This window comes from Terribacillus saccharophilus, assembly GCF_046592895.1.
GTDB lineage: Bacteria > Bacillota > Bacilli > Bacillales > Amphibacillaceae > Terribacillus > Terribacillus saccharophilus_D.
The window spans coordinates 516,671-574,341 of sequence record NZ_JAWVPU010000001.1; the positions used below are offsets into that span (position 1 = coordinate 516,671).

The 57,671-nt window shown below is 44.9% G+C and carries 57 protein-coding genes (2 of these 57 running past the window's edge); 21 read left to right on the top strand and 36 right to left on the bottom strand.

The window, feature by feature from the left end; all coding sequences use genetic code 11:
- A protein-coding gene (locus SFC66_RS02500; RefSeq protein WP_411217124.1) for a lipoate--protein ligase family protein crosses the window boundary here: on the top strand, window positions 1-96 show its final stretch. Its footprint begins 729 nt before the window's first position; the window shows 96 of its 825 coding nt (coding positions 730-825); its start codon lies off the left edge, out of view; its stop codon occupies window positions 94-96.
- Between the two features lie 24 nt (window positions 97-120).
- Here the strand turns inward: SFC66_RS02500 and ytvA are convergent, their stop codons facing one another.
- On the bottom strand, window positions 121-921 hold the full coding sequence (gene ytvA, locus SFC66_RS02505; protein ID WP_411217125.1) for a YtvA family blue-light photoreceptor: 801 nt from the start codon (window positions 919-921) through the stop codon (window positions 121-123).
- Between the two features lie 110 nt (window positions 922-1,031).
- A complete protein-coding gene (gene pta, locus SFC66_RS02510; protein WP_411217126.1) occupies window positions 1,032-2,006 on the bottom strand; it encodes a phosphate acetyltransferase in 975 nt (324 codons plus the stop codon).
- Between the two features lie 261 nt (window positions 2,007-2,267).
- Between pta and hemQ the strand changes: the two genes are divergently transcribed.
- Window positions 2,268-3,014 (top strand): hydrogen peroxide-dependent heme synthase, encoded by a 747-nt coding sequence (hemQ, locus tag SFC66_RS02515; RefSeq protein ID WP_411217127.1) that lies wholly within the window; start codon window positions 2,268-2,270, stop codon window positions 3,012-3,014.
- A 223-nt stretch (window positions 3,015-3,237) separates the two neighbouring features.
- On the top strand, window positions 3,238-3,729 hold the full coding sequence (gene gerQ / locus SFC66_RS02520; RefSeq protein ID WP_411217128.1) for a spore coat protein GerQ: 492 nt from the start codon (window positions 3,238-3,240) through the stop codon (window positions 3,727-3,729).
- Between the two features lie 29 nt (window positions 3,730-3,758).
- Here the strand turns inward: gerQ and SFC66_RS02525 are convergent, their stop codons facing one another.
- The 5 genes from SFC66_RS02525 to SFC66_RS02545 form a co-directional block, all read right to left on the bottom strand.
- On the bottom strand, window positions 3,759-4,127 hold the full coding sequence (locus SFC66_RS02525; protein WP_411217129.1) for a DUF423 domain-containing protein: 369 nt from the start codon (window positions 4,125-4,127) through the stop codon (window positions 3,759-3,761).
- A gap of 17 nt (window positions 4,128-4,144) precedes the next feature.
- The gene (locus SFC66_RS02530) at window positions 4,145-4,444 is read right to left on the bottom strand and encodes a YwdI family protein (protein WP_411217130.1); all 300 of its coding nucleotides are present in this window, start codon (window positions 4,442-4,444) and stop codon (window positions 4,145-4,147) included.
- A gap of 232 nt (window positions 4,445-4,676) precedes the next feature.
- Window positions 4,677-4,817 carry a hypothetical protein gene (locus SFC66_RS02535; protein WP_411217131.1) on the bottom strand — a complete coding sequence of 47 codons (141 nt, stop codon included), beginning with the start codon at window positions 4,815-4,817 and terminating at the stop codon, window positions 4,677-4,679.
- Window positions 4,818-4,976: 159 nt separating this feature from the next.
- A complete protein-coding gene (locus SFC66_RS02540) occupies window positions 4,977-5,282 on the bottom strand; it encodes a phasin family protein (protein ID WP_411217132.1) in 306 nt (101 codons plus the stop codon).
- Between the two features lie 2 nt (window positions 5,283-5,284).
- Window positions 5,285-6,934 carry an ABC1 kinase family protein gene (locus tag SFC66_RS02545; protein WP_411217133.1) on the bottom strand — a complete coding sequence of 550 codons (1,650 nt, stop codon included), beginning with the start codon at window positions 6,932-6,934 and terminating at the stop codon, window positions 5,285-5,287.
- A gap of 224 nt (window positions 6,935-7,158) precedes the next feature.
- Between SFC66_RS02545 and SFC66_RS02550 the strand changes: the two genes are divergently transcribed.
- Complete coding sequence (locus SFC66_RS02550) at window positions 7,159-7,896, top strand: AraC family transcriptional regulator (protein WP_411217134.1); 738 nt, start codon at window positions 7,159-7,161, stop codon at window positions 7,894-7,896.
- A 33-nt stretch (window positions 7,897-7,929) separates the two neighbouring features.
- On the opposite strand, the gene SFC66_RS02555 is transcribed toward SFC66_RS02550, so the two are convergent.
- Complete coding sequence (locus SFC66_RS02555; RefSeq protein WP_411217135.1) at window positions 7,930-8,889, bottom strand: acyltransferase family protein; 960 nt, start codon at window positions 8,887-8,889, stop codon at window positions 7,930-7,932.
- 154 nt (window positions 8,890-9,043) lie between these two features.
- Entirely contained in the window at window positions 9,044-9,892 is an 849-nt protein-coding gene (gene ku, locus SFC66_RS02560; protein WP_411217136.1) for a non-homologous end joining protein Ku, read from the bottom strand.
- A gap of 95 nt (window positions 9,893-9,987) precedes the next feature.
- Here ku and ligD point away from each other — a divergent pair, with 95 nt between their 5' ends.
- Window positions 9,988-11,769, top strand: coding sequence for a DNA ligase D (gene ligD, locus SFC66_RS02565; RefSeq protein ID WP_411217137.1), 1,782 nt, complete (start codon window positions 9,988-9,990; stop codon window positions 11,767-11,769).
- Here the strand turns inward: ligD and SFC66_RS02570 are convergent, their stop codons facing one another.
- The 6 genes from SFC66_RS02570 to SFC66_RS02595 all read right to left on the bottom strand — a co-directional run bounded on the left by SFC66_RS02570 (window position 11,770) and on the right by SFC66_RS02595 (window position 18,156).
- Window positions 11,770-13,014, bottom strand: a complete 1,245-nt coding sequence (locus SFC66_RS02570) for an aminopeptidase (protein ID WP_411217138.1) — start codon at window positions 13,012-13,014, stop codon at window positions 11,770-11,772.
- A gap of 119 nt (window positions 13,015-13,133) precedes the next feature.
- Window positions 13,134-14,264, bottom strand: a complete 1,131-nt coding sequence (locus SFC66_RS02575; RefSeq protein ID WP_411217139.1) for a metal ABC transporter solute-binding protein, Zn/Mn family — start codon at window positions 14,262-14,264, stop codon at window positions 13,134-13,136.
- Window positions 14,265-14,373: 109 nt separating this feature from the next.
- Window positions 14,374-14,787 carry a Fur family transcriptional regulator gene (locus SFC66_RS02580; protein WP_411217140.1) on the bottom strand — a complete coding sequence of 138 codons (414 nt, stop codon included), beginning with the start codon at window positions 14,785-14,787 and terminating at the stop codon, window positions 14,374-14,376.
- Between the two features lie 26 nt (window positions 14,788-14,813).
- Window positions 14,814-15,272, bottom strand: coding sequence for an OsmC family protein (locus tag SFC66_RS02585; protein WP_411217141.1), 459 nt, complete (start codon window positions 15,270-15,272; stop codon window positions 14,814-14,816).
- A gap of 116 nt (window positions 15,273-15,388) precedes the next feature.
- Window positions 15,389-16,177 carry a TerC family protein gene (locus SFC66_RS02590; protein WP_411217142.1) on the bottom strand — a complete coding sequence of 263 codons (789 nt, stop codon included), beginning with the start codon at window positions 16,175-16,177 and terminating at the stop codon, window positions 15,389-15,391.
- Between the two features lie 260 nt (window positions 16,178-16,437).
- On the bottom strand, window positions 16,438-18,156 hold the full coding sequence (locus tag SFC66_RS02595) for a phospho-sugar mutase (protein WP_411217143.1): 1,719 nt from the start codon (window positions 18,154-18,156) through the stop codon (window positions 16,438-16,440).
- 177 nt (window positions 18,157-18,333) lie between these two features.
- Between SFC66_RS02595 and SFC66_RS02600 the strand changes: the two genes are divergently transcribed.
- From SFC66_RS02600 to recQ, 6 genes are all read left to right on the top strand, one after another.
- A complete protein-coding gene (locus tag SFC66_RS02600) occupies window positions 18,334-19,428 on the top strand; it encodes an AI-2E family transporter (RefSeq protein ID WP_411217144.1) in 1,095 nt (364 codons plus the stop codon).
- A gap of 10 nt (window positions 19,429-19,438) precedes the next feature.
- Complete coding sequence (locus SFC66_RS02605; protein WP_411217145.1) at window positions 19,439-20,647, top strand: MFS transporter; 1,209 nt, start codon at window positions 19,439-19,441, stop codon at window positions 20,645-20,647.
- 313 nt (window positions 20,648-20,960) lie between these two features.
- Window positions 20,961-22,022 carry a bifunctional 3-deoxy-7-phosphoheptulonate synthase/chorismate mutase gene (locus SFC66_RS02610; protein WP_411217146.1) on the top strand — a complete coding sequence of 354 codons (1,062 nt, stop codon included), beginning with the start codon at window positions 20,961-20,963 and terminating at the stop codon, window positions 22,020-22,022.
- Window positions 22,023-22,311: 289 nt separating this feature from the next.
- Complete coding sequence (locus tag SFC66_RS02615; protein ID WP_411217147.1) at window positions 22,312-22,491, top strand: SE1832 family protein; 180 nt, start codon at window positions 22,312-22,314, stop codon at window positions 22,489-22,491.
- Between the two features lie 125 nt (window positions 22,492-22,616).
- The gene (locus tag SFC66_RS02620) at window positions 22,617-23,948 is read left to right on the top strand and encodes a hemolysin family protein (RefSeq protein ID WP_411217148.1); all 1,332 of its coding nucleotides are present in this window, start codon (window positions 22,617-22,619) and stop codon (window positions 23,946-23,948) included.
- A gap of 115 nt (window positions 23,949-24,063) precedes the next feature.
- Complete coding sequence (gene recQ, locus SFC66_RS02625; protein ID WP_411217149.1) at window positions 24,064-26,184, top strand: DNA helicase RecQ; 2,121 nt, start codon at window positions 24,064-24,066, stop codon at window positions 26,182-26,184.
- Window positions 26,185-26,229: 45 nt separating this feature from the next.
- Here the strand turns inward: recQ and SFC66_RS02630 are convergent, their stop codons facing one another.
- From SFC66_RS02630 to pdxK, 3 genes are all read right to left on the bottom strand, one after another.
- Window positions 26,230-27,468 carry an aminopeptidase gene (locus SFC66_RS02630; protein ID WP_411217150.1) on the bottom strand — a complete coding sequence of 413 codons (1,239 nt, stop codon included), beginning with the start codon at window positions 27,466-27,468 and terminating at the stop codon, window positions 26,230-26,232.
- Window positions 27,469-27,738: 270 nt separating this feature from the next.
- Complete coding sequence (locus tag SFC66_RS02635) at window positions 27,739-29,631, bottom strand: ABC-F family ATP-binding cassette domain-containing protein (RefSeq protein WP_411217151.1); 1,893 nt, start codon at window positions 29,629-29,631, stop codon at window positions 27,739-27,741.
- A 68-nt stretch (window positions 29,632-29,699) separates the two neighbouring features.
- Entirely contained in the window at window positions 29,700-30,506 is an 807-nt protein-coding gene (gene pdxK / locus SFC66_RS02640; protein ID WP_411217152.1) for a pyridoxine/pyridoxal/pyridoxamine kinase, read from the bottom strand.
- A 340-nt stretch (window positions 30,507-30,846) separates the two neighbouring features.
- Here pdxK and SFC66_RS02645 point away from each other — a divergent pair, with 340 nt between their 5' ends.
- A complete protein-coding gene (locus tag SFC66_RS02645; RefSeq protein ID WP_411217153.1) occupies window positions 30,847-32,352 on the top strand; it encodes an Eco57I restriction-modification methylase domain-containing protein in 1,506 nt (501 codons plus the stop codon).
- A gap of 180 nt (window positions 32,353-32,532) precedes the next feature.
- Here the strand turns inward: SFC66_RS02645 and SFC66_RS02650 are convergent, their stop codons facing one another.
- Window positions 32,533-33,072 carry an acyl-CoA thioesterase gene (locus tag SFC66_RS02650; RefSeq protein ID WP_411217154.1) on the bottom strand — a complete coding sequence of 180 codons (540 nt, stop codon included), beginning with the start codon at window positions 33,070-33,072 and terminating at the stop codon, window positions 32,533-32,535.
- Window positions 33,073-33,102: 30 nt separating this feature from the next.
- Window positions 33,103-34,542 carry a cardiolipin synthase gene (gene cls / locus SFC66_RS02655; RefSeq protein WP_411217155.1) on the bottom strand — a complete coding sequence of 480 codons (1,440 nt, stop codon included), beginning with the start codon at window positions 34,540-34,542 and terminating at the stop codon, window positions 33,103-33,105.
- Window positions 34,543-34,714: 172 nt separating this feature from the next.
- Between cls and rarD the strand changes: the two genes are divergently transcribed.
- Entirely contained in the window at window positions 34,715-35,635 is a 921-nt protein-coding gene (gene rarD, locus SFC66_RS02660; RefSeq protein ID WP_411217156.1) for an EamA family transporter RarD, read from the top strand.
- Window positions 35,636-35,642: 7 nt separating this feature from the next.
- Here the strand turns inward: rarD and SFC66_RS02665 are convergent, their stop codons facing one another.
- Together SFC66_RS02665 and SFC66_RS02670 are read right to left on the bottom strand one after the other, a co-directional pair.
- Window positions 35,643-35,894 (bottom strand): hypothetical protein, encoded by a 252-nt coding sequence (locus SFC66_RS02665; protein ID WP_411217157.1) that lies wholly within the window; start codon window positions 35,892-35,894, stop codon window positions 35,643-35,645.
- Between the two features lie 80 nt (window positions 35,895-35,974).
- Complete coding sequence (locus tag SFC66_RS02670) at window positions 35,975-36,172, bottom strand: DUF2188 domain-containing protein (RefSeq protein ID WP_411217158.1); 198 nt, start codon at window positions 36,170-36,172, stop codon at window positions 35,975-35,977.
- Between the two features lie 222 nt (window positions 36,173-36,394).
- Here SFC66_RS02670 and SFC66_RS02675 point away from each other — a divergent pair, with 222 nt between their 5' ends.
- Entirely contained in the window at window positions 36,395-37,303 is a 909-nt protein-coding gene (locus SFC66_RS02675) for a DUF459 domain-containing protein (RefSeq protein WP_411217159.1), read from the top strand.
- Window positions 37,304-37,317: 14 nt separating this feature from the next.
- On the top strand, window positions 37,318-37,953 hold the full coding sequence (locus SFC66_RS02680; protein ID WP_411217160.1) for a YpmS family protein: 636 nt from the start codon (window positions 37,318-37,320) through the stop codon (window positions 37,951-37,953).
- A 36-nt stretch (window positions 37,954-37,989) separates the two neighbouring features.
- Here SFC66_RS02680 and SFC66_RS02685 read toward each other — a convergent pair whose 3' ends face one another.
- The 10 genes from SFC66_RS02685 to cypC all read right to left on the bottom strand — a co-directional run bounded on the left by SFC66_RS02685 (window position 37,990) and on the right by cypC (window position 46,100).
- The gene (locus tag SFC66_RS02685; protein WP_411217161.1) at window positions 37,990-38,622 is read right to left on the bottom strand and encodes a response regulator; all 633 of its coding nucleotides are present in this window, start codon (window positions 38,620-38,622) and stop codon (window positions 37,990-37,992) included.
- Complete coding sequence (locus SFC66_RS02690) at window positions 38,619-39,662, bottom strand: sensor histidine kinase (protein ID WP_411217162.1); 1,044 nt, start codon at window positions 39,660-39,662, stop codon at window positions 38,619-38,621. The genes SFC66_RS02685 and SFC66_RS02690 overlap by 4 nt, the downstream gene beginning before the upstream one ends.
- Window positions 39,659-40,375 (bottom strand): cell wall-active antibiotics response protein LiaF, encoded by a 717-nt coding sequence (gene liaF, locus SFC66_RS02695; protein ID WP_411217163.1) that lies wholly within the window; start codon window positions 40,373-40,375, stop codon window positions 39,659-39,661. Before liaF ends, SFC66_RS02690 begins: the two co-directional genes overlap by 4 nt.
- Window positions 40,376-40,462: 87 nt before the next feature.
- Window positions 40,463-41,086, bottom strand: a complete 624-nt coding sequence (locus tag SFC66_RS02700) for a PspA/IM30 family protein (RefSeq protein WP_411217164.1) — start codon at window positions 41,084-41,086, stop codon at window positions 40,463-40,465.
- A gap of 20 nt (window positions 41,087-41,106) precedes the next feature.
- Window positions 41,107-41,271 (bottom strand): hypothetical protein, encoded by a 165-nt coding sequence (locus tag SFC66_RS02705; RefSeq protein ID WP_411217165.1) that lies wholly within the window; start codon window positions 41,269-41,271, stop codon window positions 41,107-41,109.
- 12 nt (window positions 41,272-41,283) lie between these two features.
- Window positions 41,284-41,586, bottom strand: a complete 303-nt coding sequence (locus SFC66_RS02710) for a lmo0954 family membrane protein (RefSeq protein WP_411217166.1) — start codon at window positions 41,584-41,586, stop codon at window positions 41,284-41,286.
- A 621-nt stretch (window positions 41,587-42,207) separates the two neighbouring features.
- Window positions 42,208-42,921, bottom strand: a complete 714-nt coding sequence (locus SFC66_RS02715) for a DUF6320 domain-containing protein (protein ID WP_411217167.1) — start codon at window positions 42,919-42,921, stop codon at window positions 42,208-42,210.
- Complete coding sequence (locus tag SFC66_RS02720) at window positions 42,921-44,174, bottom strand: alcohol acetyltransferase (RefSeq protein WP_411217168.1); 1,254 nt, start codon at window positions 44,172-44,174, stop codon at window positions 42,921-42,923. Before SFC66_RS02720 ends, SFC66_RS02715 begins: the two co-directional genes overlap by 1 nt.
- Window positions 44,175-44,329: 155 nt before the next feature.
- On the bottom strand, window positions 44,330-44,809 hold the full coding sequence (locus tag SFC66_RS02725) for an HXXEE domain-containing protein (protein WP_411217169.1): 480 nt from the start codon (window positions 44,807-44,809) through the stop codon (window positions 44,330-44,332).
- 49 nt (window positions 44,810-44,858) lie between these two features.
- Window positions 44,859-46,100: a CYP152 family fatty-acid peroxygenase CypC gene (gene cypC, locus SFC66_RS02730; protein ID WP_411217170.1), complete on the bottom strand. Its 1,242-nt coding sequence runs from the start codon at window positions 46,098-46,100 to the stop codon at window positions 44,859-44,861.
- A 228-nt stretch (window positions 46,101-46,328) separates the two neighbouring features.
- On the opposite strand from cypC, the gene SFC66_RS02735 reads away from it, so the two are divergent.
- Together SFC66_RS02735 and SFC66_RS02740 are read left to right on the top strand one after the other, a co-directional pair.
- Window positions 46,329-46,970 (top strand): LysE family translocator, encoded by a 642-nt coding sequence (locus SFC66_RS02735; RefSeq protein WP_411217171.1) that lies wholly within the window; start codon window positions 46,329-46,331, stop codon window positions 46,968-46,970.
- A 136-nt stretch (window positions 46,971-47,106) separates the two neighbouring features.
- Window positions 47,107-48,342: a helix-turn-helix domain-containing protein gene (locus tag SFC66_RS02740; RefSeq protein ID WP_411217172.1), complete on the top strand. Its 1,236-nt coding sequence runs from the start codon at window positions 47,107-47,109 to the stop codon at window positions 48,340-48,342.
- Between the two features lie 116 nt (window positions 48,343-48,458).
- Here the strand turns inward: SFC66_RS02740 and SFC66_RS02745 are convergent, their stop codons facing one another.
- Both SFC66_RS02745 and SFC66_RS02750 read right to left on the bottom strand, forming a co-directional pair.
- Window positions 48,459-49,193, bottom strand: coding sequence for a GDSL-type esterase/lipase family protein (locus SFC66_RS02745; protein ID WP_411217173.1), 735 nt, complete (start codon window positions 49,191-49,193; stop codon window positions 48,459-48,461).
- Window positions 49,194-49,543: 350 nt separating this feature from the next.
- Window positions 49,544-51,724, bottom strand: a complete 2,181-nt coding sequence (locus tag SFC66_RS02750) for a DNA topoisomerase III (RefSeq protein ID WP_411217174.1) — start codon at window positions 51,722-51,724, stop codon at window positions 49,544-49,546.
- A gap of 221 nt (window positions 51,725-51,945) precedes the next feature.
- On the opposite strand from SFC66_RS02750, the gene SFC66_RS02755 reads away from it, so the two are divergent.
- The 4 genes from SFC66_RS02755 to SFC66_RS02770 all read left to right on the top strand — a co-directional run bounded on the left by SFC66_RS02755 (window position 51,946) and on the right by SFC66_RS02770 (window position 55,519).
- A complete protein-coding gene (locus SFC66_RS02755; RefSeq protein WP_411217175.1) occupies window positions 51,946-53,565 on the top strand; it encodes an ABC-F family ATP-binding cassette domain-containing protein in 1,620 nt (539 codons plus the stop codon).
- Between the two features lie 53 nt (window positions 53,566-53,618).
- Window positions 53,619-54,074 carry a methylated-DNA--[protein]-cysteine S-methyltransferase gene (locus SFC66_RS02760; protein WP_411217176.1) on the top strand — a complete coding sequence of 152 codons (456 nt, stop codon included), beginning with the start codon at window positions 53,619-53,621 and terminating at the stop codon, window positions 54,072-54,074.
- A gap of 3 nt (window positions 54,075-54,077) precedes the next feature.
- A complete protein-coding gene (locus tag SFC66_RS02765) occupies window positions 54,078-54,842 on the top strand; it encodes an NAD-dependent epimerase/dehydratase family protein (protein WP_411217177.1) in 765 nt (254 codons plus the stop codon).
- Window positions 54,843-55,093: 251 nt separating this feature from the next.
- A complete protein-coding gene (locus SFC66_RS02770; protein ID WP_411217735.1) occupies window positions 55,094-55,519 on the top strand; it encodes a VOC family protein in 426 nt (141 codons plus the stop codon).
- A gap of 55 nt (window positions 55,520-55,574) precedes the next feature.
- On the opposite strand, the gene SFC66_RS02775 is transcribed toward SFC66_RS02770, so the two are convergent.
- The gene (locus SFC66_RS02775) at window positions 55,575-56,831 is read right to left on the bottom strand and encodes an ABC transporter permease (RefSeq protein ID WP_411217178.1); all 1,257 of its coding nucleotides are present in this window, start codon (window positions 56,829-56,831) and stop codon (window positions 55,575-55,577) included.
- Window positions 56,824-57,671, bottom strand: partial view of an ABC transporter ATP-binding protein gene (locus SFC66_RS02780; RefSeq protein ID WP_411217736.1) — the 3' portion only. Its footprint extends 52 nt past the window's final position; 848 of the gene's 900 nt are visible here — the last part of the coding sequence; its start codon lies beyond the right edge, outside the window; its stop codon occupies window positions 56,824-56,826. Before SFC66_RS02780 ends, SFC66_RS02775 begins: the two co-directional genes overlap by 8 nt.

Genomic DNA, 57,671 nt, shown 5'->3' on the forward strand with positions numbered 1-57,671 from the left:
CACATCGATCCCGATAAAAAGATGACAGCATATGAATTGCAGTTGCAGCAGGACCGTATGAAGCTGATGCGCGCCCGCAATGAAAACATCAAATAAAAAAACCGCTGACCGATATTCGGTTCAGCGGTTTTCCTTTTCCAGATAGGCCAAAGCTTGTTTCACTGTAGCATAGAACTTGATGTTTTGCTCACTGAAGTCTGTCTGACGGACACTTTCCATCGCCATTTTTGGATGGAAACCGGTAATGATCATACGAGTACCCATCATATCGAGTAATTGGTAAAGCCGCAGCACTCCTTGATGGATACCGCTATGGAAGCGGCTGATTCCTTGCAGATCAAGAATGAAGTTCTTCTCTCCTGTCTGCTGGACATGCTCACCTACTCGCTCCAATATGTGATTCAGTCTGCGATCATCCACATCACCGATTAACGGCAGAATCGATGTCGAATCAGTAATCGGGACGATTGGTGTGGACAAACGAGCAACTTCCTCCAAATAGTGGGAAACCAGCTCTTCATTCAGCTTCCGCTGCGTCACATCTTTCTGCACGCCGACAAAGAATGTCTTTTTCTCGCTGTCCAGATAAATTGGATAAATCTCCAGCTCATTCCAAAACATCTCGCCATTTTTGCGGTAATTCTTCAGCTCCACAACAAGAGCTTCTTCATTTCTTATAGCGTCACGCACAAGTGTGACATCATCTCTATTCGTATCTTCCCCTTGAAGGAATCGGCAATTATGGCCGATGATTTCTTCAGCAGGATAACCTGTAAGTTCTTCAAAACCTTTATTTGTATAAATGATTGGATTATCAGGGAGTGATGGGTCGGTGATTACCACTCCGGCTCCTACGTAATCGATGGCATGCTTCACAAATTGATCTGTTACTTCGGATGAATAGCGGATATCCTTGCCCAACAATACTCACTCCTTTAGCTTCTAAACAAGGCTATTCTACTATATTTGAGCTGGAAAAACAAAACAAACAAAAAAAAGACACCTTTTCCCAGGGAAAGGTGTCTTTCGTATTATTCTGCTGCTTGGGCAGCAGTGATAAGGCTCAGCTTGTACACATCATCTGCGTTACAGCCGCGGGATAGGTCATTTACGGGCGCGTTCAAGCCCTGCAAGATCGGTCCGACAGCATCGAAGTTACCTAGGCGCTGTGCAATCTTATAACCGATGTTACCAGCTTCCAGGCTTGGGAATACAAATACATTCGCATCACCCTTCAACACAGCATCCGGTGCTTTTTTCGCAGCAACGGACGGGACGAAAGCCGCATCAAATTGGAATTCGCCATCTACGACAAGATCAGGATTTTTTTCTTTTGCAATCGTCAGTGCATCTGCTACTTTCTCTGTTTCTGGAGATTTTGCTGATCCTTTGGTGGAGAAGCTCAGCAACGCAACCTTCGGATCGATTCCGAACATAGCTGCCGTCTCTGCACTTGCCACCGCGATTTCGGCCAAGTCCTGGCTGTCAGGTGCGATGTTGATTGCGCAATCACCGAATACATAACGCTCATCTTCCCTTACCATCACGAATGCGCCTGAAGTCTTCTTGTATCCTGGCTTCGTTTTGATGATCTGAAGCGCCGGACGTACAGTGTCAGCTGTAGAGTGCGCTGCACCGCTTACAAGACCGTCTGCTGCACCTGTGTAAACAAGCATCGTACCGAAGTAGTTTTCATCTTTTAGTAATTTCTTTGCATCTTCTTCTGTTGCTTTGCCTTTGCGGCGTTCCACAAACGCAGCAACCAGTTCATCGAATTTCTCGTACGTATCAGGGTCGATGACCGCTGCTCCGTGAAGATCGATGGATAGTTCTTTTGCTTTTTGTTCCACTTGCTCTTTATTGCCAATCAAGATTGGTGCAATAATCCCCTCTTGTGCAAGTTTTGCTGCAGCTTCCAAAATACGTTCATCCAACCCTTCCGGCAAAACGATACGTTTATTCTGGCCAGTCACTTTTTCACGCAATGTTTGAAATAAATCACTCATCCTAAAACCCTCCTAGAATATGTCTGCATTTCTATAGTAAATCTTTTTGTTTTACTTTTAAAGTGATATAAGCTCTTGTTGATTTTTTTAATTAAAATAAGCAGCACTTTAGATGTTCCCAAATCTGTCAAAGTATACACATACAGCTTGCTGGGCAGTTGTTATACTAGAGAGGGAATAGGTAAGCAACGACAAGCATGGTGTTATTGCATTTGTGTTACACTATACAAAGAATGTGAACGAAAAAAGGAGTGTTTAGGCATGGCAGAAGCAGTAGAAACCATGGATGGCTGGTATTGCCTTCATGATTTCCGTGTAATGGATTGGACAAGCTGGAAACTGGCTTCCGAGGATGTTCGTCAAGCAGCAATCGAGGAGTACCAGAACTGGCTTTCAAATATGGAACAAGTGGAAGAAGCGAAAAACGGCAGTCAGCTTGTTTATAAGATCATCGGTCATAAAGCTGATCTGATGTTCATGATCATGCGCCCGACAATGGATGAACTGCAAGAGATCGAGACGGCTTTCGATAAAATGCAGATTGCATCTTTCATGACGAAAAGCTTTTCCTACTTATCCGTCGTAGAGCTTTCCAAATACATGAGCAAACCTGGTGTCGATATCGAACAAAAACCTGAAGTACAAGCACGTTTGAAGCCTATCCTGCCTCGCTGGGATTATATGTGCTTCTACCCGATGGATAAACGCCGGATGAATGATGACAATTGGTACTCCCTTGAAAAGGATGCGCGTTCAAAACTGATGTATGAACACAGCAAAACCGGCCGCAAATACGCTGGCCAAATCAAACAAATCATCACAGGTTCCTTTGGATTCGATGATTGGGAATGGGGCGTCACTTTATTCGCACACGATCCGCTTCCAATCAAGAAGCTAGTATATGAGATGCGCTTCGATGAAGTGAGTGCACGCTATGGTGAATTCGGCGACTTCTATTTCGGGAATATACTGGATAAAGAAGCAGCGTCTTCTTACTTCCATATCTGATGAAAGCCGGGCCAATTGGTCCGGCTTTTTTTCTTTGTTCTATGACTCTTCCCAAAATCATATCATGTGAAAGAACGGGCATGAGTTCCTTTGACATGCGATGCCGCCGATACCGGCTATAATCCAGCTGTCACAGCAGGAATCCGACTGCAATTATTCCCGCTGCGCCCGCCGGTATAGTGCTGCTCCATTGTCTTCTAAGTGAAGGATATAGGAAAGGGGAATGAAAATGAGCAAGAACCAGAATCAAGAAAATCAGGTGCCGAGCACACCGCAGTATCAAGAACAGCCACAGGCCTATACTTATCCACAAGTCCCGAATTACAGCTTCCCAGCCCGACAGCAAAATCAGCCATTTTTTCCTCAGCAGCAACAGCAACAACAGCAGCAAGTTCCGTCACAGGTACAAGGCGGCGGCCCTGCCGGTGCACTTCCAGTCGAGCAGTCCTATATCGAAAACATTCTGCGCCTGAATCGCGGCAAGCTGGCTACGGTTTACATGACATTCGAAAATAATGATCGCTGGAATGCAAAGATATTCAAAGGCACGATCGAGGCTGCCGGACGTGATCACATTATCCTGCGTGATCCAGAAACGAACCGCCGCTACCTGTTATTGATGGTATACCTCGATTATGTGACATTCGATGAACCACTCAATTATAATTACCCTTTCGGAAACCCAGGCAGCATGGCCAATTATCCTGCACGCTAAAAAACCTCTGCATTAGCAGAGGTTTTTCCTTACAGATATTTAATTGCAGAGTAACCAAGCAGCACCCAGCCGATCAGGAATGCGACACCGCCCACTGGCGTGATGATAGCAAAGATCGTAATACCGCTGACTGCGTATATGTATAGCGTTCCAGAGAACAGCAGGATACCCGCAATGAAGAAACCACCAGCCGCTGTCAGACTGCCTGCTTGGAATTTTTGCAGCAATAACGCTACACCGATGATTGCCAATGTATGGAACATTTGGTATTGAACCGCTTTTTCCCAAGTGGCAATTGCTTTCTCCGTTATTCTTCCTTCTAATCCATGTGCTCCGAATGCTCCGAGTGCTACAGTGAGGAAACCGCTGATCGCGCCGATTATCAGTAATGCTTTCATTTTTATACTCCTTTATATCAAAAATCGAACAATGACTTGCCGTTCGATTCTTCGTCATCATCTTCAAAAGCTTTCTTGGGCTGCTCCTGGACTGGCCATTCGCCTGTCATTGCTGCCCATTCCGCTGCCGACGGCTGTTCCTGGGACTTTATCACTTTGGATGGTTCCGGCTTGGCCGCACGTTCGTCTTGCAGAAACAGGTCACACATCGAACGCACCGCCCGGACATGTTCGCGCTGCTTTTGGACATCATCAAGATTCAATGCCCTCTCCAATTCTTCTTTCATGTGCCGCAGCACCGCTTCTTCACTTAGCAATTTCAACACCTCCATACTTTTGCTATTAGTTGCATTATATCAGATTTATCAGCAAGAAATTAATAGCTGGACAGGATTGCGTACTCTGCCGACTCAGAGATTGTGTTATTGTTCTTAAAATAGTCAATAATACCGCACTTCATCTTCATACACTTAGTCAACTTGCCTGATGCCGAGCAGCATTTTTACAATCAACAAAAAAAGCCCGCCAACTCTGGCGGGCTTCGCTGTTTTACAGCGCTTGCTTCATTATATCTGATTGTTCGGCAACATATTGTTCATACATCCATTTCAAGAAATCATACTCTGCGGCTGTGGATGGACGTTGTAAATCCCGCTCCACTTGGTCGACAAAAGATAAAAAGCTGGTCATTGCTAATTACCTCCCCTGAATATAGCCTCTAGCATCATTCTAATCGAGAAATGAACAATTGACAACAAATTTTCGAAATATTCACGACAAGTTAACAATAATCTGCTTCATTTATCAAATTTCAACTGATTCCACCTTGATGCTACATCACTATCCGACTCAATCTTCCTCATTCTGCAGACGAAGTTCCAAGTGACTGATTCGCTGCTTCAGGGCATCCACTTCAGCCTTTGATGCAAGTCCGAGATCATTTACTTTTTTCTGCATATTTTCTTGATTTTTTTCATTCCACTCATTTGATTTTGCTTCTCCCTTTTCCACAAAACGCTGAATCAGATCTTTCGCTTGCTGCGGCGTAATCTCACCCTTGGCTACGAGCTCTTTCAATTTAGCATCCAATTTCTCTTTTCCGGCCAATGCAGCCCCAATACCTAAAAGAAATCCTTTACGCAATAAATCTGCCATTTTCATAACCTCCTAGTTTTATTTATGGATCTAAGCAGCAGAACATGCTTGATCACGAGAATTAACCACAATCCAAAGAATAGAAATGTTGCAATGAATCCTACGAGCAAAAGCCATAATGTATGCTGCATCAATCCTTGGATGCCGGTATAAGCGGAACCTGCTGTCAAAGCAAGCAGCAAGATGGTATAAAAGAAGTAAAATTGGTGCGTCAGTTGGTTCTTCTGCTTATCCCTTTCCCAGCTGCGCTGCTTATCACCATCCGTCAGCCAATCCACGACTGCCCTGGGTATCGATAAGAATGGACGCAGGGAATTGGCAAGGATGCCGGTATAAATCGAACGGTTTTTTTTCGAACCCCTCATCCAGCGGAGAATGACCGGTTTACCCCATTCGACCAAATTAGCCTGCGGGTGGATGACTGCCACCAAACCAATCGCCAGCGAAACTGCCCGACCGAGGAAAGCAAAATCCGCCGGAAGCTGAATCGGCTGTTCCTTTACAACAGCTTGCAGCTCCTCAAGCAGCTGCAGGAAGGAATCGGTGTCACCGACATCAAGGTCCCCGCCCTTGTATAACTCCACTGTTTTGCGGATGATCCGCTTCACTTTCTCAGAATCTGCCGATGGAAGAAGGAATTCCATTTTATAGAGTGCTTGAATGACTGCTTCATAATCATCCAGCACGATTCCCTGGATGGCTTCTCTCAAATATTCGGTATCCGAAGCCTTTATCTCACCGACCATGCCGAAATCGAGCAGTACGATCTTTCCGTCCGGCTGCACGATGATATTACCTGCATGAGGATCGGCGTGAAACATGCCGCTATTCAGGAACTGATCGGAAAAGAATTGAAAAATCGCCCTGGCCACTTGTTCGCGCGGGATTTTCTGTTCATCCAGATAATCCGTATCCGTCACTCTCCGGCCTTCCACCCAGTCCATCACAAGCACCCTGCCAGTACAAAGCTCTGGATAATAATTCGGCATTTTGATTTGTGTGTTTCCTTTGTAGCGCTTCTTGAAGTAATTTGCATGCTCCAGTTCTTTCCGGAAATCCAATTCCCGGCTGATGATCGTCACCACTTCTGCATACAGTGCCTTCATATCCGATTTCTTGCCGATGCTAGTAAGCTTGCCAAGCAGGAAGAAGACAATCCGAAGCGCTTTGAAATCCATATGGAATATCTGCCGCACATTATGACGCTGGACTTTGACCGCTATCTTCCTTCCATTTCGCAAATATGCTTCATACACTTCGCCGATGGAAGCAGAAGCAATCGCTTTTTGATTCAAGTCAACGATTTCCTTTCCATAAAGGTCGCCCAGTTCTTCGCGCAATATCGCTTCCGAGTATGTAAATGGCGTCGGCTTCACTTTATCCACGAGTCCTTCCATCTCCCGGATGAACACCGCCGGCAGCAAATCGGCGCGTGCACTGAGGAACTGACCAAGCTTGACCAGCAATCCGCCCTTCTTCTCCGCAATCCTTCGATATTCCTTCGCCTGTTTCTTGAGCAACGCTTCCCATTCCTGTTTATCTTGTTCATCCCACACACGGCTGTGCAGCAAATAAAAGCTGTAAATTTGCAGCATGAACCGGATGACCATCCAAACGATAGTCAGAATGCGACGGGTGGATCTGACACGCATGTGCACACCTCATTTTTTCTGACAATTGCCTTCTTTCTTTCTATTCTCATTATAGCTAGACTTTCTCCTGCTTGTCTATTCACCTGCGAATATGTCGAAAAACGTTAAAATAGATATTTTGTAAATATTTTTTATTAAAACAGTTTATTTTTCAACGGAAAACGCTTACAATATTGCTATATAAGTACGATGATAAATCCAATAATCCTTAACGGAGGTATAGTATGTCTAGCATATCTAAAAATGCTGTTCTGCCTGTAACACGTTCCGTCGAAGATATAAAATCGAACAAACAGTTTTTGTACCCTTCCTACCTGCTTGAGAACCAGCTGATGGAAGCTGTAGAGAATGGTGATTTGAATGAGGCATTATCCACGATTGAGAGCCTTTCCTCTGCCGAGCGCCCAAAGTACGCATTCCAACCGCTGCGGTCCGCAAAAAACCAATCAATCAGTATCTGCACATTGTACACACGTGCCATCCTTAGGGGCGGCGCTTCTCAGGAAGTGGCATCAAGCCTGAATATGATGTACATGCTGGAAATCGAAAATTGTCAGACAGAACAGGAACTTTCAGAATTGGAATATGATATGCTCGTCCGTTTCATAGAAGGATTGAATAAGAGCCGTGCCACACAATATTCCAATATCATCAATGAAGCGATTTCCTATATTCAATCACATATCCTGGAGGATTTGAGCCTGCAAGCAATCAGTACGCACTGCAATGTGAATCCGAGCTACCTCTCACATTTATTCAAGAAAGAAGTAGGCGTATCGACCGTGCAGTTCATCAATCAGAAGAAAATCGAAGAAGCGAAATACTTCTTGCTTCATACAAACCAGTCGATTGCCGATCTGGCCAAGAAGTTCAACTTCTGCAACCAAAGCTACTTTACTGCACAATTCAAATACTATACATCGATGACACCAAAGCAATTCCGCGACGCCCGCTTAAGCTGAAAATAACCGCACAGGATCTCCTGTGCGGTATTTTCATGGACTCTTCAGTTCGATCAATGGTTTCCATAACCGCAGCATCCAGCGCTGGGACAGAAGCAGCACGATGGTGAACGTGACCATCAGAAGTCCAAGAATATCAAGACCATTATTCACCTCGAATATATCATCAACACGGATCCACTGGATGATGAAACCATGCAGCAGATAAACATATAATGTACGTTGTCCATATTTCGTAAAGGAAAACTTCTTGGCCGGCACCAGTGCCATTACACTCAGCATCATCATGGCTGACAGTAAATAAACAATGAAGCGAGTCACTCCACCGCTGCCGCTTGCTCCCATGTCCGCATAAGATTTCGATCCCAGCAGCCAATCTGTCGGCATCCCCGGATAAAGATACAGCATGACCGCTGCCGTCAGGAGCACGAGTACTGCACCGATTTGTATTGGAGGTTTCTTCAGCTTGCCAAGCTGCTCCTTCGTCATCCAATAACCCGTCAGGAAGAACGGGAAAAAGACGATTGTACGGGATAGACTCAGAGCTGACCCGATTTCATCCAGATACCCAACCAGTAAGCCAAGGAAAGCTGCCAAGACAATGCCAGTGGCAGGCCTTATTTTCTTGAATGGGATGAGCAGGATATGCCAGCAGAATAGACTGAGCAGGAACCATAAAGCCCACTGCGGTACAAGGATCGACTCCATCCAACCTTCTTTTCCGATCATATAATAGTAAATCGTATAGATGATCTGGAAAAACAGAAATGGCAGCAGCAGCTTTTTGGCGAGCTTTTCCACAGCTTCCCTGCTATATGCTCCCTTGGCAAAAAAACCGGCCAGGAAAATGAAAACAGGCATATGGAATGTATATACCCATGTATAGCTCATATGCAGGAGCTGCATATCCTGATATGGCTGGATCAAGTGTCCGAATACAACAAATAAGATCATAAGCAGCCTTGCATTATCAAAATAGGAATCACGTTCCATACTATCGCTTCCTTCTACTACTTCAAGATGTGTCTCTCCATAGTAAGAAGACCGGCGCAGAAACGCTATAGCTTATGACCTTTCTTCATCTACTTGTTAGCCGGCTGTCAAATCATCGTCATATAGACACGGATGTGTAAAAAGACGGGAAGGATTATCCAGCTTCCGGCTTCTTCTTCGCCCGTGAAGCGGTTTTCCTTCTAGTCGCTTTCTTTGGTGCGGGTTTATCTTTCTTCGCCTTATCCAGTGAAGCCTGTAAGGCGTCCATCAGATTGGTTACATTGCTCGGCTGTTTTCTCGCTGTCGGAATTTGGACATCTTCATGATCTCGCTTTGCTTGAATCAGATCCAGCAAAGCTTCCCGGTACTCATCATTGTATTTTTCCGGATCAAAAGCGGCTGTCAGCTGTTCGATGAGCAGCTTGGCAGTAGTGAGTTCTTTTTCAACAATCGCTTCTTCCGCCGGGATATTAGGCACGTCGGCTACACTCCGAACTTCATCCGGATAATGAATCGTTTCCACGACCAGTACATTTTTATAAACGCGAATGACCGCTAGCTGCTGCTTGGAACGAATGATCATCGAAGCGACCCCGATCTTCCCCGTCTCTTCCAGTGCCTTTCGCAGCAGGCTGTAGGCTTTTGTGCCGCCTTCATTCGGAGACAGATAATAACAGCGCTCAAAATAAATCGGATCGATTTCCTCCAAGCTGACAAAGTCGACGATCTCCACCGCTTTATCTTCCTGTTCCTTTTGCAAAGCCTGCAGTTCATCCTCATCCAAGACGACGAATTTATTTTTCGTATACTCATACGCTTTGACGATGTCTTCTGTTTGTAGTTCTTTTTCGCAATGCGGACAAACCTTTTCATACTTGACCGGTGTGTTGCATTCCTTATGCAACTGCCGCAGCTTCACATCTTTATTTTCGGTGGCGGCGTGCATTTTAACAGGTATGTTCACCAGCCCGAAGCTGATTGTCCCTTTCCACATCGTATGCATGTGCACTCACTCCTTTTTAGTCCTAGTTTGTGCGTCTGTTCCATGTTTAATTCTGACGCATTGCTCTAAAACTAAAGCAAAAGGAGCGATAAGCAATGCAAGTGATGAAACCAATTTATCGGGATACGTATCCAGTAGGAAAAGAATGGATTTATGAAGTGAAATATGACGGCTTCCGGGCAGTCTTGTGTGTTGCATCTGACAGCATCACACTGACCAGTAAAAATGGCGTTGACTTGACCGCTCAATTCCCGGAAATCATCTCCTACTGCGAACAGCAAAAGCATCATGTAAAAGCGCATATTCCCTTTACCATCGACGGTGAACTGATCATTCCGAAAAATCGCCTGAGCGGTGAATTCAGCTTGCTGCAAACACGCGGCAGATTGAAATCACCCGAGCGGATCAAACAGCATGCATCTGCTCGTCCTGCTATGCTGATGGCTTTTGATTTGCTGATATACAAAGGTAAAAGTCAGGAAAAACGCCGGCTCACATCCCGAAAACAGACTTTGGAAGACTTGATCAGCTTATTCGAAGGCCCTCCGGCGATAAAGTATGTGGGATATGATACAGAGCCAAGCACATTGATGGAGGATGTTGTATTGCATCAAGGAGAGGGTATCATCGCAAAGCGGATCACCAGCACATATAAAGCCGGCAAACAGCATCATGATTGGTATAAAATCAAAAACTGGCGCAAAATCACGGCAGTCCTGACGGCGTATGATAAAGACAATGATTATTTTCATGCCAAGCTTGCCAGGGAGGACGGCCAATTCATACCAATCGGGAAATGCAAGCATGGTATGGATGAAGCGGAACGGAATACATTGACTGCTTTTTTCAAAGATAACGGAACAGAAGATGCGAACCTCCTGCACCTTCCTCCAGCAGTTTGTGCCACCATACTCTGCTTGGGACAAGCAGACGAAGAATTACGCGAGCCGCGATTCCATCACCTATCCCCGTCCACAGCAGCAGCTGATTGCACAGTCCAGCAGGCTGTCATTGATTTGGCCCAGTTCCCGCAATCGGTCGAATTGAGTAAACTGGACAAGTTTTACTGGGAAGAAGCACAAATTGATAAGCTGCGGTATTTGCTGTATATCCGTACAGTGGCACCATTCATGCTGCCTCATATGAAAAATCGTGAAATGACCATCATCCGCTGTCCCGATGGCATTGAAGCCGATTTCTTTTATCAAAAGCACAGACCCGACTATGCCCCGGCATTCATTCCGGATACCACACCATTGCAGTGCCCGGATCTGCAGTCTTTGATTTGGTTTGCCAATCATGGCAGCATTGAATTTCATGCCCCTTTTCATCGAATCGGCAGTGAATCGCCGCGTGAGATCGTTATGGACCTTGATCCGCCATCAGAAGAAGCCCTGCCTTTGGCCATCAAAGCTGCCAATTTGCTGAAGAACTGGCTCGATCAAATGCAGCTGGCTGCCTTCATCAAAACTTCCGGGAGCAAGGGGCTGCAGCTGTACATTCCCCTGCCTGATAATCAACTCAGTTATGACCAAGCCAGCACATTCACCGAAGCATTGGCAAGACTGCTTGTGCAGCAGCATCCTGATCTTTTCACGATCGAGAGAATGAAAAAGAATCGGCATGAACGTCTTTATATCGACTATGTCCAATTTGGGATGGGAAAAACATTGCCTGTTCCTTATACTGCCCGGAAGCGCTCAACCGGGACCGTCAGTACCCCCTTATTCTGGGATGAAGTAAAAAACGGTCTCTCACTCGATGACTATACCATCTTCACCGTACCAGAACGCGTACAGCAAAAAGGCTGTCCCTTTGCATCCTTTGAGGAAGCGAGGAACAGCCAGAAAGTGGATTCCATCATGCAGCTGATGTGATCATTCGAATGTTAGTGCCCATGCTCCTTGACGGAAGACTGCAACCTTGGTGCCGTCTGCTTTCACACCATCGATATCAAGATCAGCCGAACCAATCATGAAATCTTCGTGCATGATACTGTCATTCACACCTGCTGCTTCAAGCTCTGCAGCAGTCATCTCATTGCCGCCTGCGATACAAGTCGGATATGCTTTTCCAAGCGCTAGGTGGCAGGATGCATTTTCATCGAACAATGTATTATAGAAAATCAAACCTGATTGCGAAACAGGAGATTTATGCGGGACGAGTGCCACTTCACCAAGGCGCTTTGCACCTGGGTCGGCTTCAAGCAGATTCTTAAGTGCTTTTTCGCCTTTCTCTGCTTTGTAATCCACAACGACGCCATCTTTGAATGTCAGCTGGAAGTTCTCGATCAGCTGGCCATTGAAGTTATACGGCAAAGTACTGGAAACCGTACCATTCACGCCATCTTTATGCGGCATCGTGAATACTTCTTCAGTCGGGATATTGGCATTGAAATCAACACCGTTCTCAGTCGGACCAGAACCGCCGCTCCATATATGACCTTTGGGCAGCTCGATCGTCAGATCCGTCCCTTTGGCTTTATAAATCAATTTGGAGAATTGTTGTTTGTTCATATAATCCGAAGCCAGATGAAGCTGTTTATTATGTGCCTTCCAAGCAATATTCGGATCAATATTGCCACTGACCCGGCTGATGCGCAGTATTTCTTCCATCATTGCTTCCTGTGCTTCTTCAATGGATTTGTCCGGGAAGACTTTCTTGGACCAAGCGGCTGTCGGATAAGCAACAATCGACCATTGCATCTTATCTTTCATCATGAAGTCGCGATAAGGCGTCATTCCCTTTCCGGCTGACTTCATATAGGCTGCCACTTTATCACCATCGACTTTTTCCAGAAGATCCGGATTCTCACCGATGATGTTCAACACAGCATAGTTATCCTTCACCAGCTCATTGCGGCCATGGAATTTCCAGGCAGGCACATTCTCGAGGAATTCAATCGGAGCATACTTATAACGCTGTACGACCAGCTCTTCATCAATCCACTCTGTATGTACATCTTTCGCTCCTGCTTTGTATGCCTCTTCTGAAACCATACGCACGAAACGGACCGCTTCAATCGGCGCAACAAGCAGCAACCCTTGTCCCTTTTGCAAGTTCACACCAGTCTGGATTGCAAGCTTAGCGAATTGCTGCAGCTGTTCTTCGAATTTTTTCATATAATACCCCTCCATCAAAACGTATGTATTTCTGCATTATACCTTAAAATTAGAATATTCACGAAACATAAGCGTCAAAAAAAGGCTGCCCGTTTTCCCGGACAGCCTTTCTTGGCACTTTATTTATTTGTCAATGCCTGCTCCAGCGTTTCAATGTTTTCATTCATCAAGCTGAAGTAATCCGCATCGGCATCGATTTCATCTTCCGTAATCGTCTCCAAGTTGTGGATTCTAAGCACATCCGCGTCGATTTCTTCTTGGACGATTGTCGCTACTTTTGGCGAGATATTCTGCTCGAACAAGACATAATTCAGTTTATTATCTTCCGCAGTATGGATGATCTCTTCCAATTCCTGCTGAGAAGGTTCGTTAGTAGGCGATAAACCAGTTATGGCGATTTGTTCGATACCATAACGATCTTCCCAGTAGCCATATGCCGCATGGGAAACGATGATTTTCTTATTCTCTTTACCTTCGACAGCCTGTTGGAATTTCTGATCAAGCTCGTCCAATTCATCCGCTACAGCCTGATAGTTGTCTTCATAAGTGTCTTTATTATCAGGATCCAGCTCGACAAGCGTATTCTTCATGTTTTCCGCCATTTGCTTTGCCCGTTCCGGATCAAGCCAGTAATGGGGATCGATGCTGCCATGGTCATGATGATGAGCTTCTTCTTCTGTTCCTTCTTCACTATGATCATGCTCTTCTTCTGCTGCATCTTCATGACTGTGATCATGCTCTTCTTCTGCTGCTGCATCACTGTGGTCATGCTCTTCTTCTGCTGCTGCATCACTGTGGTCATGCTCTTCTTCTGCTGCTGCATCATGGCTATGATCATGCTCTTCTTCTGCTGCATCATGGCTGTGATCATGCTCTTCGCCAAAAGGAAGCAAATCAATGCCATCTGCAAGCTGTTCGATCTTTACATCTTCATCACCAATGGCGTCGGCAATCGTCTTCGCATATGTCTCCAGCTCATCACTGGAATACAGGAAAGCATCAGCTTTCGCAATATCAACCATCTGATTCGAAGTTGGTTCGAAGTTATGGGCATCGCTTCCAGCCGGAAGCACTGATTCCACATCCACTTGATCTCCGCCGATTCTTTCAGCGAAATATTGAATCGGATAAATGGTCGTATAAACCTTTAACTTCCCATCATCTGAATTCCCCTGACTTTCATCATTCCCGCAAGCCGCAAGCAAAACTAAAAGCAAGGCCGTACCGATTAAAAATAGAGATTTCTTCAACAGATATTCCTCCCGTTACTATAAGTTCTAATCGAGATTATATCGTAATGATTACTATTTGTAAATGATAATGTGCTTATTGAAATCAAAAAACCTGCTTATCAACAGATTATTGACAAGCAGGGCATATACCATACACTTCGAAATTATGGTTTTCTATCGTATAACCACCTGGCAGTGCTGTTTTGACATCCGCTATCGGACAAACGTCAATCGCCTTGGTGATTCCGCATTGCTTACAGATGAAATGATGATGATGGCCTTCTACATTACAATGGTAGCGAAAATGCTTATCACCATCGATTGTCGTCATTTCAAGGATACCTAACTCGGCCATCGTGTAGAGGTTCCGATACACTGTATCATAGCTTGCGCTTGGAAAATCCTCGCGAAATTCTTTCCAAAGTTCGGTCACGGCGGAATACTGGGATCGTTTCTGGAAAATATTCAGCAGTTTTTCGCGCTGCTTTGTTTGTTTGAAGCCATTTTCTTTCAGAATGTGCATCGCCCGTTCACTATTCATACGCTTTCCGTCCTTTATCTGGCAAATTATTGATTAGCATTTTCGATGTGCAAGTCTGCCTCCAGGCTGACTTCCACATTCCCTTTTATCGCTCTGGTGATCATGCAGCTTTCTTCTGCCTTGACCGCCAGCTTTTCAAGCATCTGGAATTGCTTTTCTGTTGCTTCTTGTTTCAAGAACACAGTCGGCCGATGGATGATTCGTTTGTACGTGATCACACCATTTGTCTCATCGACAATACCTTCTGACGCCAATTTCATGGAAGACAGCGGTAAATGGGCACGTTCAATCATTGCTGCCAATGTGATGATATAGCAAGTAGCAGCAGCACCCAGCAGCATTTCATCTGGATTCGTACCGATGCCAGGGCCACCCATTTCCGGAGGAATGCTGATCTCTGTCTTCAAGTTCCCTGCTTCGATTGTACCGGAGCTGTTCCTTCCTCCCGGCCAAGCTGCGTCTAAATGAAAATGGTGTTCTGACATCGTGATCGTCTCCTCTGCTATCGTTATGCTACCTTCTATTTTAACGCTTCTGAGCTGGAAAGACAAAATGTCTGATCAAAAAAACCTTCTACCAAAAAGTAGAAGGTCTCCTTGTATTATTCTGTTCCTTCAGCGGAATCTTCTTTCTTATGCTCGACTTTGTTTCTGCCGGACACAATCCAGCCGATTACTGCTATTGCTACTAATATCCCGTAGAAAGTAAGCTTCCACCCGGTAGAGTGTGCAAAGTCATGCGGCAGCACACCAAGTGCATCGTGGGAAAGCGTGCTGACGACCAGCTTGACCCCGACCCAACCTACGATGACGAAAGCAGCCACTTCAAGAGCTGGTCTCGTATGAAGAAGATCGACGAATATATTCGCTGCAAAACGCATGATGATGATACCAATCATACCGCCTGCCAAAACAACGGCAAACTGTCCCGTATCCAAGCTTCCGACATTACCTAGGCCAGTTGGCGGAAGTGCGACTGCCAATGCAACTGCTGCAAGAATGGAATCGACTGCGAAAGCAAGGTCAGCTAATTCGACCTTCAATACCGTCATCCAGAAGCCACTTTCTTTTTTCGGCTTCTTGTTTGCCACATCATTATTCTTAGCACTGAATTTGTCGTACAGGTTCTTAATGGAGATGAACAATAGGTACGCAGCACCAATTGCCTGTACTTGCCACACATCGACAAGGAAGGAAATGACGAATAGTGACGCGAAGCGGAGAACGAATGCTCCTACCAATCCATAGAAAAGTGCTTTCTTACGTTGTTCTTCCGGCAAATGCCTAACCATGATTGCAAGTACCAATGCGTTATCCGCAGCAAGGATACCCTCAAGTCCTACTAGGACGATCAAAACCCAGCCATACTCAAAAAGTAATTGTGCATCCATTCAGTTACGCTCCTTTTAAAATGTAGTATGCGATTTATTAGCAATCGTACCCCATCTTAGTCAAGGCGTAACACTTTTTTATAAAAAAAAGCGAGACCTTTACCAAGATGGTAAAGGTCTCGCTAACAACGTCTGAGTTGCCAATAAAGCCGGAGATTTCTCTCGGAATGACGACTTTATTGTGTAGCTACTCCCCTTTAGAAGCAAATTGCGCTTATCACATTTTTAGTCTAGTCGAATGTGAGTGCAATGTCAACGATTTATTTCAAGTACTTGCCAAGATCTGCTTTCAGCTTCTCAAGAAGCTCAAGGCTGCTATCATAGCTTGCACTGCTGACACCATAATAGCTCTTGATTTTCGGTTCTGTACCCGATGGACGCAAACATACCCAGCTATCTTTCTCAAGAAATAGCTTGATGACATTTTCTTTTGGAAGTGTGAGCTTCTCCTCAGAATCTGTATCGAGATTCCGACGTGTTTGCATGGAGTAATCTTCCACCGCCATCACTTTCAGACCGCCAAGTTCCTGCGGAGTATCGGCACGGACTGCATCCATCATGGATGCAATCTTAGCTGCACCGTCTTTCCCTTTCAAAGTGATGGAATGAAGATCCTCCAGGAAATAACCATGCTTCTCATATAGAACATGCAATGCTTCAAGCAGCGTCTTGCCTTCGGCGCGCCAGTGAGCCGCCATTTCACAAGCAATCATCGCAGCCTGCACGGCGTCCTTATCACGGACAAAGTCACCGATCAAATAACCGTAGCTCTCTTCGTAACCAAACAAGAATTTCTCATCAGTTGTTTCGAACTGCTTGATTTTCTCACCGATGTACTTGAAGCCCGTAAGTGTATCAATCGTATCCACACCATAAGATGCTGCTACCGCACGGCCCATTTCTGTCGTCACGATGGTTTTGACAAGCTTTCCGTTGCGAAGATCCTCATCCGACGCATTGGCAAGCACATAATCAAGCATGAGTGTACCTAGCTGGTTCCCTGTCAACACTTGATATGCTCCATGTCCGTCTTGTACTGCAACACCCAGGCGATCTGCATCCGGATCTGTTCCGATCAATACATCTGCCCCGATTGCTTGACCCTGCTCCATTGCCAGTGTAAAGGCTTGGTGTTCTTCAGGATTCGGGGATTCAACAGTAGAGAATTCCGGATCCGGCTGCGCTTGTTCTTTTACGACATGTACTTTTTGGAAACCAAGCTGATCCAAACCGCGCAATACAAGATCATGGGATGTACCATGAAGCGGTGTGAAAACGATCTGAAGCTTATCCAGCTGTTCTTTTGCAGAATCGGACATATTCGAGATGGTTTTCAATTCCGCAAGATAGGCACTATCCACATCTTCCCCGATGCTATGCAGCAAACCGTTCGCACGGATTGTTTCCAGTTCCTCTGCTTCCACAGCCAATTCGTCTTCGACCTTCGCGATTTCCGCAATGATTGCTTCTGCTTGTTCCGGCGGGATTTGACCTCCGTCTTCGTTGTACACTTTAAAGCCGTTGTATTCAGGTGGGTTATGACTTGCAGTGATCATGATGCCGGCAGCTGCATTCAGATGTCTTACCGCAAATGATAATAATGGAGTCGGGCGCAGCGATTCGAAAACATGCGCTACGATGCCGTGGGCGCCAAGAACACGCGCAGTCTCATCTGCAAACTCAGGAGACATATAACGGGAATCATAGGCAACAGCTACCCCGCGCTTTTTGTAATCACTGATGTTTTTCTCCATGTATACTGCCAAGCCTTCGACTGCCTTGCGGACAGTATAGATATTCATTCGGTTCGTTCCTGCTCCGAGAACTCCGCGCATACCGCCTGTCCCAAATGTCAATTCTTTATAAAAAGCATCCTCCAAAGCAGCTTCATCTTCTGAGATATTGGACAATTCTTCTTTATATTTCGGATCGAGTCCTGTGAATGAATTCCATTTTTCATATGTATCTTGCCATGCCATAATGCTTTCCTCCTGAAAATATATAAGTATAGTTGAGATTTTACCATATTATAACGCGAAATACCGCAGAATCCCCATTCTGCTGGAAATTTAATAAAAACTTAGGGAAAGGGTTACGCCATTGCTTGGCTATGCTATGCTAACAATATCATTAATCGGAAAGGATACTGATTTACATTGACCCAGAAAAAATGGTTTCAAGGCCTTGTGGCCGCTGTCCTGACTTTCACTCTCATTCTTTTGATATCGAAAGTCAATTTCATCTTCCAGCCTTTGGCAGCATACATAGGCGCGATTGCATTCCCAATGATTGCGGCTGGTCTTCTATTTTACATTACCAAGCCGCTTGTACGGCTCCTGGAGAAAATCCGCTTCCCGAAATGGGTAGCCATCCTGACGATATTCCTGCTGTTGATTGCATTGGTATATTTCGTGTACAAATTCGCTGCGCCAATCGTGCAAACACAGTATCAGGCATTGGTGAATAATATCCCCGGCATCACGAATCAACTCACATCCATCGTGAACTACTGGGAAAATAATCACTCTGCATTGCCAGATCAAGTGGAGGAATCCATCCAGAATTATGCCACCAACTTACAGTCCAGCCTGCAGGATATCCCAGGTTATCTGATTGGATTCATTTCCAGCTTGGTCAATTTCCTTTTCACATTGGTTTTGATTCCCTTTTTCTTATTCTTTATGCTTAAAGATGGGGAAAAATTGGTTCCATTCATAACAAAATTCTTTGATAAGAAAAAAGGAGCTAGTGTAAAGAAGCTAATGGAAGACTTGAATCATACATTATCTTCTTTCATACAAGGGCAATTCATCGTATCGGTATGTGTCGGCACGATGCTATTCATCGGATATGCGATCATCGGGCTCAAGTACGCATTCACACTCGCCATCATCGGATTGGTTTTCAACGTCATTCCGTTTCTCGGACCATACTTGGCGGCTGTTCCTGCCATTTTGGTTGCTTTCTTCCAAGAACCGAAGCTAGCAATCTTAGCAGCAATCGTAATGCTTATCGCCCAGCAAATCGAAGGAAACTTGATTTCCCCGAATGTCATGGGAAAAGCATTGAGTATCCACCCGCTGACAGTCATCACGCTCATACTGGCAGCCGGGAGCATTGCGGGCTTCCTTGGTCTATTGTTCGTCATACCGTTTTATGCAGTATGCAAAACAATCATTTCCCACTTTTACCGGGAATGGGTCGATCATAGAATGAAGAAAAAATCCGCTGCCGGAATACAGGCGGAATAGGAGGAAAATGATGGTGAATGACATGCCACCTCTTTGGACGAAATCCTTTATTTTCCTTTTGATTGGCAATCTGTTTACTTTCATGAGCTTTCAAATGCTGCTGCCGAATTTGCCACCTTATATTGCATCGATCGGCGGCAGCAGCCTACAGGTTGGCATGGTAACGACAGCGTTTTCCATTGCCGCCATACTGATCAGGCCATTCATCGGCCACATCTTGTTGACAAAAAAGAGGAAAATGCTGATCCTTATCGGTTCTTTCCTCTTGCTCGTCTGCACCATTCTATACCCTTTCACTCAAATCATTTTCCTTTTGCTCATTTTCCGCTTCCTGCATGGAGCTGCTTGGGGATTGAGCACAACAGCAAACGGCACAGCTGCAGTTGATCTTGTACCAAGACGTCGCGTCGGGGAAGGCATGGGTTATTTCGGCCTCTCCATTACAATCGGTATGATCATCGCACCAAGTGTCGGTATATTCCTTTATCAGAACTTCAACTTCCAGATACTCATATCCGTCTCTATTTTACTTGGCTTAGTCGCATTTCTGTTTCTGGCAATGACACACTATGCAGAGCCTGAATCACTGGCCAAAAACCAAATCAATCCGACAAAGTTTTCCTTCTTCCACTCATTGATTGAAAAGAAAAGCAGCTATCCAGCACTCATCACGTTCCTGACTTCGTTCGGTTATGGATCCATCGTTACGTATCTTGTCCTTTTCGGTGAAGAACAGAATCTAACCGGAACTTTCCTTTTTTATTTAGCCAATGCTTTATGCTCCACTGCCTCAAGGCCATTCACAGGAAGGGTGTTCGATGCCAAAGGCCCCTGGATTTTGATCATGGGCTGCTCAGTCATTGCGTTTGTTGCTATGTGGATACTCAGCATCGCAACAGCCAACTGGTATTTCCTGCTCTCAGGAGCATTATTCGGAATTGGCTATGGGTCGATGATTCCCGCTTTGCAGGCATGGACGATATCAAAAACGGATGTGGAAAGAAGCGGTATCGCCAACGGCATGTACTATTCATCCATTGATTTTGGTATTGGGCTGAGTGCAGTCATTCTCGGTCTGCTGCATCAATATGTTTCGACATCTTCCCTGTTCCAAATGTCGAGTTTCCTGTTTCTGCTCGTATTTTTATTCACATTTGCGGATTACGTCAATAAGCGGCGGAAAGATCAGCGCCCTGTTGTAAATGTAAAAAAATTATAAAGAATGCATCAAAAATAAAACAAAGCTGAAAACAAGGGTAAACAGGTACTAATGTCCTTTTTTCTGCATAACTTTGAGCTAACATTTGTATTTATTTATAAAAGGATGTAGTATAGGGATAATATTTTCAACATTAGATCAATTCAAATCGCGATGTTGATGTTGGGTTTCTTCCATAACCTGTCTCAGAACGGCAGCGGTTTGCAAGGGATCCCCCGGGAACCGGGAATTCATGCTTGCAGGATAACTGATATCGGCTGGATAGGCTATTGAAGGCAATTTTAGGGATCAAACTTACAAGGAGGATCTATTTATGCAGACTACAAATGTTTTGGAGCTGAAAAAGCAGTACGAACAAACACATTTCGAGCTGTTGAAATTGTTGAACGAACAGGCAAGCCTTAAGCAGCAGCTGAAGGATCTTCCTGAAAGTGAACGCAGCCAGTCTGAACAACTGCTGCTTGCAGAACTGAAAGCACAGAATGAAGCTGGTGTGCTAGGAGATTCCACACTGGATAGTATATTCAAAGCTGTCATGCAAGCTAAGACGAAAGAAGAAGAAGCTGCGAGCAAGCGTCCTATGCTTGTATCCCGTGCTTATAAAAATGAAGATACAGTGATCGACTTGAAAGGCGAAAAAGTCGGAACTGGCAAAGCAAGCTTCGTCTTCGGACCATGTTCTGTCGAAAGTTACGACCAAGTGGCTGCAGTTGCGGCATCCTTGAAAGACAAAGGACTCAAATTGCTTCGCGGCGGTGCCTTCAAACCTCGTTCTTCACCTTATGACTTCCAAGGTTTGGGTGTGGAAGGGTTGGAAATCCTGAAGCGCGCAGCAGAAGAATACGATTTGGCTGTCATCAGTGAAATCGTGACTCCGCATGATATCGAGAAAGCACTTGATTTCGTCGATGTGATTCAAATCGGCGCCCGCAATGCACAGAACTTCGAATTACTGAAAGAAGCAGGACGCACAAACAAACCTATCCTGCTTAAACGTGCCCTGTCCGGAACAATTTCAGAATTCATTGCGGCAGCAGAATACATCCACTCCGAAGGCAATGGTCAAATCATCCTTTGCGAGCGCGGCATCCGCACGTACGAAACAGCAACACGGAATACGCTGGATATTTCAGCTGTCCCGATTTTGAAACAAGAAACGCATCTTCCTGTCATGGTCGACGTAACGCATTCCACTGGTCGGAAAGATATCATGCTACCGTGCGCGAAAGCAGCACTGGCAGTCGGTGCAGACGGCGTCATGGCCGAAGTCCATCCTAACCCTGCTGTTGCATTGTCCGATGCAGGTCAACAAATGGATATTCCGACATTTGACAATTTCTATAAGGAACTTGCTGCTTTCCAAGGCAAAATCTAATACATCAAACAGGACCGTCATGCTTATTGTGACGGTCTTTTTGGTTACAGTCAGCGTTTCATTCCCATTCAGACAGTAATCTTCTTTGAATTATTGAATGGTACTGAGCTTACGTAATTCACTTGATATGCTCGTGCAACCACCATACATATTATATTCCCTATTATTCTTCGGAGGATGAAGACGCATAAGTGATGGACTGGCAACTTTTTTAGTACAAATCGATGCTCACCCTTACCGCTTGACGTACAGACTCTTCCTTTTCTATTCTAAGTTCAGAGGTGATGAGATGAATAAACAAGAGCTGGAAAACAGACTGGCTGAATTGAAAATGTCTTACACCAGCGTGCAGGCCGATGCGGATAAATTAGCATCAAGCGGCGCAGGTGCAGCCCATATGGAGAAACAGCTGGAGCAGATGGAGAACGAAATCAAATCGCTTCGCCAAAAGCTCCGGGCATTGGATTGATTTCCAATCAACAGGGTATACTAGACTGCATGCACAGTATTTGGAATACACATAAAAAGAGCGTATAATGGATATAATGAAAACGCATTTTTTGCGTTTATTTTTTTAAGGGAGAGATTTTATACATGAATAGCGCGGATGATCCTGGGAGTCCAGTTTTACTCCAACTCGTATTGATAGGTATTTTAACAGTCCTGAATGCTTTTTTTGCTGCAGCAGAAATTGCATTGGTTTCACTGAATAAGAACCGCATTTCACAGCAAGCGGATGAAGGCGATAAAAAAGCAGCTTTACTGCAGAAGCTCATCGCTGATCCGAGCAAGTTCATCGCTACGATACAGGTGGGTATCACGCTGGCAGGCTTCTTCTCGAGTGCCTCAGCTGCTACCGGACTTGCAAACAGATTCGCCGGTGTACTTGGGGATATCCCTTATGCACAGCAAATCAGCGTAGTCGTCATCACTATCTTGCTGTCTTATGTCACACTTGTATTCGGTGAGTTGTTCCCCAAAAGGGTTGCCCTTCAAAACGCAGAGAGGATAGCCAGATTCTCTGTCACACCGATTCTATTTATCAGTAAAATCGCAATGCCGTTCGTCAAGTTCCTTTCCTTCTCCACGAATATGCTTGTGAAAATCACTCGTGTAGGAAATGATGCAGAAGCTGAAAAGGTCTCCAGGGAAGAGATCAAGCTCATGGCTCAGACTGGTCAGCAGGAAGGTATACTGAATGCGGATGAGTTCGGCATGATCAAGGGCGTTTTCGACCTTGATGATAAGATTGCACGTGAGATCATGACGCCTCGAACGGATACATTCACCCTGAGCATCGACACACCGGCTGAAGAACTCGCAGATATCCTGCTGGAACAGAAATACTCCAGGATTCCTGTTTACCAGACAGACAGCGATACCATCGTCGGGATACTGAATATGAAGGATTATTTTAAAGCAGTTCGTGAATACGGCTTTGATGGTGTCCGGCTTGAAGCAATATTGCGGGAAGCACATTTTGTACCTGAAACGAAATACATCGATGATCTGCTGAAGGAATTGCAGCAGACACATAATCACCTTGCCATCCTGATAGATGAATATGGCGGTTTCTCAGGTATTGTCACGATGGAGGATATGATTGAAGAGATCGTCGGGGATATCGATGATGAATACGATGAAATCGAAGGTGAGCTGACACGTATCGATGATAATACGTATATGGCAAATGGCACCTTGCAGATAGATGAATTCAATGATTACTTCGATACCGATATCGACGTTCCGAATTTCGATACCATAGCTGGCTTCATCCTAAGCCGCATTGGCTCCATTCCTGATGAAAATGCCGACACTGTCGTGGAGTATGAAAACATGCTCTTTACCGTCGAATCTGTACGGGATAATCGTCTCGAAAAAATCAAAATCGAATTGAAGCGCCCGCAAAGCGAGGCGACAATATAAAAAAGGAAACTGTCTGTATCGTTACAGGCAGTTTCTTATTTTTGCGACTAAAATGCTGATTGGTACAGAATCGTGTTATGCTGTAGATAACAAAAATCAGGAAAGGATTTTGCACGTGCAAGCTACTGCTGAGCAAATACTGAAGGATTATTACGGCTATGATACCTTTCGAAGAGGACAAGCTGAAGTAATCGGTCATGTGATGAAAAATGAGAATACGTTGGCTATCATGCCGACCGGCGGTGGTAAATCGATTTGCTATCAAATACCTGCCTTGATGCGGCAGGGGACGGCATTGATCATCTCCCCTCTCATCTCCTTGATGAAGGATCAGGTCGATGCGCTGACAGCAATGGATATACCCGCTGCTTATATAAACAGTACATTGGAAGCCGCTGAAATGGAATGGACGATGCAGCAAGCAGCCCAAGGTGCCTTCACCTTTCTTTATGTAGCTCCAGAACGCCTGGAGAATGCTCGTTTCCTGCAAATGGTCCGCAATCTTTCGATAAGCTTGATCGCCTTTGATGAGGCTCACTGTATTTCCCAGTGGGGTCATGATTTTCGACCAAGCTACCGATCGGCCATTTCCATTTTGGACAAGCTGAATGAGACGCCACCTGTCATGGCTTTGACTGCTACGGCAACACCGCAAGTGGCAGACGATATCCAGAGACTGCTGGCCATACAAGAAGATTATACGACGCGCACAGGGTTCGCGCGTGATAACCTCCGCTTCCAAGTCGTCAAAGGTGCAGATAAAGAAAGGTATATCATCGATTTCATCCAAAAACGCAAACATGAAACTGGTATCATCTATGCACCGACTAGGAAGCTGGTCGATCAGCTTTCCCTATTTCTGAGTCGAAAAGGAATCAAAACCGCCAAATACCACGCTGGTATGAGCGAAGCTGACCGCCAGGCTGCACAAGCTTCTTTCATCCAAGATGAAGTCAGTGTCATGATCGCAACAAATGCTTTTGGCATGGGAATCGATAAAAGTAACGTCCGCTATGTGCTGCATTATGCGCTGCCTATGAATATGGAAGCCTATTATCAGGAAGCAGGCCGGGCAGGACGTGACGGGGAGCCTAGTGATTGCGTATTGCTTTTCTCCGGTCAAGATATACATCTATTGAAGTTCCTGATCGAAAATTCGGCTTCGGATACACAAGCAGAATATCAAAAGCTGCAGCAAATGATTCATTACTGCCATACACAGAGCTGCCTGCAAACTTATATGCTGCATTATTTCCAGGATCCCAATGAACCCGAGGATTGCGGCCGCTGCAGTAATTGTCTGAATGAATTCGAGAAAACGGATATGACCCGCGAAGCACAAATGGTGCTGTCTTGTGTCAAGCGGATGGGTGAGCGCTTCGGAGCGGTATTGGTGGCAAAAGTATTGAAAGGATCCAAAGATAAACGAATCAAGCAATTCGGACTGGAAGATCTGTCTACGTATGCAATCATGAAAAATAGGACAGAAAAGGATATCACCCAATTCATCCACTATCTTTCAGCTGAAATGATCCTGGCTCCGACAGACGATAAGTTCCCTGTGCTGACACTTACCGACGAAGCTGTCCGCATTTTGAAAGGCGAAAGAACGGTCATGATGCAAATCGCCAAAGCGACGGAAACAGCCGAAGCGGATTATGATGAAGCACTATTCCAGGAACTGCGAGAATTGCGCCGGGAAATCGCCCAATCAGAGGGACTTCCCCCTTACGTGATTTTCTCTGATGCCACGTTAAAAGAATTATGCCGGTACATTCCGCACAGCCAATCCGAGATGCTCAAGATCAAAGGTATCGGGGAGAAACGGATGGAGCAATATGGCGAGCAGTTTCTACAAGTACTGAAGAAACATGATCAGACAGCCGCTGTCCCGGAACATGACTCCAAACCACTGTTGCAGGAAAAACAGGATACACCTAGTCATTTAATCAGTTATGATGCCTTTATGCAAGGAACCTCGATGAAGGAAATAGCCAAAGAACGGGATTTGACTCCGATAACGATCAGCAATCATCTGTTCAAAGCTCATGCTGAAGGAAAACCGCTTGATCTGAAGCAATTTTTCACATCCGAACAGGAATCAGCTGTTCTTGACGTATTGAAGCAGCATGATGAACTGCCAAAGCTTCGCGAGATCAAGGATCAAATGGAGACAGAATGTGACTATCACGCTATCCGGGCTGTGCTTGTCCACCATGGAATATTGGAACAATAAAAGAACCCGCATCCCTGGATTCGTCCCAGTGATGCGGGTTTTCTCTTAATCGAATTTAATTGCCCAGCTTCCGTTACGGAAAACAGGCTCAGATTCACCATCCGCGAAAATCCCGTCGATAGCGAGATCAGCAGAACCGATCATAAAGTCTGTGTGTGTCAAACTATCGTTGACGCCATGCTTATCCAATTCTTCTTCGTTCATGGAAGATCCGCCTTCAAGCGTTGTCGGATACGCCTTCCCTAAAGCAACGTGACATGATGCATTTTCATCATACAACGTGTTGTAGAAAATAAGGCCGGATTGGGAAATAGGTGACTCATGCGGCACCAAAGCCACTTCTCCAAGACGAAGCGCTCCTTCATCTGTTTCCAGCAAATGCTTCAGTGTTTCCTGTCCTACTTCCGCTTTATAATCCACAACCTTACCTTCCTTGAAAGTAAGAGTGAAGTTATCGATCATATTACCATCGTATATCAATGGCTTTTTACTTGTGACTGTTCCTTCCACTTCATACTTATGCGGCAGCGTGAACACTTCCTCCGTCGGCATGTTCGGATTGAATTCCGTACCGCTTTCGGTCGTCGAGGAGCCGCCTTTCCATAAGTGTCCTTCCGGTAAACCGATGACAAGATCGGTTCCTTCGGATTTGAAATGAAGTTTTTTATAGCGTTTATCATTCAGGACATCCCGGGCATGATGCAGCTTCGCATTATGCTCTTTCCATGCTTGGACAGGGTCCTCTTGATCGACACGGACGATCTTGAAAATCGAATCCCATAGAAGTGTCGTTGCTTCCTCTGCCGATTTTCCTTGGAAAATCTTTTGCGCCCATGCATCTGTCGGTATCGTGATGATTGTCCAAGGAATGATATCATTCATCGTATACTTTCGAAGATGCTGCAAAGCTTGTGCCGCGGCTTTTGTTGCCTGCGCCACTTTATTGCCGTCAACATCTTTCAGGAGATCTGGGTCAGTGGACCGGATTTGCAAGAGTGCTGCACCTTTTTTCATGTTATAAGCACGACGCTCCACTACCCAATCCGGAATATCTGTAAGTACTTCTTCGGATTGGTGTTTGTATTTCAAAAGCGTGAGTGTATCATCAGACCAGTTGATATCCACTTCACTGGCTCCAAGCTCATAGGCACGTTTGGCAATCAAACGGACAAAATCGGCCCCTGCAATCGGAGCCATGATGTATAGAGGTTGGCCTTTCTGGATATTCACGCCTGTGCGCAAAGCGACGTCTGCATATTTTTCTAATAGTTGCTGTTCTGGCATTGGAATCAATTCCTTCCCGTTGTTGAATTCAGACTATTCTTCCATTCTATTAGAGTATGAACAATTCCACACGAAATATGCCTGCAATGAGTAGGCGCCCCACTCCTGGCACCCTTGTTTATTGCTCTGTTTCTAAGCGGTTTCTTACGCTTTTCTTTGATGATCCAGCTCCAAAAGCCAGGAACTGCGCCGGAAGCGATAAATCCCTGCGCGGGGAAAGCCGCCCCACTCCGGGCTTTCTCACTTCCTTCTCCGTTCCTAACCGGCTTTTTACGCTTTTCGTTGTTCAATTTCTTCTACGATGAGGGAGAGTTGTTCCCAGCGTTGCATTTTTTCTTCTAGGTGCTGTTCGTGTTGTTGCTGTTCTGTGAAGAGTTTTTGGACGAGTTCGCTGTTGCTGCCTGCTTCGGTTATGCCTGTGGCGCAGGCTTCGATTTTTTGTTCCAGGTCGGCGATTTCATCTTCGATCGTGTTCCATTCTTGTTGTTCTTTATAGGAAAGCTTTTGTTTTTTCTTCTCTTTTCTTTCTTGCACTGGTTCTGCTTTTACTTGCTGCACTTTTGGCTGTTCTTGGACTTTCTCCCGGTACTCGCTATAGTTGCCGTAGAAAGAGGACACGATGCCTGCACCTTCAAAGAGGATCAGCTGATCGACGACACGGTCGAGGAAATAACGATCGTGGGAAACTGTAATGACGACGCCTGGGTAGCTGTCCAGGTAATCTTCCAGAATGCCCAATGTTTCTGTATCCAGGTCGTTGGTAGGTTCATCCAGGAAGAGGACATTCGGCTCTTCCATCAGCACACGGAGCAAGTATAAACGTTTCCGCTCTCCGCCTGATAGACGGTGGATATACGTGTATTGATGACTGCGCGGGAATAGGAATTGCTCCAGCATTTGTTCCGCTGTGATCACGTTGCCGTCAGCAGTATGGATGACTTCCGCCACTTCTTTGATATAGTCGATGATGCGGAGCTGCTGATCCATATCTTGCTGCAGCTGTGTGTAATAGCCAAGCTTGACTGTCTCCCCTGTTTCCACTGTTCCTGCTGTCGGCTGTATCCTGCCTGCAAGTGTATTCAAAAGGGACGTCTTTCCGCTGCCGTTCGGTCCGATGATTCCGATGCGGTCACCTGGCTTGAACAGGAAATCAAAGTTGGAGAACAGTGGCTTTTCGCCAAACTGTACTGTTATATCTTTTGCCTCAAGGACCTTTTTGCCCAATCTGGCTGCGCCGACCTGGAGATCCAGTTCATTATCCTGCGTCTGGAACTTGGTTTCTTTCATCTGCTCCACTCGCTGTATTCTGGCTTTTTGTTTCGTAGTCCGTGCTTTTGCGCCGCGGCGCAGCCAAGCAAGCTCTCGTCGCAGTGTATTCTGGTGCTTTTCCTGATCCAAAAGCGTCTGTGCTTTCCGTTCCGCCTTTTTCGTCAAATATGTTTCATAGTTTCCTTCATATCGATAAAGGCTGCCCAGCTCCAATTCGAAAATATGACTGGTGATCCGGTTCAGGAAGTACCGATCATGCGTCACTAGCATGAGTGCCCCAGGGTAACTAGGCAGATAGCTTTCAAGCCACTCGATCGTTTCATTATCCAAGTGGTTGGTCGGCTCATCAAGCAGCAGTAAATCGGCAGGCTGAATGAGCGCCTTCGCCAAAGCCACACGCTTTCGCTGTCCGCCTGATAAGACATCGACAGAAGCTGCATAATAATCCACACCAAGCTTTGTCAAGATCGTCTTGGCCTGCGTGCTCGCATCCCATGCGTCTTCGGCATCCATTTTAGCTTGAAGGGTGAACAGACGATTTTGTGTTTTGCTGTCCTCAGGATTTTGTTCCAAAGCAGAGAGAGCTTCTTCGTAGGCACGGATGGTCTGCAGTATCGGACTCGTCCCGCTGAATACCTCCTCCAGCACTGTTCTCCCTGATGTCAGCTGTGGCTCCTGGGCCAAGTAAGCCAACTGGAACGTTTTGCTATGGTCGATATCACCGCTGTCTGCACTCTCGATGCCCGCCAAGACCTTCAGCAATGTCGACTTACCTGTTCCATTGACACCAACCAGGCCGATTCGCTCCCGTGATTCGACGTGAAAGCCGATCTCCTGAAACAGTTCTTTATCTCCGTACGTTTTCGTAAGTTTTTCCACACTGAAAATACGCATACTTTCCTCCTCCCGGACAAGGAAAAAGCCGCCCGTACAGGCGGCTTTTCCTGATCCATCCTGCCTTCTTACTGTGGCATGGACTTTCTGGCACCGTGATTGACAGGGCCTACATATTCATTTAGCTTGAAACCTCCGCGAATCGCTTCTGTGATGAATGTTTTTGCTTCGTAAATCGCTTCTTTCACACTGCTTCCATTTGCAAGCAAAGCACAGATCGCTGCCGAACTCGTGCATCCAGCTCCGTGCGTGTACGTCGTATCCACGTTTTCACTTTCAAGGATCTCGAAGCTCTCCCCATCATAAAGCACATCGATCGCTTTATCGGATTCCAGCTTGCTGCCGCCTTTTACAAGTACATATTTCGCACCTAGAGCATGGATTTTCCGTGCCGCTTCTTTCATTTCTTCCACAGAATGAATCAAAGGCATTTGGGCCAATTTGGCAGCTTCGAAAAGATTCGGCGTGATGACAGTTGCAAGCGGAACGAGTTTCTCCCGCAAACTGACTGTGTTTTCCGGCTGAAGCTCTTCATCTGCCCCTTTACATACCATTACCGGGTCGATGACTACATTCGGGATGCCGTTTTCTTTGATCATGTTCGCAGCCAACTCGATGATTTCAGGAGAACCGAGCATTCCTGTCTTCACCGCATCGACACCCGCACCAACTACGATCGTATTCAGCTGCTCCTTCACCGTATCCACATCGACCGGGAATACTTTATGATGCCAGTTATTATAAGGATCCATTGCGACGATGGTTGTCACAGCAGACATACCATATACGCCGAATTCCTGCATTGTTTTCAAATCAGCTTGGATACCCGCTCCGCCAGAGGAGTCTGAGCCTGCAATTGTTAATGCTTTTTTCATGTCTGTAAACCCCTTTTGTATATATGCTGTCATTTTTATATCTGGTTGTTATTATACTCCTTTTCCTTCCTGTCTATCAACCAGCCCGCCTCCCCTCTATGATGAATGGTTAATTTTGAAAGGATTCCGCGAATTCAACGTAATTCTTGGTAATCCGTCTCCTTTTACTGGAAAACTATGTAGGTTTTATAATACAATGAATCTAGTTGTTTTTGCCTATTCCCTATGGAGGTGTACCCTGTTGGAAGAGTCTAGATTGGAAGAATCGTATTTAAATAAGAGCTCTGCGCTCCACCGCCGTCATTACGGACAATATTTCACTCCCGATGGAGTCGCAAATATGATGAAAAAGTGGTTACTGCAAAGCTTGGATGGAGGAAAGCTACTTGATCCGGCGGTTGGTCTGGGGAAGCTGATTTCGGATGTACCAGCTTCATTCAAGATTGATGCATATGACGATGATGTTGAAATTCTGGAGGCAAACCAGGACTTTTTCACATCCCATCCCAATCTGAACCTGTATGAGCATGATTTCCTTGCACATGACTGGGAAACAACCTATGATGCCATCATATGCAACCCTCCATACATACCTTTTCGCAACGCAGATGAAAAGGAAATCTATTTGAACTTATTCCGCCAGAATATGGGCATCTCGCTTTCCACTTATACGAATATTTACGCCTTATTCATGCTGAAGGCCTTACGTCAGTTGAAAGAGAATGGTCGTGCCGCCTTCATCGTACCCTCGGATTTCCTTAACGCCAGATACGGTACGAAAATCAAGGAGTACCTTCTGCAAGACGGCAGCCTGAAGATCATAATCAATACCGATATCCAAATGGGCTGGTTCAAAGGAGCTGCCACTACCAGCTCCTTGCTGCTATTCGATAAATCAAGCAGCGATGACACGATCGAATTCATCCGTACACAATCCGTCAAGGAACTGCAGCAAGCATCGGCGTATATTGTATCCGATCGCAAAAAGCCGATTGGCATCATCCGCCATCAGCAGGAGCTTAATCCGGCAGATAAATGGAAATTGCATTTCTACGAAGAAAGTCATCAACAGTTCACGAATGTTCAGCCGCTCCACCGCTTTGCCAAGGTTGAAGCGGGTATAAAAACCGGATCGAATCAGTATTTCTGTTTCAACAACAGCAAGATGCAGCAGTGGCAGATCGGAAAACAGCATTTCCTGCCATGTATTTCAAAAGCTTCCCAATTGCAGCGTCCCTTCTTTACATTCGTCGATTACAAGCAGCTGCTCCAGCAAGACGAACAGATGCTGTTATTGTACGCCACGGATGATGCTGTACAGGAACATGGAATGAAACAGTATCTGGAAGATGGTGAAGCTCACCGGGTGAACCAGCGTCACCTTATCCGTTCACGCAATCCTTGGTATCAGATTCCCGTTTTCGATGCAGCACCGATCTTGGTAAGTGTATTCAATCGCAAGCAAATCCAGATAACGCGCAATAAAACAAACGTACGGCATCTGGATCAATTGATCGGAATTTATCCACATGAAGAGTTCGAACAGGATACGGACCTTTTCATGGCTTATTTCCTTAGCGATATAGCGCAGGAGCTGATGGCAAATCCGCACAAAGAATACGGCAAGGATTTGAAGAAGCTGGAGTCAAACGATGTAAACACATCACTTGTCATCGATATCAAGAATCTCTCCGATGATCAGAAACAGGAGATATTGAGCGTGTACGGCCATATCGAATATTTGACGACACATGAAGGCGATGAACAGGAATTGGCACATCAATACAAACGGTTGAATGATTTGTTCAACAGTTTGATTCTGCCGTTGGAAGAAGGAGAGCTGTAACAATGAATTGCAGCTCTTTTTTTGTTGCTGCTGCGATCTTTCATCATTAAAAGAGACCTCGGGACGCTTTCGATCGAGAAGTCAGTATATAACAGGCACCATCTGTTTCTGATTTCACCGCATAAAAGAATATCCCGACAAAAAAAGACGAGCCTATTCCATCCAGGCTCGTCTTGCTTATCATTCTTCGAAATTGCGGCCGTCATTGCGCGACCAAGGATAGTCTGTTCCGAATGCCACAGCCATCTCTTTGGAGCGTTTCCGTCTTTCCTTGCGGTAAGCAGCACGCTGCGGCGCACCATCATGCAGCCATTTTTCTTCCGGGCTTTCAGGGAATACTTCCGGCACCACGATCGGCTGATTATCTTCACCGAGTGCGACCATCGTGACGAAAGCGGTTGCCGATACTTTTCTGTCCCCTGTGCGTAAATCCTCTGTCACGGCTTTGACAAAGACTTCCATGGAGGTATTGTTCGTCCATGTGACAAATGCCTCCACACAGATCGTATCTCCCTCTTTCACTGGTGCAAGGAAGTCAACACTATCTGTTGAAGCTGTCACAACAAGCTGTCTGGCATGACGATAAGCAGCGATTGCCGCTACGTCATCGATATGCGACATAAGTGTTCCCCCAAACAAAGTACCGTGACTATTTGTATCAGGAGGAAGTACATGGGACGTTTTTACTGTTAAAGATGCGATGCATGGTTTCGATTTCACTTAAGTTCCTTCTTTCCGCCTAGCATTAGGCTACAAGATCGGGGAGATCAAGCGGGATATGGATTCCTTGAAACGAATCCAGTTTGATCTCTGTTTATAAAGATTATGTGAAAGTTCCGATGATAATAGAATATCCTCTTCAAATTTTTCTTTCAATACCCCAGCCGTATTTTGGTCATATAAAAATGCATTCACTTCGAAATTCAAGCGAAAACTCCGTACATCGATGTTCGCTGTCCCGACAGATGCAATCTTGCCATCGACAACGATCGTCTTTGCATGCAGGAAGCCATTTTGATAGATATATATCTTGGCGCCTGCTTTGATCAAGTCCCCTGCATTGGAATACGTTGCCCAGTAGACAAATGGATGATCCGGCTTATTCGGTATCATGATACGCACATCCACCCCTGAAAGAACCGCAACCTTCAAAGCATCAGCCAAGCTTTCATCCGGGATGAAATACGGTGTCTGGATGTAGACATATTTTTTGGCCGAAAGGATCATTTTTATATAGCCGTGTTTGATTTGCTCCCACTCGGCATCCGGGCCGCTGGAGACTATCTGCACCCCGACATTGCCGACAGGTTCTGATACGTAATAGCGCTCTTCGTATTCGATATCATGTCTGGAGGCTTGGTTCCAGTCAAGGATGAAGCGTGTCTGCATCGTCCTGACAGCTTCACCTGTGATACGCAGATGGGTATCGCGCCAATAACCGAATTTCTTATCATAGCCCAAATACTCATCACCGATATTGAAACCGCCAATATATCCGACTTTCCCATCGATGATCGCAAGCTTCCGGTGATTCCGGTGATTGAGCTTCATATTTATCTTCGGAATGAAAGATGGGAAGAAAGCTTCAATCTCCACACCGGCTGCCGCAAGTCTGCGTACATAGCTTTTCTTGATGCGGCGCGAACCCATATCATCATACAGGAACCTGACCTTCACGCCTTCCTGCGCTTTTTTGATAAGAACGTCTGCCAATCTTTCACCCAGCTTGTCACTGCGCACAATATAGTAAAGAAGATGTATATGGTCCGTAGCCTGTGAAAGGTCGTGCAAAAGTGCATGGAATTTCTTTTGTCCATCCGTGAACAGCTCGACCTCATTACTTTGTGTCAAAATCGCATCATCATTACGCAGATGCATATAGGCCAAGTCCTTGTATTCCTTGACAGCTTCCTGCTTATAAACAAGCGTATCGTCCTCGATGGCACGCAATTGTGCTTGCACTTGCTTTTTTACACCGAGTCGCGATTTCGTGTCCCAGGTGAAAATTTTGCTCGAGAGCTTGCGGCCGAAAAGCAAATAAATGACAAATCCTGCGACTGGGATGAAAACCAGCACAAGCAGCCAGGCCCATGTAACACTGGCATCACGCCTTTCCAGGAAGACGATCGCAAGTGCCAGGAGAATATTTATGATAGTCAATAATCCTAATAAATACGCAAATATATGCACAAATGCAGCTCCCTTCATATGTAGCATATTTCCAATTACCCATACTAATATATAGTATTCCATCAGTCATTGACAACTTCTCTACCCTTTAAAGGATGAAATGTATTGAAAAGCCTGATAGCCAGCCGTACACTTAACGTATATAGAGATAGAAAGAGAGGCGAATACCTGCATGCAACCACAAACATCCAAATCTGGTATCATTAATGCCGCAATCGCATACGTGATGTGGGGCGTACTTCCATTATTTTGGAACCTATTAGAGGAAGTCGATGCCGGCCATTTGCTGGCACATCGAATTGTCTGGTCTTTTGTCACCATGATCCTTATCGTTCTTTTGCTAGGGAAAATCGGTCCTTTTATCAAACAAGTGAAAGAACTGTTTCGAAATAAACGGGCATTTTGGGGATTATTCGCAGCATCCATAACAGTCAGCCTCAATTGGCTGGTATTCATCTGGGCTGTAAATTCCGGTCATGTCCTGCAATCGAGCCTGGGCTACTATATCAATCCACTCATCAGCATCCTGCTTGCCATGATCATTTTGAAAGAAAAGAGCACCCGCTTGCAAATCGTGAGTTTCGCACTTGCTGCAGTCGGTGTCATTTATCTGACTATAAGTTATGGTGTGTTTCCGTGGGTGTCTTTCCTGCTGGCAATAACTTTCGCAGTCTATGGATTGTTGAAAAAGGTAGTCATGATTCCGCCGATGTTCGGGCTGACAATCGAGACGATGTTTGTTACGCCACTGGCCGTTTTGTACTTGCTATTCGTGCCTGCTGCAAACACCGCCCCGCTGCCAACGAGTACAGCAATCATATTATTCTTATCCGGGGCCGCAACAGCCGCACCGCTTCTGCTGTTTGCCCATGGAGCCCGCAGGCTTTCCTTGACGACGATCGGTCTGCTTCAATACATCGCTCCAACACTCATGCTGCTTTTGGGTGTCACTTTATTCGGTGAGGCATTCACACATGCACATCTGATTGCTTTTGCATGTATTTGGGGTGCATTGATTCTATATACGATCTCCGGCCTCCGAATGAAACACTTGACGATGAAGCAGTTGAAAAATGCAGAAGCTGCAAAATAAGCCACCTTTATTTACGAAAAGGCGGCAAGAAGAGCAATAATACGAATAATCCACATAAAATAGAAGCAAAGATGTATAATGTTCCTTTTATGATCTCCTCCTGAAACAAGAAGGAAAATGCACTCGTAATGAGCAATAGCAGTGCTGTTACGGCAGCTGGAATGAATAAGGCAAACGGGTCTTTCGTAAAATGACGCAGCACTCCGATACTGATCAGCGCAATTCCTGAAAAAGCTAACAGCAGCAAGGAAAAATCCATACTAGCACCTCCTGCTGTTCAGCTTATTCAGGTATTGCCCAAAGAGTTAAAAAATACCGGCAAATACTGCCGGTAATTTTTTAAAACTGCTTTTCTTCCTCTATTTCGTGGTGTGCATCATATATGACAAGTTTACTCGGGGAGTTTTCCTTAGCCATTCCCTCTGCTTCCAAAACGGCATCATCACGTGTGCTATGGTATTCTGTCGGTGCAACATCTTCAATTTTCACATACCAGCCTGATACATCCTTATTTGGGACTACACTATATTCCTTCATGACACGTCCCTCCTTTTATTTCTTTTATGTAAGACGTGTTCCCAACTGAGCAGCAACCAAAACATGATGCCCCAGCTCTTCCCACTATTCAACTGTCCCTGAATCTAGTAAGATATAATTTTACAATCAGTTAACAATTGTTCTTTCCCGTATTCAGTCGTCTAAAAGATTTACAAGACGGGAATACGTAACTATATTTCTGCTGAACGAGGGTGATGATGCGTGCAAAAGAGAAAAATCTACTACATTATTGCATCGTTCCTGCTAGCCATTGCAATTGGAGCTGTGATCGTTTTTGCCGGGACCAAGCAAAAGACAACGGTCACGAATGCTCCCGCGGAGGTCGTAGTAAATGAGACGGATTCCTCCGATAATGCTGAAGAAAATCCTGCTGTGCCTGAAGAAGAGGAAGAAGATGATTCTTCCGGCATAAGAAATGCTTTCCGGAAATTATTCAAAGATACTATCGGACTTTTCATCAAGGAAGATTTGCATATTACAGCAATTGGTGATTCCCTGACCGAGGGAGTAGGCGATGCGACAGAGAATGGCGGCTATGTCGGCATTCTCCAGCAAACATTCGAAGAAACTGAAGATCATGTGAAAATCGATAACTTCGGCAAGCGCGGCAATCGTACCGATCAGCTGCTGAAAAGAATCGACGACCCCGTCATTTCCTCCTCCATCAAGAATGCGGATGTTGTGCTGATCACAATCGGAGCCAATGACATCATGAAAGTGACGAAAGATCATTTCACCGATTTGGATTATGACGCTTACAGCGCAGAGATGCCTGATTATGAAGAACGCATGAAAGAAATCTTCCAAAAGATCGATAAGCTGAACCCTGACGCTGAAGTTTATTTGATCGGATTTTATAATCCTTTTGAAGAATCTGTCCCGGAACTCGAGGAACAGCTTGGGACCATCATGACCGAATTCAATGGTATCGGGGAAAAAGTCGCTGAAGAGGAAGGTCAGCATTATATCGAAACAGCTGATTTGTTCCATAATCAGACTGGAAGTTTACTAGCTGACGACTATTTCCATCCAAATGAAATCGGGTATGGAAAAATGGCACAACGGGTATTGGATAATATCAAACCCGTCATACAGGAAGATGAAGAATAGGCAGGTGATGTATTATGGAAAACAGAAAAAATGACAATCAACCAGCTAAACAGCGAAATTGGAAAAAATACTTCAAGATATTAGCTATCGCGAACGGAATCATCCTGCTGCTTTTGCTGCTGCTGATTTTCCTTCCGGCTTTCAGCCCGGCACCAGAGCCACCAGAAGAAGCCCAGTTTGACAGCTCGGACTCTTCTGAGTTCACCATCAGCTCGACCAAAGCAAATGTCAATGAGTTGATCAATGCGTATATCGACAAAGAATTGAACGATAACTCCGATAATTATGCGGTCGTGCTTGGGGACGATAGCGTTGAATTGAGCGGAGGCATCACTGCATTCGGAATTCGGATACCCTTGCAAATAACGCTTGATCCGAAAGTACAGGAAAACGGGGACCTTCTGCTTGAACAGCGTGATATTTCACTCGGAAGCCTTTCCTTGCCGAATGATAAGGTGCTGAAATATATTGATAGATATTACAAGCTGCCGGAATGGGTAACAATCAACCCCGATGACGAAAGCATCTATGTCGCTCTCACCCAGATGGAACTAGGAAACAATTTCCACGTGAAAGTGGAGCAATTCGATATCCCGAATGATAACTTGAGCTTCAAACTATATGTTCCGAATGATACGTTCGGATTATAAGAAAACAGGCTTTGCCTTCGCGGCAAAGCCTGTTTTTTAGTTGAGCAGTCCGTTTTCATGCACATAGATGGCTGCTTGCGTGCGGTCTTGCACTTCTAATTTGCTCAATATGTTGCTCACATGCACTTTGACGGTTTTCAAGGCAATGAAGAGCTCGGAAGCGATCTCTTGATTCGATCTGCCTTTGGCAATCAAAAGCAGCACTTCCTGCTCCCTTGCTGTCAGCGTATCATGCAGGATGGGTGCTTGCGGCTTTCGCATGCGCGCCATCACTTTATTCGTCACTTCGGGCTCGAAGACAGCTTTGCCGTTATATGTAGATCGGATTGCTTTAGCGATTTCCGAGGCTTTGGATGTTTTCAGCAGATAACTTGCTGCTCCTGCCTCCAAAGCCGGATACACTTTATCGTCATCCAGAAAACTAGTGACGACGATCACCTTTGCTTCTGGCCAGGCAGCGACAATCTGCCTGGTTGCTTCGATTCCGTCCATCACATCCATCACAAGGTCCATCAGGATGATATCCGGTTTCAGCTCGAGTGCAAGTTTCACTGCCTGTTCTCCATTATCCGCTTCCCCGATCACCTCGATATCTGCCTGCGTCGATAAGTACGCAGACACACCGATGCGCACCATTTCATGATCGTCTACAAAGAGTACTTTGATCATGCTTTTCCTTCCTCCCTGTCAAGCATCGGAACGCGTACTTCCAAACGTGTACCTTGCTTCGGTACACTTACCACCCGCAGATGGGCGCCGATTTCCGCTGCCCTTTCCTTCATATTTTGTAAGCCATAAGCCCCTGGCTGTCCTGTGCCGATTTCAAAACCGATACCATCATCCGCAACGAGCAGAATGATGAAGCTGTCGCGCTGGAGCAGTTTGATCGACAGGCTTTCCGCTTTTGCATGACGCAGTGTGTTGGATACGGACTCCTGTAAAATCCGGAACAGTTGATCTTCGATGCCTTTCTCAACCGGAAAAGCATCTAGTTCCCATGAAATCGAAAGCGGTACCTTGGCACGCAGGTCTGCAAGAAGCATCTCCATCCCTTCCTGCAATGTCTTCCCTTTCAACGCCGCTGGTCTGAGATGCAGCAGCAATGCCCGCATCTCGAGCTGTGATTGCTGGACCATTGCTTCAAGCTGCTTCAGTGCGGTATACAATGGTGTTTCCTCTTCTTCGGATTCCGTCAGGGCGGAGATCAGCATCGACGCTGCAAACAGTTCCTGGCTGACAGAGTCATGTAATTCCCTTGCCAGTCGATTCCGCTCTTCCGATACGATACGCTGCACTTCTTCCTCACGGTCAATGACCCGCTCGTTCGTCAGTTTTTGTGCAAGCTTTGCTTGTTCGTTCATATAAGACTGAAGACGTTCAAGCTCCTCCCATGTTTGCTGCAGCTCGGATAAGCTGAAACTGCGTTTTTTCAAAGGCTGCTGCCCTTCCCGGATACTCTCCATCTCTTGTGCAGCCTGATGCCAGCGCTTGCGCCAATATAATCCAGAGAGCAAGCCGAGGATCGCCCCGGAAAATAAGACGAACAGCGGCGCAGCAATCAGGAATGGTATATTGCTTTCATGCATGGTCCAAATATCCTTCCAATCATCCAGCGGGAAATCGAGGATATACAAAACAGTCAATCCTGCCAGCAGCAGCAAGCTGTACAACATACCAAAACCGACATGGCGTTTTACGATGTTGCTCATACGCGCACCACCTCAAGCTTCCCAACTGCCAGACTGGTGACGATTTTGATGCGCTGGGAGGATTGCTGATAGTTCTTTGCACGCATGTGAATCACTTTATTCCAGCAGTTCTGCTCCTTATGATCAAAAATCGTGATCGAGCCGTATATGACGGAATGATGCACATCCACCTCGATATCGTATGGCACGATGATACGGACATTACCCAATACTTTTCGGACCATCAAGACAGCTTCTTCTTTCGGCAGCACTGTATAATTCAAATCGATGACTGTATCCCCGATAAGTGATTGAATATTAGTATCCTGCCACTCGTAAACGCCGTTTCCAGCTGACTGCGTGCCGAACCAGCTGTTTTGGAATAGAGATTTGCGCTCGAATACTTGCTCATCGGATGCATCCTGGTCGAAGGAGGGCTGATAGGTTTGCGGTTTATCCGGAGCATCATGGATTTTGGAAAAATAATAAATGATACCTGCTGTCAAAACAAGATAAAATGCAAATGATTGCAGTAAGCTCATTATAATGATCGCTATGCCGACCCAAAAAAGAATCGTCGCTTTGCGGCCGGATAACTGCCGCTTTCCGAGATAAATGAATAGTATCCCAAGTCCGATACTAATCAGCACGCCTGTCCCCGAAAGCAATAATTCAGCCAGGAAAACCACTGCTGCCGCGATGAGCAGCCAGCGTATCATATCGTTCGGCTTCACTTCGAGGCACCCCTTTCTTGCGGCAAGTGTAAACAAGGAAGCACACAGCCGTCTGTGTCCTTCCTAGATTACCATGATGTGCTTATTTTAACTAGATTTCCTTTCCAATTCCGCAAGCTTTGCATCAAGTGTCATCTTACGATAATCTGTGTCCACTTTACGTTCAAGCCGATCGATATACCCTTCCAAATCATTGAACTTATTCGAAGCGAATTCAAATTCCGGCTTATGCTTCAAAATCTCATTCATGCTGCGATGTGCTTTAGCAACATTTTCCCTCTCTGCGAATTCCATTTTCTTCACATAAAGATCTTTTAATTTATGCTTCATCTGCACATACTTTTTCTCCAGCTCCTGCAAATCAGAACCTGCCTTTTCCATCATCGCCTTGATCTTATCGGCGCGTTCCTGATATTGCTCGCGTTCCACATGTGCTTGTTCAGCAAGTTCCGCTTCCCCCTGTTCGGCAGCAAGCTTCGCCTGGCGCTCACGCTTATCCGCCATCGCCTGCGTTGCGTGATATTCCTTCGTGAAATCATGTTTCAGCTGATACTGCTTTTCAATCAATTCACGAATTTTCTTCGCTTGCTGCTCACATTGACGGATATACTGACTCAGCTGCACGGTAGGGTTCTTTTCTTCCTTCTTATCCAAAATCTCATGAAAATCCGCTGCAACCGCCTGTTTGATTCGAGTAAAAATGTTTTCCATCTGTACCTCTCCTTTTTTGTTTAAAATATATTCCCGACAAGGGCCAATACTGGGATCATCAGTGCCAATATCGGAACAAACGCCCAAATCCATGTATGCTCCTGACTTGGCTTAGACCGATCCTTCAATTCTTCTACTTCCAGCTCCAGCACACGTATTCGCTGCTCCAGGTAGTCGTCCACCATGCTCCTCCTTCATCAAATTGTATAGTCGAATTTCTCCGCTTTCTTTTCCTTCTTCCATGCTTTGTACATATAATACAAAGCAGCAAGGGCAGCCAAACCAATCAAAGCCGGCAAATTGGAAAGCGAGATACAAACACCAATCCCAATAACCGCGCCCCATCCAATCTTGGCACCGACATTATCTGTCATGATGAATCTCCTCAGCCCGTAATAACCGACCGCCACACTGATTGCCAGAACAAGCAGCGACCCAAGATTAGACAGCAGCACCGCCACAGCAATAACTGCACCAATAATCAACAAAACCTTCTTCATCACGCCTCACTCCTTTCATACTCCTAGTCTACCTCCAATCCCCCTCCCCCATAACGACCCCCAGCCATAAGTTGAATAAGACTTTGGTCTTACGAAAGGCGGAAGAAACCGGTTAGAAACGGAGAAGGAAGCGAGAAAGCCCGGAGTGGGCGCCCTAACCCACGCAGGGATTTATCGCTTCCGGCGCAGTTTCTGGTTTCTGGAGCTGGATCAAAAACGAAAGGCGGAAAAAGCCGATTAGGAACGGAGCGGTAAGTGAGAAAGCCCGGAGGATGGCGCACTTTCCTTCCGCAGGGATTTATCGCTTACAGCGCAGTTCCTGGCTTATGGAGCTGGATCAAAAACGAAAAGCGGAAGAAACCGGTTAGAAACGGAGGAATAAGTGAGAGGCCGTAAAGGGGGAATTTCCCTTGGAGGGCTATCGCTTAGGCCGCAGTTTCTGGTTTCTGGAGCTGGATCAAAAACGAAAAGCGAAATAAAACGCTTAAAAACGGAGAAGGAAGCAAGAAAGCCCGGAGTGGGCGCCTTAACCCACGCATGCATCTACCACTTCCAACAAACAAATCCACCAAATAAAAACAGAAAATAGAGCGTCCGTAACTAAATACGAACGCCCTAACTCTAAATATGAAATTTACGCTTCAGTTTCTCTATCCACTTTTTGGGCATTCTGTATGAAATCAGCAGCAAGATGGAACCCAATAAAGTAGATGGCAGCAGTTCATCCACAGAATGGAATACTATATTTTCCGTATTGGAATAATAGCCTACGATAACCTCGATTCCAATGAGCAGGATCAGAATGGAAAAGACAATATATCCGCTCTGCCGAAACCATTTTCTATGCCTATTGAATATCTTTATATTTATCATCAGCAATAACAGCGTGATAGCCATGAGCGGGAAAACTGCCTGGACAGACCAACCTGCATACCCATTGATCAGGTCAAAACCTACTAATCCAGCACATATTGTTATCAGTAAGACAATGAACTTATCTCTTGTCCTTTTCACGAATCCAAAGAATACATACAGGAAAATCCAAGCTATGACGACAGATAAATTGCTGTATAATGACCAGGTCAATGCCTTATTCAATATGTAGTCGATGAGTGTAGGTATCAGGAAACCAAGGATCAGCAGCACACAGAGGACTCGGAAAACGACTCGTATGAAGAAATTCACCAGGTTCTCATATAAGCTGTAGTATGTCGGAAAGCCGTTCGTGTCCAGCAATTCTTCATCACTCATTATTTTTGGTATATATGTAAAGCAAAGCGGACAAGGTATTTCATCTTTTTCGACGCTAACCCCGCATTTAGGACAGTAAGCCATCAATATGCACTCCTGTTGGTTTCGATTTTAATCTTTATGCCTTCTTTGACCAATCTTCTAAAGAATGTTCTTTCTACCAGGCGATCATTCGACAAATTCCCGAAAGTTATGTACATATCATCTTTATAGCTTATCACGCCTGCTTTTATTTTGTTGCCGATACTTGGCGGAGGGTAAAATTCGAACCGTTCCACATGTTTTTCCAATTCATCCTCAAGTGCTATCACGCCCAGATTGGAAATAGAACTTGTATATAAGTTTTCCCCGAACCGCGCATGCACCATCGGGGAAATCCAGTCTTTCATGAATAAAGGCAGTGCCCGGAGCAGAAAATTCCGTTCACCCCTCACCCCGCGGGCAATCAGCGTTTTTAACTGTTTATCATTTAAGTACCGCTTCAACTCAATGCTGATCGTTTCCGTGATATCTTTGAAACTGTATGCACCGAGACGCGGATCTATCGTTACCGGGACACTGACAAAGAAATTTTTCAAAGTATCCGTTTCAAAGAAATTACGTAAATTGACAGGGACATTGATTGTAATAGGTCTTCTTTTTTTCGAATTTTGCGCTTGTATATCAATCAGTATCTCAGCGTATAAGGCCATTAAATACGTTGTGATGCTTGTTTGGTACTGTTTGGAGATGCTTTTCAGTACATTGATTTCCAGCTTCCCCGTCGTAACGTGATACACACCTCTTTTATCCAATCTTAATGGAAGCTTATACGCTTTATCCAGCGTATCCTGCCAGTTTGGCACCTGCTTATCATAATGCTGAAAAAAAGCATTATCAAAATTATAATCACTTCGGTTTTTTCGTAAACTGGACATGTCGGCACCTGTTTTATTCAAATAGTTGATGATCAAGAGTTTCAAAAACTCCATTCCGCCAGTGCCGTCCGTCAGCATATGGGATAATTCCAATGAAATCTTTTTATTGTAATAAAGAACTCTGTACGGGAATGTATTGCGACCTGAAAAGAACAGATTGGAACAAGGATAAAAATGTTCCTCCGATACGGTGGGAATCGTCGCTGTCTTTTCAAAGTAATACCAGAATACGCCTCTTTTTACGATAACTTTAAAGAAAGATAGCTCTTCCAACGTTTCCTCCAAAGCTTCTTGGAGAAGCGAAGCATCGATTGTATCGTACATGTTCACGGAAAGACGAAAGACAGTGGAGACCCTTGAAGAAACAGTGGAAGCATATAGCTTTCCAGCACTATCCAGTTTGTACCATTCTGTTTCCATACAAATATCCCCTTTTCATTCTTGGTTATGGTTCCAGCTTTACACTCACAAAATCAATATAGGCCGGCTGTCCTGCTAGCAATGTTAGAATCCACGATATCACATTTTGCAATACTAAAGCTTATGTAATCCCATAATCAGCTAAATCAGCAGCATCAGTGGTCGAACCGCTCACCTATTTTTTCACCGAGTTTAAACATAATATGAATAATGCCTAGTAGCATGATGCCTGTTGCTGCAGCACAAAAAACCATTTCCAATATAGAAAGTTTTGCTATCTGAATCATGTGGAGCAGGGCTATACTGCCGGTCGGCAGAAGCAGGACAGCACCGGTCAGAATGCCTGGTGCGTAACGTCGTTCCACTATCGCAGCTGCAGTATGAGGGAAAATCACATTTATGAGCATAGCACCTATCAAACCCGTCTGAAGATATATCATTAACTTATTTTCCGGCCACATCAAAAATAAGATGCCTATTGAATAAGCCACCAGCGTCACTATACTTACAGCAAAATAAAATACTTTAGGTTCCACGGTCTTCTGGAATCTGCTCGTATTGGACCAAGCAGGTAAAAATAATGCTTCTTCAATATTATGTAATGTAAATGCGATAAGGAAAAGCAGGACTTCCATATATAACCTCCTTTTTTTCCATTATCGCACATTTCCATATTTAACAAGTTCAGTCAGGAACTTTCCTCACATGTGATAAAATCATTTGACTCTTCGGCATGCTTGGCATGGAAGAATGACTGTAGCTTAAATCCTGATCTGGTACTTTGTATTGCAGACGATTCACAAGATAATCCACGCTCACTTCCATCACTTGTATCGTCACCCATTCTCCTGCACAGCGATGCCCCATATGAAAATCCCCGCCGCCTTGCGGAATGAAATCGAACGGGCTCTCCTCCCAGTCTAGGAATCGGTCGGGACGGAATAAATCCGGCTGTTCCCATAAATGCGGGTCGTGATTATTCCCATACAGATCCAGCAGCGTCATCGTACCTTCCTTGAATTGATAGCCTTGCCATTCAAAATCGTGTTTTACTTTTGCCATCGTTGCAGGGAAGAAAGGATAATAGCGCCTCACTTCCTGTACAAAACGGTGGATACTGCCATCCCCTTTTTTCAACCGTTCTTTTTCTTCCGGAAATTGATGCAGTGCTAGAGCAGCGAACGCAATATAAATGCTTATGGCAACAATCGGCCTGAGGATATTCACAACCTCAACCGCTGCGACTTCCTTGGGAAGAAGTTCTCCATTTGCATCCCGATGCCAAGAGAAGACATAAAGTGCCCCTTCTTGAATCGGATGCAAGTCACCTCTTCTTACTTGTTCCACCAGGTTTGAAATCCATTCATCCACACCCGAACGGGAGACGCGGCCTTGCCAATGGGAAGGACCTATCGCGGCTGGTGATTCGAACAGATGGCGCATTTGCTCTGTCCTTTTTTCTTCATCATCCAATGGCACACCCGCCCACGCACATGCTGCCTTCATCAAAATAAGCTGGGATTCATCGTATAATGTGGTTTGGTCAGCTTTTTCCCATCGCTCACTTGCATGCATCCATTCTGTTTCGATGAGTTTATCCAGCTTTTGAAGCTGCGTCCTGGTCATGATGGACATGAACATCGACTTGCGGTTATGATGTTGCTCACCATCCAGCGTCTGAACGCCGCCTTCACCAAATAACGTTTTGACAAGACGATTCGGGGCAGCTCCAGCACGCATGAACTTGTCTGAATCATAGAATAGCTCCGCGCCTTCTTTTCCACCAAGACAAATTGCCTTTTTTCCAAGTAAAGTCGTTTCAAACACATTGGATTGAAAGCTTTTTCTTCGATGCAGGATAAATTCATAGCCTTCCTTCAAAAAGGCAAGGCTGTGGTCCAACCCTTCTTCCTTCGGCATTGACATCGAGCATCATCCTTCCGCTGTTTTACTTGCCTATTTCCCTACGAAAATTGCCTGAAAACAAAAAAGTACCATGCTTATCATTCCGAAGCAGGATATTTCCTATGTATTGGATTTTACATACGGCATAAACTTTTGTATCACGGATGATCCTCTGCTATAAAGGTTTTCTATATCCATTCTTTTACTATTTCGTTCATGTTAAAATCTTGGCTAAAGGGAGGTTGCTCTATGCTTGATATCATCCTGCTTGGTTTTGCCCTGGCTGCGACGCCAGGTCCTGATTTTCTGCTTATGACACAAAACACATTATCTCAAGGCAGAAGGCTCGGCTTCATCACATTGCTCGGCAATCGCTTCAGTCTGCTGATCCATATCAGCTTTGCCTTGCTTGGCCTATCATTGATCCTGCAGCAATCTGCATTCCTATTTACCACGATACGGCTGCTTGGCGCATGTTATCTCATCTATCTTGGCATCAAAAAAATCATCCAACTCCTCTGTGGACGAAAGCATGATCACGAAGATACAGCATTACAAATCACGAAAACACAAGCTATTCGCATGGGGTTTTTAAGTAATTTCCTGAATCCGAAAGTAAGCTTGTTCTTCCTCAGTATCTTTCCTCAATTCACAAGTACCGATCAGCTGCATGATCCTGCCTTGCTGATTATGTGTTTTCTGCTCGGCAACAGTGCATGGTATGTTGGTACACTGCTCCTTGTTGGCACCAAACGGATCCGGAAAATCGTTGTCAGGTTCCAAACTTATCTGGATATTGTCTTTAGTTTCGTTTTTCTCATCTATGGCAGTAAAATCGTCTGGGAGGACGGACTTCGCAAGCTCACCTGCACATCATTCGGGAAACATTGAAAGAGACCTGCCGGTACTTGAAACAGCAGGTCTCTTTCAATAGTCGGCATTATTTAAAAATATCACACCTTTTTTTCACTCCAATATAGTATGGTAAAAGTAGGCGGATATTTTTCAGTGAAAGGGCATGATCCATTTGGCAGCTAATATGGAAACATATAGAAACGTATGTAAGCTTCTATTTGAAATACACGATATATCTACCTTCTTCCTCTCTCCAGCCGGGGAGACTATATTTGAGTTTGCCGATTCCCCAGCAGCAAATCCTTTATACCAAAATGACAAGCAACAGCTGCTCACTTCCTTAGCTTTCGAACCGAACCGGCAATACGCTTATCCAATGATTAGAAGAACACATTTTCTTGAATACTTCACTTTTGTAAGCGCTTTATCAAAAGGGACGTTCCTTGGCACTTTAGTTATTGGACCTACGCTTCCATATAATATACCTGAGCATAAAATCAAAGGAATGATCAATGATTTTCTTGAAACTGCCCACCGAGAACGAGTGCTTGCTTATTATCGGGATATCCCTGTCATGTCGAAAGAAAAACTTATAAAGCTGAGCATTTTCCTCCATTACATCATCAACCAGACTTTACTTTCATTTGAGGAAGTATCACAGAAAAACAATCTTTTTAAGCAAATCACGGAGGAAATGAAGCCTACTCATTTATTTGCTGGGGATGCAGTGCAGCTTGATAACCTTCATCATGATCCTTTACTGGAGAAACAATTGCTCACGATCATCAAAGAAGGACGGACGGAGGAATTGGGGGAATTCACGAAACTAGATGAAGAAACAACAGGTGTATTATCAAAATCAAGTCATGTGCGATCAAAAAAGAATCTAGGGATTGTAGCGATTGCCATTGCCACTCGTGCCGCCATCGACGGAGGATTGGACTCCGAAATGGCATTTTCCTTAAGTGATCATTATATTCAGCGCCTGGAAACGTTAACCTCCATAAAGGATATAGATAAACTGCAAACAGAGGCTATTTTCACTTTTACGCGCAGGGTGTCAGAAGTAAAAGCACAAAAACACATAGGGACGATCACGACTTGTAAAAAGTATATTTACACGAACCGATTTGAAAAGATCACGCACGATGACGTAGCCAATAGTGTTCACTTGAGTCACAGCTATTTGTCCGTTTTATTTAAAAAAGAAGTAGGCATTTCCGTTCGTTCCTACATCCAGAAAGTAAAGATAGAAGAAGCAAAAAATCTTTTAGCTTATACAAATATCCCTATATCGGAAATCAGTTCCCTGTTGCATTTTACAGATCAAAGCTACTTTACAAAAGTCTTCAAAAAGTTTGCTGGTATCACTCCGAAACAATATAAAGAAAAGCATCATATCCTTTGATTTCAAATGACCAATGCTGATGATATTGGAAAAGACTGTTTGCCATTGATGCAAACAGTCTTTTCTTTACAGATACTATATAATGTTCATCATTCCTGTCATGCAACTGATAATTCTTAATTCCGTACACTATCCAGGTTCTTTTCCTTGATTACTTCTTCAAGAGCCGGCACGATATAATCTGTTTTCCAGATATCTTGACCTTTCTCGTTCAAATGAATTTCATCCTCGACGAATAAAGACTTATTATAGTTGCCATCTTTGTAAGTCATCTCGGAAGCATCCACAAAGTGTATATAATCATACTCGCTACTAAGCTCTTCCAATTGTCGGTTGATTTCTTCCGTCATCTCCGTATACTCGCTCCTCCCGGGAAGAAGCAGGCCGCTCATGACAATGAAATTTGCATCCGGGAGCTTTTCATGGAACTTTTCAAACATTTCCTTCTTATATGCCATGGCTTTTTCAATCTTTTCCTGATCATTACCTTCCATCAACACATAGTCATTCGACCCTGTTTGAAAAACAACAATTTTTGGGTTGTATGGATAAAGCAACCTGTCAGCATACTTCACCAAGTCCTTATCCGTACTCCCTCCAAAGGCATGATTTTGTACCTTATAATCTGCTAAATCATCATCCATTGTTGTCCAGCGTCCAAAATTAGATGCGCCATAAAAGATGATTTCCTCTTGCTCTGTTTTTGCATCATATGCATTCGTAATTTTATACGTATTGAGTCCTTTGAAAGGCCCCCAATAAGCACTGTAACCAAAATACATCGTGCTCGCCAAATTACTTAAGACCAGTATGACGACTACCCAGATGATGATCTTTTTAACTTTCCCCATGTATGCCCACCACTTCCTTCATTATTTATGTTTCGATCAGTTTATGGAATAAGTATAATCCTCCTCGATTGTTTGTTGTAAGCGCTTACTTATTTATTTTAGTGACTCCGCATTTTTATATATGGTATTTTCATTGCATTTTTTGCGTTTTAATTTCCTAAATAAAAGATCCATAATCTTGAAATCATGGGGTTTTAAAGTTTCACATTGTATTTAAAGTAGACGAGAGACAGCTTATTTTCTGGGTTTGCTTTGACTGCAAAGCCTTTGATTGTCATCGTGAAATGCAGTATCTGTTTTCGCCCATAAAAAAAGACCCGCCGATACGGAAATCGGCAGGTCCTTCATACTTATTGTTTCTTAAACTTCGCTAATGCATCAGCCAGAGCGGTATTTGCAAAACTATCATCTTGCTGGTTCTTCTTCAAATACTTCTGTACATCTCGTTTGCTTGCTTTATTGGTTTTCTCTTTCTTACGGCGCTCGTTGAAGGTGCTTAGCTTTTCCCGATGTCCGCATTTGCAGAAGAACATCTGACCTTCCCCTTCGCCACGCAGCTCCAGGCGTTTATGGCAGTTCGGGCAGCGAGCATTCGTCGTTTTGGCGATATTCTTCTTATGGCCGCACTCCCGGTCCTGACAAACGAGCATACGACCGCGTTTGCCATTCACTTCAAGCATCAGCTTGCCGCAATCAGGGCAATGTGTTCCGGTCATATTGTCATGCTTGTATTTGTGTTCGCTGTTCTTGATTTCGGTAACGACTTCTTTTGCGTATTGCTTCATTTCAGAAATATACTGTTTTTGGTTCAGTTTACCTTCTGCAATGGCACTCAGCTTCATTTCCCACTCTGCTGTCAGTGCAGGTGATTTAAGATCTTCCGGAACTAGCTCCAGCAGCTGACGGCCTTTGGATGTCATCTTTAGATACTTGCCTTGTTTCTCGATATAAAATGTATTGAACAATTTATCGATGATATCGGCACGAGTTGCAACTGTGCCAAGTCCGCCAGTCTGACCGATCGTCTTGATCAGTTCTTTGTCCTCGCCTGCCATGAAACGGACAGGATTTTCCATCGCATGCAGCAAGGTGCCTTCTGTGAATCGTTCCGGCGGCTTTGTTTCGCCTGTCGTCATACGGTACGATAGTGGCCACTCTTCGCCTTTTTCAACATTCGGCAATGTTTGGTCATCATCGGCTTCCTCGTCTTCAAAACGATTGGCATAGACTTCCTTCCAGCCTTGTTTCTTGACGATTTTACCTTTGGCTGTGAAGACTTCACCTGCTGCTTCGACTGTCAAAGTAGTCTGCTCGTATTCAAATGGCGGGAACAGGACTGCGAAGAAACGTTTGATCACCAAATCATATATTTTGCGTTCTTTATCAGAAAGATCAGCGCCATATGCGTTTTGATCAGTTGGGATGATCGCATGGTGATCGGAAACCTTTTTATCATCCACAAAAGCCTTCGTAGCTTTGATAGGCGCGTTTGTAATCTTTGTCGCCAAACGGCCATAGCTGCCTACACCTGCTGCTTTCACTCGATCTTTCAGCGTCGGCACGATATCGGAAGACAAGAAACGGGAATCCGTACGCGGATACGTCAGAAGTTTATGACGCTCATACAGCTGCTGCATGATATTGAGTGTCTCCTTACCGCCAAAGCCGAACAGGCGGTTGGCATCGCGCTGCAGCTCTGTTAAATCATAAAGCTGCGGAGCGTAGCTTTTCTTCAGCTTCTTCTCGACTTCCTTTACAGTACCTTTGACTGCATTCAGCTTTTGCAGCACTTGTTCTGCTTTGTCTTTAGCAAACGTGCGTGTGCTGTTATGCTTTTGATCTTTCCAGACTAGGCGCAAGCCTTTTTGTGTCTTGGCTTCGATACCATAGAATGTCTCCGGCTTGAAGTTTTTGATCTCTTCTTCGCGGTGATGGATCATCGCCAAAGTCGGCGTCTGCACACGGCCGCTGGACAGCTGCGCATTGAATTTCGTTGTCAATGCACGTGTTGCGTTCAGTCCAACGTACCAGTCCGCTTCGGAGCGAGCTACTGCCGCTTTATAGAGGTTCTCGAACTGCTTGCCGCTTTTCAGGTTTTTGAAGCCGTCCTTGATGGCTTTATCCGTAACCGAAGAAATCCACAACCGTTTCACTGGCTTGTTCACACGAGCTTTTTCCAAAATCCAGCGCGCCACAAGCTCTCCTTCACGACCGGCATCCGTTGCGATGACAATCTCACTGACGTCACTTCTGTTCAGCTGTGTTTTCACCGTGCTGAACTGTTTGCCAGTCTGCTTGATCACGACAAGCTTCAGCTTTTCAGGCAGCATCGGCAGGTCTTCTATCTTCCAAGTTTTATATTTATCGTCATATGTCTCGGGGTCCGCAAGTGTCACCAAGTGACCAAGCGCCCACGTGACAATATAATCTTTTCCTTCCATATAGCTGTTCGTCTTCTTCGTACACCCAAGAACGCGCGCTATATCACGTCCGACAGATGGTTTCTCTGCCAGCACAACCGTTTTACCCATGAAAACATCCTTTCTCGAATCACTTCTTATATTTTAGCATATGGCGGTGCATTTCGGGAGCAGCGGGCACGGAGCAGTAAGTAATGGCGAACTTCATTTTTTTCACTGCCGTCTTCCCATCCTGGACCTATCATACAAAATTTAGAACATTGACTTACACCTATAAATCCCGTAAGCTTAAGGCATGCGTGACATTTTTGATCATGGAGGAAAAGGTATACATGATAACGGTAAATAATGTAGGTCTACAATATGGCGATAAGAAGCTATTTGAAGAAGTTAATATAAAGTTCACTCCTGGAAACTGCTATGGGGTCATCGGTGCTAACGGTGCTGGTAAATCGACCTTCTTGAAAGTACTTTCCGGTGATGTTGAGCCGCAGGTTGGTAACGTCGCGATCGGCGATGGCGAGCGTCTTGCCTTCCTGAAACAGAACCATTTCGGTTATGAAGAGCATGAAGTGTTGCAGACTGTGATGATGGGTCATGAGCGTTTGTTCAAAATCATCGAAGAAAAAGACGCACTATATGCAAAAGCTGACTTCTCTGAAGAAGATGGTATGCGTGCAGCCGAACTTGAAGGCGAATTCGCAGAGCTTAACGGCTGGGAAGCAGAATCCGATGCTGCTGTCCTATTAAAAGGACTTGGCATCCCGGAAGATTTGCATAATAAGAAAATGGCTGAATTGACAGGTTCCGAAAAAGTAAAAGTGCTTCTTGCACAAGCTTTGTTCGGTAACCCGGATGTTTTGCTGCTGGATGAGCCTACCAACGGACTTGATTTGCAGGCGATCCAATGGCTGGAGGAGTTCTTGATCAATTTCGAGAACACCGTCATCGTCGTATCCCACGACCGTCACTTCCTGAATAAGATTTGTACTCATATTGCAGATGTTGACTTCGGTAAAATCCAGCTTTATGTCGGAAACTATGACTTCTGGTACGAATCCAGCCAGCTTGCCACACAGATGGCACAGGATGAAAACAAGAAAAAAGAAGAGAAAATAAAAGAATTGCAGGCGTTCATCGCACGATTCAGCGCCAATGCTTCCAAGTCGAAGCAAGCAACATCCCGTAAGAAAATGCTTGATAACATCACATTGGAAGATATCAAGCCTTCTTCCCGCCGCTATCCGTATGTCGGATTCCAGCAAGAGCGTGAAATCGGTAATGATGTATTGACAGTAAAAGGCATCTCGAAAACGATCGATGGTGTCAAAGTATTGGATAATGTCAGCTTCACAATCGGACGTGAAGATAAGGTAGCACTAGTCGGACGCGATGAGATCGCGAAAACGACACTCCTTAAAATCATCATGGGTGAAATGGAAGCTGATGCCGGTGAGTATAAATGGGGTATCACGACTTCCCAATCATACTTCCCGAAAGACAACTCCGAATATTTCGATGGTGTGAACCTTACTTTGGTTGAATGGCTTCGCCAATATTCTCCGGAGGATCAGACTGAAACGTTCCTCCGCGGTTTCCTTGGCCGTATGCTCTTCAGTGGTGAAGATGCATTGAAAGAAGCAAGTGTCCTTTCCGGAGGAGAAAAAGTACGTTGTATGCTATCCAAGATGATGCTGAGCAAATCCAATGTCTTGGTAATGGACGAACCGACGAACCACTTGGATCTTGAATCCATCCAATCCTTGAACGAAGGATTGATCAAATTCAAAGGTGTGCTTCTATTCACTTCACATGACCAACAGTTCGTGAACAGTATCGCGAACCGCCTGATCGAGATCACTCCAGCAGGCATCGTGGATAAAGAAATGACTTATGATGAATATGTTTCTGATAAGAAGCTGCAAAAAGAAATCGCAGCAATGTACAGTTAATCCATCAAGCTCCAAGGCTTCCTGCTTTGGAGCTTGTTTCTTAGGAGGCAAATATGTCTTACTCCGGTAATGTAAAGACGCCTATAGGTAATGTACATATCACTGCAACAGATCAATATATTACCAGCATCACTTTTGCTGAAGAGATGCCAGTATATGAAAATACACTGATCCAGCTTGCTCAATCGCAGCTGCAAGCATATTTTTCTGGTGGTCTTACACAATTCAAGCTGCCCCTGGCAATGAATGGTACCCTGTTTCAACAGCGTGTCTGGGACCAGGTCAATCAGATTCCATATGGCAATTCCAGCTTTTACAGCACAATTGCAGAAGAAACGGGCAATGCACGGGCTGTTCGGGCAGCTGCCAGCGCGGTGGGACGCAATACATTTGCCATTGCCATTCCCTGTCACCGCGTGGTCGGTAAACATGGTATCGTGACTGGTTATCGCTGGGAGCCTTGGCGTAAGAGTTGGCTGTTGGAATTCGAACAAAGAAGGAGCAGATGACAGATGAAAGTACTTGTTACAGGAGCTGCCGGTCATATCGGCAAAAATCTGGTGAAAGCAATTCACCAGGATTACGAATTGGTTTTGACGGATATCAAGCAGGATGACGAGCTGAAGGAATACGGACATTTCCAACAGGCAGATCTTGCTCTTTTGGAAGACGTGGCGAAACTTGCAGAAGGTGTGGATGCGATCGTCCATTTAGGCGGAATTGCAACAGAAAGCACGTACGAGCAAATCAACCGCAACAATTTCAACGGAACATATCATGTTTATGAAGCAGCTAAAAAGCATGGTGTGAAACGCATTGTCTTCGCCAGCAGTAATCATGCTGTCGGCTTCCATCCTATCAACCAATCCATCGGACCGGAAGCACCACACTTGCCTGATACCTATTATGGAGCAAGCAAAGCCTTCGCCGAAAATCTGGCGAATATGTATCACTTGAAACATGCTATTGAAACTGCCAGCCTTCGTATCGGGAGCTATTTGGAAAAGCCCGCCGAACATCGCAACTTGAATACTTGGATCAGTGTTCGTGATATGAACCAGCTGATTGTACGCTGTCTTGAGGCAGACAAGATTGCCACCAGTGTCTTTTATGGCGTCTCTTCCCTTCATAATGCTTACTTTGATAATCGTGATGCGGCAAAAATCGGATATAACCCTGAAGACAACCCAGAAGATTATCGCTCCGAAATCGAAAACGTAAAGCTTGAAAATGTGACAGACTATATTGGCGGCGTGTTTACGAACTTTGGCAGATAAGCCAAAATGATGTCCGCAGATCAAACTATGGGCGACAATCCTGAAAATCCTCCATTATATAGATGGAGGATTCTCATTTTACTGCGGAACTTTTTCTTACTTACAGATTTAATGACATATCAAACAAATGTATGCTATGGATAGCAAAATAAATTGCCAACTTATTTCAGAATGAAAGGAATTCTTATTTCTGCATCGAATCCATACTAGAGCAAATAAACAATAAACAATGGATAGGATGGATGTTGAAAATGGTACTCGGAATCAATTCTTATATCGTGACAAATGGCAACGGCCAAGAAGCAGTCAAACTGTACGAAGATGCCTTGGGTGCTCAAGTACTGGATTTAAAGACTTTTGGTGAGATGCCGGAGGATCCCGATCATCCAGTACCTGCTGAAGCAAAAAATCATGTCTTGCATGCCCATCTAAAAGTCGGGGATCACGATTTGATGTTATCTGATACCTTCCCGAATCAGCCGCTCGTGCTAGGAGATCAAGTAGGCATCGCTGTGATTACCAGCACTCCCGAGGAAACAAGACAAGTGTTCGAGAAGCTGTCGGGCGGAGGTCAAGTGATCATGGAGCTGCAGCAGACTTTCTGGAGTGCATTATACGGACAAGTAAAAGACAAATTCGGGGTAACATGGCAAATTTCCACACTGACTGATCACTGATAATGAACGAGAAAGGCTGTCGGGAATATCCCGACAGCCTTTCTTCTTATCCCGATCAATTTTTGTTTTTGATATTTCCAGATAGTTTCAAAGCTTCCTTCAGCTGATTGAACGAACCACCTTTGCCATACATGAGAACACCGCCACGATATACTTTGGCTGATATCCAAGAGATTAAGAGTATCGTTGCTACAAGAATTGCGATGGATAACGCTATTTCCCATGCAGGTACACCGAGCATTCCGATACGCAGGAACATGATCATTGGCGTAAAGAACGGAATGTAGGACGCAACGACAATGATTGTCGAATCTGGTGAGTTAAGGCCGTACATAGCCAGGAAGAAAGCGCCCATCACCAAGAAGATGATTGGACTTACAAGCTGCTGCACATCTTCCATCCTGCTTACCACCGAACCGAGCCCGGCACAGATAATGGCATACAGGAAGTATCCTAAAATAAAGAAAATCACTGCAAAAATCAATGTAACTGGCGAAGCGTTCGCAATACCCATGAAATCGAAGAAACCTCCGTTAAGTTCCTGGCCGCGGATTTGGATCATGACATAGACAGCAGCTGCAATCAATGCCAATTGCGTAAGCCCCATCATGCCGATCGCAAGGACTTTGGCGAACATTTGGCTCACCGGGGAAGAGCTTGAGATTAAAATCTCCATCACCCTGGATGATTTTTCATTCGTGATATCCGTTGCAATCATCATACCGTAAGTGATGACACTGATATACAGCGCGAAAACTAAAATATAGACAAGTCCAAATGATCCTGCCAGCTCTTCTTCTGTCTTCGCTCCTTCATCTAGCGACTGCCGTTCGAATGAAACCGGTGCATAGATTTCCTGCATGGCAGCTTCGTCCAAACCTGCTTGTGATGCGGCCTGGGCAACTTTGATTTGCTGCAGCTGCTCTTCCATATCATCCCCGGTACTATTGGTCAGGTCCATACCGTAGAAGACAGCCTGCGGCAAGTTCTGCTCTGACTGATCCAGGACAAGCAGCCCTTCATATTCCTCATTTTCAACAGCCTGCTTGGCTTTTTCTTCGTTGCCATCGAATAACTCAGGCTGATAATCTTCGGCACCGCTGCTCAACGCATCGTAAAGCTGCTGGTTTTCCGTTTCATCAATCACTGCAACTACTGGTTCCTCACTATCACCGGTAAAGCGTTCAACGATATCAGGTACGTAGAAAATACCGCATATGATTAGTAAAAAGACTGCACTGGAAATGATATACCCTTTTGTCTTCACGCGGGATAAATAAGTATGTGAGAATACAATCCAAAATTTATGCATATGATTCACCTGCCTTTTCGATGAAGATGTCATTCAAAGTCGGTTCTTCCACTACGAATTTATTGACGAACCCTCTTTCGGTCAGCAGTTTCCATACAATAGGTGCATCTTCGGAAGAAGCAATCTGAAGTTTGCATCCCTGCTGTGTCTCTCTATATTTCACAACTCCTGCTGTTTCTGCCAAAAAGCTCAAGTCATAGTCTGCTGAAATGGTGATGTTCTTCTTGCGGAAAGAACGCTTGATTTCTGTCAGATCTCCCTCTACGACTGGTTTTCCCTGCTTCATGATGCAAAGGAAACGGCATAATTCTTCCACATGCTCCATGCGGTGGGAAGAGAAAATGATGGACGTGCCAGATTGTTTCAATTCAATGACAGCCTTTTTCAGCATCTCCACATTAACGGGATCCAGGCCGGAAAATGGCTCATCCAATATCAAAAGCCGTGGATTATGCAGAACAGCAGAAATGAATTGTATCTTTTGCTGATTCCCCTTGGAAAGCTCTTCCACTTTTTTATTTTCGTACTCTGTTATGTTGAATCTTTCAAGCCAGCTTTTCAGTGCTTTGACACTGTCGGCTTTGGCCATTCCCCGCAGCTTGGCAAGATACACAAGCTGATCTTTTACCGTAAGTTTCGGATAAAGGCCGCGTTCTTCCGGAAGATATCCTATCTCATTGCTTTGTTCATATGTAATCTTTTTACCGTGCCAAAGTATCTTCCCTTCTGTATTCTCCAATAAATTAAGTATCATCCGGAAAGTAGTCGTTTTACCTGCTCCGTTGGCACCTAAGAAGCCGAAAATCTCCCCTTCAGGGATTGATAGCGTCAGCTGATCGA

What these genes read in the sequence shown, in the direction of transcription:
- SFC66_RS02665 (WP_411217157.1), bottom strand. Translation starts at nt 35,894, where the DNA reads ATGGATTTTTCCTTGCTGCTGTTAGCTTTTTCAGGAATTGCGCTGATC.
- SFC66_RS02670 (WP_411217158.1), bottom strand. Translation starts at nt 36,172, where the DNA reads ATGAAGGAATATAGTGTAGTCCCAAATAAGGATGTATCAGGCTGGTAT.
- SFC66_RS02555 (WP_411217135.1), bottom strand. Translation starts at nt 8,889, where the DNA reads ATGGAACGTGATTCCTATTTTGATAATGCAAGGCTGCTTATGATCTTA.
- SFC66_RS02750 (WP_411217174.1), bottom strand. Translation starts at nt 51,724, where the DNA reads ATGGGTAAAACGGTTGTGCTGGCAGAGAAACCATCTGTCGGACGTGAT.
- SFC66_RS02715 (WP_411217167.1), bottom strand. Translation starts at nt 42,921, where the DNA reads ATGGCTTACTGTCCTAAATGCGGGGTTAGCGTCGAAAAAGATGAAATA.
- SFC66_RS02550 (WP_411217134.1), top strand. Translation starts at nt 7,159, where the DNA reads ATGTCTAGCATATCTAAAAATGCTGTTCTGCCTGTAACACGTTCCGTC.
- SFC66_RS02545 (WP_411217133.1), bottom strand. Translation starts at nt 6,934, where the DNA reads ATGCGTGTCAGATCCACCCGTCGCATTCTGACTATCGTTTGGATGGTC.
- SFC66_RS02610 (WP_411217146.1), top strand. Translation starts at nt 20,961, where the DNA reads ATGCAGACTACAAATGTTTTGGAGCTGAAAAAGCAGTACGAACAAACA.
- SFC66_RS02720 (WP_411217168.1), bottom strand. Translation starts at nt 44,174, where the DNA reads ATGGAAACAGAATGGTACAAACTGGATAGTGCTGGAAAGCTATATGCT.
- SFC66_RS02775 (WP_411217178.1), bottom strand. Translation starts at nt 56,831, where the DNA reads ATGCATAAATTTTGGATTGTATTCTCACATACTTATTTATCCCGCGTG.
- rarD (WP_411217156.1), top strand. Translation starts at nt 34,715, where the DNA reads ATGCAACCACAAACATCCAAATCTGGTATCATTAATGCCGCAATCGCA.
- SFC66_RS02690 (WP_411217162.1), bottom strand. Translation starts at nt 39,662, where the DNA reads ATGAGCAACATCGTAAAACGCCATGTCGGTTTTGGTATGTTGTACAGC.
- pta (WP_411217126.1), bottom strand. Translation starts at nt 2,006, where the DNA reads ATGAGTGATTTATTTCAAACATTGCGTGAAAAAGTGACTGGCCAGAAT.
- ligD (WP_411217137.1), top strand. Translation starts at nt 9,988, where the DNA reads ATGCAAGTGATGAAACCAATTTATCGGGATACGTATCCAGTAGGAAAA.
- SFC66_RS02620 (WP_411217148.1), top strand. Translation starts at nt 22,617, where the DNA reads ATGAATAGCGCGGATGATCCTGGGAGTCCAGTTTTACTCCAACTCGTA.
- SFC66_RS02525 (WP_411217129.1), bottom strand. Translation starts at nt 4,127, where the DNA reads ATGAAAGCATTACTGATAATCGGCGCGATCAGCGGTTTCCTCACTGTA.
- SFC66_RS02755 (WP_411217175.1), top strand. Translation starts at nt 51,946, where the DNA reads ATGATAACGGTAAATAATGTAGGTCTACAATATGGCGATAAGAAGCTA.
- SFC66_RS02710 (WP_411217166.1), bottom strand. Translation starts at nt 41,586, where the DNA reads ATGAAGAAGGTTTTGTTGATTATTGGTGCAGTTATTGCTGTGGCGGTG.
- SFC66_RS02535 (WP_411217131.1), bottom strand. Translation starts at nt 4,817, where the DNA reads ATGACCAGCTTTTTATCTTTTGTCGACCAAGTGGAGCGGGATTTACAA.
- gerQ (WP_411217128.1), top strand. Translation starts at nt 3,238, where the DNA reads ATGAAAATGAGCAAGAACCAGAATCAAGAAAATCAGGTGCCGAGCACA.
- SFC66_RS02725 (WP_411217169.1), bottom strand. Translation starts at nt 44,809, where the DNA reads ATGGAAGTCCTGCTTTTCCTTATCGCATTTACATTACATAATATTGAA.
- SFC66_RS02705 (WP_411217165.1), bottom strand. Translation starts at nt 41,271, where the DNA reads ATGGTGGACGACTACCTGGAGCAGCGAATACGTGTGCTGGAGCTGGAA.
- ku (WP_411217136.1), bottom strand. Translation starts at nt 9,892, where the DNA reads ATGCATACGATGTGGAAAGGGACAATCAGCTTCGGGCTGGTGAACATA.
- SFC66_RS02615 (WP_411217147.1), top strand. Translation starts at nt 22,312, where the DNA reads ATGAATAAACAAGAGCTGGAAAACAGACTGGCTGAATTGAAAATGTCT.
- pdxK (WP_411217152.1), bottom strand. Translation starts at nt 30,506, where the DNA reads ATGAAAAAAGCATTAACAATTGCAGGCTCAGACTCCTCTGGCGGAGCG.
- SFC66_RS02680 (WP_411217160.1), top strand. Translation starts at nt 37,318, where the DNA reads ATGGAAAACAGAAAAAATGACAATCAACCAGCTAAACAGCGAAATTGG.
- SFC66_RS02645 (WP_411217153.1), top strand. Translation starts at nt 30,847, where the DNA reads ATGATGAAAAAGTGGTTACTGCAAAGCTTGGATGGAGGAAAGCTACTT.
- SFC66_RS02595 (WP_411217143.1), bottom strand. Translation starts at nt 18,156, where the DNA reads ATGGCATGGCAAGATACATATGAAAAATGGAATTCATTCACAGGACTC.
- SFC66_RS02570 (WP_411217138.1), bottom strand. Translation starts at nt 13,014, where the DNA reads ATGAAAAAATTCGAAGAACAGCTGCAGCAATTCGCTAAGCTTGCAATC.
- SFC66_RS02540 (WP_411217132.1), bottom strand. Translation starts at nt 5,282, where the DNA reads ATGGCAGATTTATTGCGTAAAGGATTTCTTTTAGGTATTGGGGCTGCA.
- SFC66_RS02685 (WP_411217161.1), bottom strand. Translation starts at nt 38,622, where the DNA reads ATGATCAAAGTACTCTTTGTAGACGATCATGAAATGGTGCGCATCGGT.
- cypC (WP_411217170.1), bottom strand. Translation starts at nt 46,100, where the DNA reads ATGTCAATGCCGAAGGAAGAAGGGTTGGACCACAGCCTTGCCTTTTTG.
- SFC66_RS02585 (WP_411217141.1), bottom strand. Translation starts at nt 15,272, where the DNA reads ATGTCAGAACACCATTTTCATTTAGACGCAGCTTGGCCGGGAGGAAGG.
- SFC66_RS02630 (WP_411217150.1), bottom strand. Translation starts at nt 27,468, where the DNA reads ATGCCAGAACAGCAACTATTAGAAAAATATGCAGACGTCGCTTTGCGC.
- SFC66_RS02770 (WP_411217735.1), top strand. Translation starts at nt 55,094, where the DNA reads ATGGTACTCGGAATCAATTCTTATATCGTGACAAATGGCAACGGCCAA.
- SFC66_RS02700 (WP_411217164.1), bottom strand. Translation starts at nt 41,086, where the DNA reads ATGGAAAACATTTTTACTCGAATCAAACAGGCGGTTGCAGCGGATTTT.
- SFC66_RS02580 (WP_411217140.1), bottom strand. Translation starts at nt 14,787, where the DNA reads ATGAATAGTGAACGGGCGATGCACATTCTGAAAGAAAATGGCTTCAAA.
- SFC66_RS02765 (WP_411217177.1), top strand. Translation starts at nt 54,078, where the DNA reads ATGAAAGTACTTGTTACAGGAGCTGCCGGTCATATCGGCAAAAATCTG.
- hemQ (WP_411217127.1), top strand. Translation starts at nt 2,268, where the DNA reads ATGGCAGAAGCAGTAGAAACCATGGATGGCTGGTATTGCCTTCATGAT.
- SFC66_RS02635 (WP_411217151.1), bottom strand. Translation starts at nt 29,631, where the DNA reads ATGCGTATTTTCAGTGTGGAAAAACTTACGAAAACGTACGGAGATAAA.
- SFC66_RS02605 (WP_411217145.1), top strand. Translation starts at nt 19,439, where the DNA reads ATGGTGAATGACATGCCACCTCTTTGGACGAAATCCTTTATTTTCCTT.
- SFC66_RS02590 (WP_411217142.1), bottom strand. Translation starts at nt 16,177, where the DNA reads ATGGATGCACAATTACTTTTTGAGTATGGCTGGGTTTTGATCGTCCTA.
- SFC66_RS02745 (WP_411217173.1), bottom strand. Translation starts at nt 49,193, where the DNA reads ATGGGGAAAGTTAAAAAGATCATCATCTGGGTAGTCGTCATACTGGTC.
- SFC66_RS02735 (WP_411217171.1), top strand. Translation starts at nt 46,329, where the DNA reads ATGCTTGATATCATCCTGCTTGGTTTTGCCCTGGCTGCGACGCCAGGT.
- SFC66_RS02760 (WP_411217176.1), top strand. Translation starts at nt 53,619, where the DNA reads ATGTCTTACTCCGGTAATGTAAAGACGCCTATAGGTAATGTACATATC.